28 protein-coding genes and 1 riboswitch are annotated in these 42,055 nt (G+C 72.8%); of the genes, 9 read left to right on the plus strand and 19 right to left on the minus strand.

What is annotated here, in order from left to right; genetic code table 11:
• Positions 1-324 precede the first annotated feature (324 nt).
• Positions 325-876: a MarR family transcriptional regulator gene (locus ABZT17_RS35540; RefSeq protein WP_356355262.1), complete on the minus strand. Its 552-nt coding sequence runs from the start codon at positions 874-876 to the stop codon at positions 325-327.
• A 161-nt stretch (positions 877-1,037) separates the two neighbouring features.
• Here ABZT17_RS35540 and ABZT17_RS35545 point away from each other — a divergent pair, with 161 nt between their 5' ends.
• Positions 1,038-2,300: an MFS transporter gene (locus ABZT17_RS35545; protein WP_356355313.1), complete on the plus strand. Its 1,263-nt coding sequence runs from the start codon at positions 1,038-1,040 to the stop codon at positions 2,298-2,300.
• A 76-nt stretch (positions 2,301-2,376) separates the two neighbouring features.
• On the opposite strand, the gene ABZT17_RS35550 is transcribed toward ABZT17_RS35545, so the two are convergent.
• From ABZT17_RS35550 to ABZT17_RS35560, 3 genes are all read right to left on the minus strand, one after another.
• Positions 2,377-3,183 carry a methyltransferase domain-containing protein gene (locus ABZT17_RS35550; RefSeq protein ID WP_356355264.1) on the minus strand — a complete coding sequence of 269 codons (807 nt, stop codon included), beginning with the start codon at positions 3,181-3,183 and terminating at the stop codon, positions 2,377-2,379.
• A gap of 26 nt (positions 3,184-3,209) precedes the next feature.
• Complete coding sequence (locus tag ABZT17_RS35555; protein ID WP_356355266.1) at positions 3,210-4,862, minus strand: SpoIIE family protein phosphatase; 1,653 nt, start codon at positions 4,860-4,862, stop codon at positions 3,210-3,212.
• Between the two features lie 251 nt (positions 4,863-5,113).
• The gene (locus tag ABZT17_RS35560) at positions 5,114-6,493 is read right to left on the minus strand and encodes an NAD(P)/FAD-dependent oxidoreductase (protein WP_356355268.1); all 1,380 of its coding nucleotides are present in this window, start codon (positions 6,491-6,493) and stop codon (positions 5,114-5,116) included.
• A 382-nt stretch (positions 6,494-6,875) separates the two neighbouring features.
• On the opposite strand from ABZT17_RS35560, the gene ABZT17_RS35565 reads away from it, so the two are divergent.
• Together ABZT17_RS35565 and ABZT17_RS35570 are read left to right on the plus strand one after the other, a co-directional pair.
• Positions 6,876-7,643, plus strand: coding sequence for a helix-turn-helix domain-containing protein (locus ABZT17_RS35565; RefSeq protein WP_356355270.1), 768 nt, complete (start codon positions 6,876-6,878; stop codon positions 7,641-7,643).
• Between the two features lie 328 nt (positions 7,644-7,971).
• Positions 7,972-9,924 carry a sigma-70 family RNA polymerase sigma factor gene (locus tag ABZT17_RS35570; RefSeq protein ID WP_356355272.1) on the plus strand — a complete coding sequence of 651 codons (1,953 nt, stop codon included), beginning with the start codon at positions 7,972-7,974 and terminating at the stop codon, positions 9,922-9,924.
• Here ABZT17_RS35570 and ABZT17_RS35575 read toward each other — a convergent pair.
• Positions 9,911-13,369, minus strand: coding sequence for a BTAD domain-containing putative transcriptional regulator (locus ABZT17_RS35575; protein ID WP_356355274.1), 3,459 nt, complete (start codon positions 13,367-13,369; stop codon positions 9,911-9,913). The two genes, ABZT17_RS35570 and ABZT17_RS35575, sit on opposite strands and share 14 nt — an antisense overlap.
• A gap of 199 nt (positions 13,370-13,568) precedes the next feature.
• Here ABZT17_RS35575 and ABZT17_RS35580 point away from each other — a divergent pair, with 199 nt between their 5' ends.
• A complete protein-coding gene (locus ABZT17_RS35580; RefSeq protein ID WP_356355276.1) occupies positions 13,569-16,601 on the plus strand; it encodes a BTAD domain-containing putative transcriptional regulator in 3,033 nt (1,010 codons plus the stop codon).
• Positions 16,602-16,613: 12 nt separating this feature from the next.
• On the opposite strand, the gene ABZT17_RS35585 is transcribed toward ABZT17_RS35580, so the two are convergent.
• The 11 genes from ABZT17_RS35585 to ABZT17_RS35635 all read right to left on the minus strand — a co-directional run bounded on the left by ABZT17_RS35585 (position 16,614) and on the right by ABZT17_RS35635 (position 27,249).
• Entirely contained in the window at positions 16,614-16,772 is a 159-nt protein-coding gene (locus tag ABZT17_RS35585; RefSeq protein WP_356355278.1) for a hypothetical protein, read from the minus strand.
• The gene (locus ABZT17_RS35590; RefSeq protein WP_356355279.1) at positions 16,745-17,716 is read right to left on the minus strand and encodes a phosphoribosylglycinamide synthetase; all 972 of its coding nucleotides are present in this window, start codon (positions 17,714-17,716) and stop codon (positions 16,745-16,747) included. The genes ABZT17_RS35585 and ABZT17_RS35590 overlap by 28 nt, the downstream gene beginning before the upstream one ends.
• Positions 17,713-17,928 (minus strand): 4-oxalocrotonate tautomerase family protein, encoded by a 216-nt coding sequence (locus ABZT17_RS35595; RefSeq protein ID WP_356355280.1) that lies wholly within the window; start codon positions 17,926-17,928, stop codon positions 17,713-17,715. Before ABZT17_RS35595 ends, ABZT17_RS35590 begins: the two co-directional genes overlap by 4 nt.
• A gap of 1 nt (position 17,929) precedes the next feature.
• The gene (gene cysK / locus ABZT17_RS35600; RefSeq protein ID WP_356355282.1) at positions 17,930-18,913 is read right to left on the minus strand and encodes a cysteine synthase A; all 984 of its coding nucleotides are present in this window, start codon (positions 18,911-18,913) and stop codon (positions 17,930-17,932) included.
• Positions 18,914-18,963: 50 nt separating this feature from the next.
• Positions 18,964-20,220, minus strand: coding sequence for a hypothetical protein (locus tag ABZT17_RS35605; protein ID WP_356355283.1), 1,257 nt, complete (start codon positions 20,218-20,220; stop codon positions 18,964-18,966).
• On the minus strand, positions 20,221-21,009 hold the full coding sequence (locus tag ABZT17_RS35610; protein ID WP_356355285.1) for a hypothetical protein: 789 nt from the start codon (positions 21,007-21,009) through the stop codon (positions 20,221-20,223).
• Positions 21,006-23,693 (minus strand): ATP-grasp domain-containing protein, encoded by a 2,688-nt coding sequence (locus ABZT17_RS35615; protein ID WP_356355287.1) that lies wholly within the window; start codon positions 23,691-23,693, stop codon positions 21,006-21,008. The genes ABZT17_RS35610 and ABZT17_RS35615 overlap by 4 nt, the downstream gene beginning before the upstream one ends.
• A 12-nt stretch (positions 23,694-23,705) precedes the next feature.
• Positions 23,706-24,983, minus strand: coding sequence for an MFS transporter (locus ABZT17_RS35620; RefSeq protein ID WP_356355289.1), 1,278 nt, complete (start codon positions 24,981-24,983; stop codon positions 23,706-23,708).
• Positions 24,980-25,939, minus strand: coding sequence for a cysteine synthase family protein (locus ABZT17_RS35625; protein ID WP_356355291.1), 960 nt, complete (start codon positions 25,937-25,939; stop codon positions 24,980-24,982). The genes ABZT17_RS35620 and ABZT17_RS35625 overlap by 4 nt, the downstream gene beginning before the upstream one ends.
• A 47-nt stretch (positions 25,940-25,986) precedes the next feature.
• Entirely contained in the window at positions 25,987-26,607 is a 621-nt protein-coding gene (gene epsC / locus ABZT17_RS35630) for a serine O-acetyltransferase EpsC (RefSeq protein ID WP_356355293.1), read from the minus strand.
• A gap of 66 nt (positions 26,608-26,673) precedes the next feature.
• Positions 26,674-27,249 (minus strand): NAD(P)H-dependent oxidoreductase, encoded by a 576-nt coding sequence (locus ABZT17_RS35635; RefSeq protein ID WP_356355295.1) that lies wholly within the window; start codon positions 27,247-27,249, stop codon positions 26,674-26,676.
• A gap of 268 nt (positions 27,250-27,517) precedes the next feature.
• On the opposite strand from ABZT17_RS35635, the gene ABZT17_RS35640 reads away from it, so the two are divergent.
• Positions 27,518-31,375, plus strand: coding sequence for an amino acid adenylation domain-containing protein (locus ABZT17_RS35640; RefSeq protein WP_356355297.1), 3,858 nt, complete (start codon positions 27,518-27,520; stop codon positions 31,373-31,375).
• 7 nt (positions 31,376-31,382) lie between these two features.
• Here the strand turns inward: ABZT17_RS35640 and ABZT17_RS35645 are convergent, their stop codons facing one another.
• A complete protein-coding gene (locus ABZT17_RS35645; protein ID WP_356355299.1) occupies positions 31,383-33,482 on the minus strand; it encodes an asparagine synthase-related protein in 2,100 nt (699 codons plus the stop codon).
• Positions 33,483-34,179: 697 nt separating this feature from the next.
• Here ABZT17_RS35645 and ABZT17_RS35650 point away from each other — a divergent pair.
• The 4 genes from ABZT17_RS35650 to ABZT17_RS35665 all read left to right on the plus strand — a co-directional run bounded on the left by ABZT17_RS35650 (position 34,180) and on the right by ABZT17_RS35665 (position 39,488).
• A complete protein-coding gene (locus ABZT17_RS35650; RefSeq protein WP_356355301.1) occupies positions 34,180-35,604 on the plus strand; it encodes an MFS transporter in 1,425 nt (474 codons plus the stop codon).
• 75 nt (positions 35,605-35,679) lie between these two features.
• Positions 35,680-36,921: an L-2-hydroxyglutarate oxidase gene (lhgO, locus tag ABZT17_RS35655; RefSeq protein WP_356355303.1), complete on the plus strand. Its 1,242-nt coding sequence runs from the start codon at positions 35,680-35,682 to the stop codon at positions 36,919-36,921.
• Positions 36,922-37,225: 304 nt separating this feature from the next.
• A complete protein-coding gene (gene trmB / locus ABZT17_RS35660; protein ID WP_356355305.1) occupies positions 37,226-38,095 on the plus strand; it encodes a tRNA (guanosine(46)-N7)-methyltransferase TrmB in 870 nt (289 codons plus the stop codon).
• A gap of 10 nt (positions 38,096-38,105) precedes the next feature.
• Positions 38,106-39,488, plus strand: coding sequence for a PrsW family intramembrane metalloprotease (locus tag ABZT17_RS35665; protein ID WP_356355307.1), 1,383 nt, complete (start codon positions 38,106-38,108; stop codon positions 39,486-39,488).
• 22 nt (positions 39,489-39,510) lie between these two features.
• On the opposite strand, the gene ABZT17_RS35670 is transcribed toward ABZT17_RS35665, so the two are convergent.
• Both ABZT17_RS35670 and ABZT17_RS35675 read right to left on the minus strand, forming a co-directional pair.
• Entirely contained in the window at positions 39,511-40,458 is a 948-nt protein-coding gene (locus ABZT17_RS35670; RefSeq protein ID WP_356355309.1) for an aldo/keto reductase, read from the minus strand.
• 97 nt (positions 40,459-40,555) lie between these two features.
• Positions 40,556-41,584 carry a M23 family metallopeptidase gene (locus tag ABZT17_RS35675; protein WP_356355311.1) on the minus strand — a complete coding sequence of 343 codons (1,029 nt, stop codon included), beginning with the start codon at positions 41,582-41,584 and terminating at the stop codon, positions 40,556-40,558.
• Positions 41,585-41,595: 11 nt separating this feature from the next.
• Positions 41,596-41,753: riboswitch (cyclic di-AMP (ydaO/yuaA leader) on the minus strand.
• Positions 41,754-42,055: the final 302 nt, after the last annotated feature.

The raw sequence follows: 42,055 nt of genomic DNA on the forward strand, positions 1-42,055 counted from the left end.
CCCTTCGGTCTTGCGTTTCCGACTCTATCAGATCCTTTCGGGCCTGATTCCCAGTCAGCGGGAGTTGCCTTCCCGGCCGTTGGGCCGTTCCGACGTCTCAAACCTTAGCGGATCCTCTCGGCGATTCCCAATCGGGCCGCCGAGCTCCAAATCGAATTGAATTCGGGCACGCCGAAATCGACCCGTTCGGGAGATCGTGCTGATGGTTTGGTTTGCCGCTCTCGCGGCGGGAGGTGCTACCGAAGAACCGTTACGGCCCCGTGGCAACCCGAAGAACTTTACGGATCCGACGGATCGGTGTCAAGCACCCCCTGTCAAGATCTTTTAGTCGAGGTCGCTGAGGCGTCCGCCGGCGTCCGGCTGGGCGTGCTCCACCCTGCGCAGTAGGCGGGTGAGGACATCGCCCAGGCCCGTGCGCTCCTGAGGTGACAGGTCCTGGAGCAGGTCCTCCTCGAAGACCGTCGCAAGCCTCATCGCCTCCAGCCACTTCTCGCGCCCCTCCGCCGTCAGCTCGACGATCACCCGGACGCGGTTCGTCTCGTCCCGTTCACGGGTCACCAGTCCCTCGGTGACCATGCGGTCGATCCGGTGGGTCATCGCGGCCGGCGTCAGGCCCAGCCGCTTGGCGAGGTCGCTCGGGCCCATGCGGTAGGGGGCACCGGAGAGGACGAGGGCCTTCAGCACCTCCCACTCGGCGTTGCTGATGCCGAGGGCGGCGGTCTGGCGGCCGTAGGCGACGTTCATACGGCGGTTCAGGCGGGACAGGGCCGAGACGATCTGCTCGACCTGGGGGTCGAGGTCCCGGAACTCGCGCTGATAGGCGGCGATCTGCTCTTCGAGTGTCGGTTCGCCGAGGGTGCCGGAGGTGTCGCCCATGTGCGGAGTATCTCATGGTGCTCGTTGGCGTTGAAGTTCTTCCAGGTGTACTGTTTAGCTTCAAACTTTAGCTTTGAAGTCTTCGGTTCTAAGTACTGAGGGAACCCAACGACTTCCACGACCTGATTGAGGTGAACGTGACCAGGGCGATGGGCGCAGCGATGCGCCGGATCCACGTGGGCAACGCACTCAGCGCGTTCGGGCTCGGCTTCACCGTCCCCTATCTGTACGTCTATGTGGCGCAGGTGCGGGGGCTGGGGGCAATGACGGCGGGGCTCGTCCTCGCCGTGTTCGCCGTGGCCGCGTTGATCGTGCTGCCGTTCGCCGGGCGGGCCATCGTCCGGCGCGGCCCGCTGCCGGTCCTGCTCGCCGCCCTGGTCACCGCCGCCCTCGGGGCGCTGAGTCTGGGTCTGGCGGCCAGTGGGACGACCGTGCTGCTCTCGGCCGCCGCGCTGGGCGCCGGTCAGGCCGTGATGCAGCCGGCGCTCGCGACGATGATCGTCGACTGCTCGACCGCCGACACGCGTTCGCGTGCGTTCGCCACGCAGTTCTTCCTGCAGAACCTGGGGCTGGGCGTCGGTGGGCTCATAGGCGGCCATCTCGTTGACTCTACGCGCGTCGACTCCTTCACTCTGCTGTTCGCCGTCGAGGCGGCGATGTTCCTGCTGCTGGCCGTGGTGATGGCGACCGTGCGGATGCCGCACTCCCCCCGGATGGAGGGCGCGCCCGCGCGGTCCGGCAAGGGCAGCTGGAAGCAGCTGCTGGGCAATCGGGCCATGGTGCGGTTGTCCGTGCTGGGGTTCGTGCTCTTCTTCGCCTGCTACGGGCAGTTCGAGTCCGGGCTGAGTGCCTACGGGGTGGAGGCCGCCGGGATCTCCACGTCCGCGTTGGGCAGCGCCCTGGCCGCCAACACGCTGATGATCGTCGTGGCGCAGTTCGCCGTGCTGAAGTTCGTCGAGCGGCGCAGGCGGTCCCGGGTGATCGCCGCGGTCGGGCTGATCTGGGCCGTCGCCTGGCTCACGGCCGGGTACGCCGGACTGGGGCACGGCAGTCAGGAGATGGCGACGGCCGCGTTCGTGTCGACGTACGCGCTGTTCGGGCTCGGTGAGGCGATGTTGTCGCCGACCGTCGCTCCGCTGGTGGCCGATCTGGCGCCGAGCGGGATGGCGGGGCAGTACAACTCGGCCTTCGCGCTGGTGAAGCAGCTCGCGCTGGCCGTGGGTCCCGCGGTGGGCGGGCCCATGGGGGCCTCGCTGCACGCGCCGTACGTGGTGACGTTCCTGCTGTTCTCGCTGGGGATCACCTACCTCGCGCTGCGGCTGGGGCGGCAGCTGACCGCCGTACAGGATCGGCCGTGGGTCGGGCGGAGTCGGGTGGTGGCCCGGGGTGGGGCCGCCGCGGAGACGGTGGTCTCGGAGGCCTGAGGCGGGGAGCCGGCTCCGGCTCGCGAAGGGCGGTCGTCACGTCGGTGACGGCCGCCCTTTTCGTATGTGCGCGGTCTCAACGGGTGGCTGTGGTGAGGGTGGCGGTGAAGGAGAAGGTCGCCGTGGCCCGGGCCGTCAGGAGGGCGGTCAGGGCCCCGCCGGCGGCGGTGAGGGCGTCCGGGCCGTCCTTGTCGAGGATCTGCTGGGCCCAGGGGAGGACCGAGAGGTGGCCGGGGGCGAAGTCGGCGAGTGGCGGGAGGGCGATGCCGAAGGTGAGCTCGCGGGCCTCGGCGTCGTGGAAGCCGGCGGTGCTCAGGGTTGTGGTGAGGTGCTCCGCCGTACAGGAGAAGGCGGCGGCGAAGGAGGCCGCCGGTTCGGGGCCGCCGTACTCCTCGATGACCTGGTGCTGGGCCGCGAAGTAGGGGCTGGTGAGGGCCGCGGGGGCCCAGGTGGTGGCGGCGAGGCGGCCGTGGGGGCGGGTGACCCGGGCCGCTTCCTTGAGGGCCGCCGTGAGGTCGGGGAAGAACTGGGCGCCCTGCTGGCAGACGACCGTGTCGAAGGAGGCGTCGGGGTAGGGGAGGTGGTCGGCCGGGGCCCGCGTGAATTCGATGTCGGGGTAGTGGCGGGGGTGGTGGGCCGTGGCGATCCCGAGCATCCCCTCGTTCACGTCGGCGCCGAAGACACGGCCCGTGGGGCCGGCCTGGGCGGCCGCGGCGCGGGCGGCGAAGCCGGTGCCGCAGGCGAGGTCGAGGACGGTGGCGCCCGGACAGATGTCCACGGCGTCCAGGAGCGCGGTGACGAAGGGCGCCATGATGGGCGCGACGTACTGCTCGTAGCGTTCGGGTGCGGTGCCTTTGAGCTGGAAGCCCGGTTCGTCTGCCATGGAGAGCTGATAGCACCCGGGGTCGGTCAGGGCGAGCCCTTCGGCAGGACGAATTCGCACCAGACCGCCTTCCCGCCGCCCGGTGTGCGGCGGGAACCCCAGTTGGAGGCGATGGTCGCGACGATCGCGATGCCCCGGCCGGACTCGTCGCCCGGCTCGGCGCGGCGGCGGCGCGGGAGGTGGTCGTCGCCGTCCGTCACCTCGATGATCAGCCGGCGGTCGGTGCGGCGCAGGCGCAGGCGCATGGGCGGGATGCCGTGCTGGAGGGAGTTTGCGACCAGCTCGCTCGCCGCGAGGACGCCCAGGTCGTGGAGGTCGGAGGGGAAGCGCCAGCTGGTGAGGACGCCGGACGCGAAGGCACGCGCGCGTGGGGCGGCCTCGATGCCGCCGAGGAGTTCCAGGGCGGCGTTGCGGAAGAGCTCGCTGTCGGGGCCGGTGCGGGACGGGTGCTGGAGGACCAGGACGGCCACGTCGTCGTCGTGGTCGGCCGTCAGGCCCGCCGAGCGGACCAGACGGTCGCAGACGACCTGGGGCGTGCCCGTGGCGCCGGAGAGGGCCGCCTCCAGGGCCGCGATGCCCTCGTCCAGGTCGGCGTCGCGGCGCTCGACCAGGCCGTCCGTGTAGAGGACGGCGGTGGAGCCGGGGCCGAGCGGAATCGAGCCCGAGGCGTGCATCCAGCCGCCGGTGCCCAGCGGCGGGCCGGTCGGCTCGTCGGCGCGCTGGACGGCGCCCGTCTCGTCGCGGACCAGGATCGGGAGGTGGCCGGCGGAGGCGTACACCAGCCGGCCCTCGTTCGGGTCGTGGATGGCGTACACACAGGTGGCGATCTGGTTGGCGTCGATCTCGGCGGCGAGGCCGTCGAGGAGCTGGAGGACCTCGTGCGGGGGCAGGTCGAGGCGGGCGTACGCGCGGACCGCGGTGCGGAGTTGGCCCATGACCGCCGCGGCCCTCACGCCCCGGCCCATGACGTCGCCGATGACGAGCGCGGTGCGGCCGCCACCGAGGGTGATGACGTCGTACCAGTCGCCGCCGACCGCGGTCTCGGTGCCGCCGGGCTGGTAGGTGGCGGCGATACGCAGATCGTCGGGCTCCTCCAGGACCTGTGGGAGGAGGGAGCGCTGGAGGGTCACGGCGGTCTCGCGCTGGCGGCGCTCGCTGGCGCGCAGGCGCTCGGCGGCCTCGGCGTGGTCGGTGACGTCGGTGGCGAAGACCAGCACGCCCGCGTGGTCGCCTTCCGTCACCGGGGTGCAGGTGAATGTGTAGGAGCGGCCGTCGGGGGCCTTGCGGGACTTGAGGGTGCGGGACTTTCCGCTGCGCAGGACCTGGTCGAGGAGCGGGAGCAGGCCCAGTTCGTCGAGCTCGGGCAGGGAGTCACGGGCGGGTTCGCCCAGGGGGCGGATGCCGAAGGCCGTCGTATAGGCGTCGTTGATGTAGGCGACGCGGTGGTCGGGGCCGTGCAGAAGGGCCACCAGGGCCGGGACCCGGTCCAGGACCTCGCGGACGGGGAGCTCGTCCACGGCGGGCGGGTGCGGTGGTTCGTCGGTGAGCTGTTCGGCGCGGGCCGCGGGGACCGAGCCGACGGGCTCGGGCGGCCGGTCGGGGGTGACCTGGTGGTCGGTCCGCGCTGCGGCGCGGCGCTGCGTTCCGGGGAGCCGGGCGCTCCAGCGCGTGAAGTTCACGAATCCTTGCCTCGTGTCGTCGTCTTCGGCGTCAGCGGCGTCAGCGGCGTTTCGGCCGCCTCGGGGCGGCGCCGGTCCCGGCCGGAGAGCTGGGGGGTGGTGCCCCCGGGATGCAGCACGGTGGGGAGAGCCTCTTGGAGTCGAGGGGCGGGCGGATGCTCGCCCTGGAGCGGGGATCAGTCTGGCAGTGTTGGCCTGCCGGGGCGACATCCGTCAGACGGCTGCCGGGTCGGTGGAGTTCCTGGGTCCGGTCAGGACGACCCCTTCGGGTCGTTCGCCGGGTCGGTAGGAGGCTTTCCACCGGCCGCGAGTTCGAACTCCGCACGGGGATGTTCGAGCGAGCCGAGCGAGACGATCTCCCGTTTGAAGAGGCCCGAGAGGGTCCATTCCGCCAGCACACGGGCCTTGCGGTTGAAGGTGGGGACCCTGCTGAGGTGGTAGACGCGGTGCATGAACCAGGCAGGGTAGCCCTTCAGCTTGCGCCCGTAGACGTGTGCCACGCCCTGGTGGAAGCCGAGGGAGGCGACCGAGCCGACGTACTTGTGGGCGTACGTCTGCAACGGCTCGCCGCGCAGCGCGTGCGCGATGTTGTCGCCGAGGACCCTGGCCTGGCGGACCGCGTGCTGGGCGTTGGGGGCGGTCTCCCTGCCGGGTTCGGGCGCGGTGACGTCGGGGACGGCCGCCGCGTCTCCGGCCGCCCACGCGTGCGTGACGCCCTCGATCGTCAACTCGGGGGTGCACCTCAGCCGGCCGCGCTCATTGAGCGGGAGGTCGGTGGCCGCGAGGAGGGGGTGGGGTTTGACGCCGGCCGTCCAGACGATGGTGCGGGTCGGGAAGCGGGCGCCGTCGCTCAGTACGGCGACGCGGTCGACGCAGGAGTCCAGGCGGGTGCCGAGGCGTACGTCGATGTTGCGGCGGCGCAGTTCGGTGACCGTGTAGCGGCCCATCTCCTCGCCGACCTCGGGCAGGACGCGGTCCGAGGCCTCGACGAGGATCCACTTCATGTCCTCGGCCTTGACGTTGTGGTAGTAGCGCGTGGTGTAGCGGGCCATGTCCTCCAGCTCGCCGAGCGCCTCCACGCCGGCGAATCCGCCGCCCACGAAGACGAAGGTCAGCGCCGCGTCGCGGATCGCGGGGTCACGGGTGGAGGAGGCGATGTCCATCTGCTCGATGACGTGGTTGCGCAGGCCGATGGCCTCCTCGACCGACTTGAACCCGATGGCGTGCTCGGCGAGGCCGGGGACGGGCAGGGTGCGGGAGATCGAACCGGGCGCGAGGACCAGTTCGTCGTACGACAGCTGTTCCGCGCCCGTGCCCTCCTCCTCGGTGGCCAGGGTGGTGAGGGTCGCGGTGCGTTTGGCGTGGTCGATCGAGCGGACCTCGCCGATGACGACATGGCAGCGGTCGAGCACACGGCGCAGCGGTACGACGACATGGCGCGGGGAGATCGCGCCGGCCGCGGCCTCCGGAAGGAACGGCTGATAGGTCATGTACGGGTCGGGAGTGACCACCGTGATCTCGACGCCGCCCTGCCCGAGTTCCTGTTTCAGCCTCCGTTGCAGGCGCAGGGCCGTGTACATCCCGACGTAGCCGCCACCGACAACGAGAATGCGCGCACGTTCCTTCACCATCCCATGACGCACCCATGACTTGAGTTTGTCCACAGCCCCGACAATTTGTGTGACCGCGAGCCGGGGATCTCCGGAGTTGGCCGGATTGTCGGAGTGTGCGGGAGGAGTGCAGGTCAGTGGGTGTGCGCCGGGGGAACTCGGGTGGCGCAATCGGGACGTAAACGACCCGTACTCCGATCGGGGGGCGCTCCGTGCGGAACCTGCCCCTTCTGAATTGACTCCCTCTCAACTATGTTCGTGTGTCGACGGGGTGTAGGGGGATGCGCTCTTCGGTCATCGAGTCCGCGACGGGCGGGCTGGTCGACCGGGCCGTTCCTCACGCTCCGGCTTCCAATGGCGGGGAGAGTCTCCGGGGGGAGACGTCATTACCGGGGGAACGCTTATGCATGTTCAGGACTCTCATTGGTCGTCCGCGTCTGCGCTGACAGCGGGCGGCATGGTGAGCGCGGCGGCGGGCAACGGACGCGGGGACGCCTCGCGTACGACGCCGCTGCGCGTGGACGCACAGCGCAATCTGGAGCACGTGCTGCGTGCGGCGCGCGAGGTCTTCGGCGAGCTGGGGTACGGCGCGCCGATGGAGGACGTGGCGCGGCGGGCGCGGGTGGGCGTGGGGACCGTGTACCGGCGGTTCCCGAGCAAGGACGTCCTGGTGCGGCGGATAGCCGAGGAGGAGACCTCGCGGCTGACCGAGCAGGCCCGGGCGGCGCTCGGGCAGGAGGACGAGCCGTGGTCGGCGCTGTCGCGCTTCCTGCGGACGTCGGTGGCGTCGGGGGCGGGCCGGTTGCTGCCGCCGCAGGTGCTGCGGGTCGGCGTCGCCGACGAGCGGGACGGCGGTTCCGTCTTCGACGAGGCCCGGGTGCCCCAGCAGCGTACGCAGCCGGGCTCGGGTGAGCTGCGGCTGGTCTCCGAGGCGCATACCGGGGTTTCCGCGGACGACGACGCCGGGGCCTCCACGCTGCTCGACGTCGTGGGACAGCTGGTGGAACGGGCTCGGGCCGCGGGCGCGCTGCGGGCCGATGTGTCGGTGTCGGATGTGCTGCTGGTGATCGCGACCGCCGCGCCTTCGCTGCCGGACGCGGCTCAGCAGGCCGCCGCGTCGGCTCGGCTGCTGGACATCCTGCTGGAGGGGCTTCGGTCCCGCCCCGCGTGAGGGACTCCGGCCGTCGGCCGACGGCCGCGGTCATCTTCGCGTGGGACACGGATGACTCGAAAAGGTGACCCTGGGGTGTGGGCTCTGCGCGGCCCACGCCCCCTGCTTGTCGTGGAATTCGCTCCGACAAAGCAGGGCATCACGGTCAACTAATGCATAGTGCGCGTCAATTGAGGCTTCCCCGAATGGGTGACGGCTAGTACTGCGCCGCGAGAAAACCCCACGGACGAGTGGAACGGGTGTTCTCGGGGGGTCCTGAACAAAAGCCAATATGGCACTCTGACCCGGTGTTCGGGACCGGTAGGGCAGGCGGCGGGGGCTTTCCGCGATGAGCGATGACGGGCGGGACGGGGACGGGTCACCGGGGGACGGGTCACCGAGGGACGGCGACCCGGAGGGCGGCGGTACCCCGCAGGTGCCGATCCAGGGGGGACGCGCCTCCATTCCGGCCCAGGGCGGGGAGCCCGTCGAGGGCAGTGTGCCGGCGCAGCGCGACCGGCGTGAGGACAGTGGCGTTCTGCCGCCGCCGCGGGAGCTGCCGCCCGCCGACGCCGAACTGATCGAGCGGATGCGCTCGGGCGACGACACGGCCTACGAGGAGCTGTACCGGCGCCATGCCCACGCCGTGCGCCGGTACGCCCGCACCTGCTGCCGTGACGCCCACACCGCGGACGACCTCACCGCCGAGGTCTTCGCCCGGATGCTGCAGGCGGTGCGTGGCGGGCACGGGCCCGAGCACGCCGTACGCGCCTATCTGCTCACCTCCGTGCGGCGGGTGGCCGCCGGGTGGACGAAGTCGGCCAGGCGGGAGCACCTGGTCGACGACTTCGCGTTGTTCGCCGCGCAGGCGGCTCGGTCGTCGGACGTGCCGGACGACACCGCCGCCCTGGGCTCGTTCGGGGCGGGCCTGGATCTGGGCGCCGATGTACGCGCGATGCACGAGGCCGAGCAGTCCATGGCGATGCGGGCCTTCCGGTCGCTGCCCGAGCGCTGGCAGGCCGTGCTGTGGCACACCGAGGTCGAGGACGAGTCGCCCAGCGAGGTCGCCACGCTCTTCGGGCTGGACGCCAACGGCACCCGCGTGCTCGCCAGCCGGGCCCGCGAAGGCCTCAAGCAGGCCTATCTGCAGGCCCACGTCAGCGCCACCCTGGTGGCCGACGAGGAGTGCGCACGCTACGCCGACCGGCTCGGCGCCTACGCCCGCGGCGGGCTGCGCACACGGGCCGAGCGGGGGCTGCGCAAGCATCTGGAGGAGTGCGCCAAGTGCCGGCTGGCCGCGGGCCAGATCAAGGAAGTCGCCAGCGGGATCCCGGGCGTGGTGCCGGTCGCGGTCATCGGTTGGTTCGGTGCCGCCGGGTACGCCAAGGCGATCGGGCTCATCGCCGGTGGGGCCGGCGCCGGTGCGGCGGGGGCTGCGGGCGCCGCCGCGGCGGCCGGCGGCTCTTCGGGATCCGCCGGCGCCGGTGGCGCGGCGGCCTCCGAGGGGCTGGGCGCGCCGGTGAAGATCGGTATCGCCGCGGGTGTCGTCGCCGCGGCGGGCGTGGCGGTGGCCCTGGCGCTGACCGGGAACCACCCGCCGCCCAAGAAGCCGGACGCCAAGCCGCCCCTCTCCTCGCCGGTCGTACGCCCTGAATCGCCGACGCCCACGCCCTCGAAGAATCCGCCCGAGGCGCCCGCGCCGGCGATCGTGCCGGCGGACGCCCCGAAGCCGACACCGAAGCCCGCACCGCGGCCGACGCCCACCCCGGCGCCGAAGCCGAGACCCACACCCACGCCCACACCTGCACCGGTCCCGAAGCCGACGCCCACTCCCCCGCCCACCCCGGCCCCGACTCCCCCGCCCGCCCCCGCCGTCTACCAGTGGAGCGAGCTCGCCTACGACGTCAGCGGCGACGGCACCCGGCCCGAGATGCGGATCCGCGAGAGCAGCTGGGTGTGGCAGCGGTACGGACTCTCCGTCGGCGGCAAGCGGTACACCCACGGCGTGAGCGTGCACGGCAGCTCCTCCGTCACCATCGACCTCAACCGCGCCTGCACCGCCTATGACGCCAGGGTCGGCATCGACGACATGACGCTGGGGCTCGGCAAGGTCTACTTCTCCGTCTACGCCGACGGCGTCCGGCTGTGGAAGTCCGGTCCGGTCGAGGGCGGCGACCCGGCGGTCCCGGTCCATGTGAACCTCGCCGGACACCGGACCGTACGGCTGGTCGTCGAGCCGGACAGCGGCTTCGACTCACTGACGCTCGCCGACTGGGCCGAGTCGCGGTTCACCTGCTCGTAGGGCGGTCGCACGCGGGCGTGGTGCCGGTGGACGTGGGGTGGGCGCTCAGGGCCTCGTCCAGGTCGCGCAGAAGGGCTGCCGTGGAGAGGGCGGTGAGGGCGGTGAGGGCGGTGCCCCTGGCGTACTCCGGGTCCCAGCGGTCGCCCAGGGCGGTGCGGGCGGTCGCCTCGGCGCGCTCGGCCCCGGCGCCCTCCGGCCTCATGCGCGGATGGTCACCGCGGCGGTGGTCCGCCACCGCGAGCAGCCGGGCCACGCGCGCGTGGTCGCCGAGGTCGGACAGCAGGACCGCCGTGGCGTCCACCAGCGTCGCCACGATCACGTCGGCGACGCGCTGCTCCAAGGCCGCCCGGACCGCGTCGACCAGCCTCGGCAGACCGTGCCGAGGACCCGACTCGGCGACCGTCACCATCGCCTCGGTCGCGCTGAGCATCACCATGAACTGCGGCGGCGGTGTGCCGCGCCCGGTCTCCGCGCGGGCCGCCTCGCACAGCTCGCGGGCGTGGGCGCTGTCCTTGTCGTCCACGGCGATCTGGGCGCGCATGAGCAGGACGAACGCCTTGGAGTCCGCCACGGCGTAACGGTCCGCCGCGGCCGACGCCTCGTCCAGGGCGGCCACCGCGGCCCCGCGGTCACCCGAGCGGTAGGCGAGTTCCGCGAGCCGGGCCATCAGGAACGGGGTCTCCGCGTACGCCCCCACCTCGTAGGCCAGCCGCAGCGCCTCCTCGTACTCACGCCCGGCCTCCTCGTGCCGGCCGCGCATCATGGCCGCCTCGCCGGCCGCGCTGCACACCTGGGCCCGCATCCAGCGGTCACCCACGCGCCGGCTGAGCATCCGGAGCTCGGCGAGGTCCTCGTCGACGCCCGTCATACCGCCGGGCGAGTCGACGACCATGTGCGTACGGAACATCAGGGCCACGCCGATCGCCCAGTCGTCGCCGTGGGCCCGGCAGTGGGCGACCGCGACGTCCATGACCGCTCGGACGTCCGCCGGGCCGCTCAGGACGGAGGCGGCGAACGGCCACACGATGCCGGGGAAGCGGGCGGACTCCGGACCGCCCCGCTCGTAGAACTCCCGCACCCTGACGACGTACGCCCGCAGCCGCTCGTCGAGCACGCCGTCCATGGGCTCGACGTCGGACCTGAGGAAGAGCTCCAGCATCCGGAGGTTCATCCGGTGCGTGTGGAGGGGGTGGCCCACCTCGGCGTCCGGGGCGGCGAGGTAGGCGTCGACCGGGTCGGTGGGGTCGGGGGCGGCGGGGAGGGAGAGCGGAGCAGGGGGTTCGGGCGCGGCGGGGCCGTCGGAATGCCCGGGCGCGGGGGTGTCCGTCCGGTCCAGGAGGGTGCCCAGGCGCAGGATCCGGTGGGTCCAGCTGACGCCCTCCCGGCGGTAGTTGCGCAGCCACCACAACCAGCCCATGGACAGGGCCACCGTGGCGGCCTCCTCCTCGGCGCCGGAGACGAGGGCCCGGTTGAGGGCCGCGCGGATGTTGTCCAGCTCGGTCTCCAGCCGGGTGATCCAGGGGAGTTGGCCGGCCGAGCGCAGACGGGGTTCGGCCTCCGTCACCAGCGCGCGCACCCACGCGCGGTGCCGGCGCTCGGCCTCGGCGCGCCGCTCGGGGGCCTCGGCGGCGCGCTCGACGGCGTACTCGTGGATGGTCTCCAGCATGCGGTAGCGCATGGTGCCGGGGCCGCCCTCCAGCATGCGGTAGCGCATGGTGCCGGGGCCGCCCTCGTCGTACGGGGACTCGTACGGAGCGGCCACCAGGAGGGACTTGTCCACGAGCGCCCCGATCAGGTCGGCCGCGGGGCCGGTGCACACGGCCTCCGCGGCGGCGAGGTCCCAGCCGCCGGCGAAGACCGAGACCTCGCGCAGGACCGTGCGCTCCCGCTCGTCGAGCAGGTCCCAGGACCAGTCGACCACCGCGCGCAGGGTCTGCTGGCGGGGCAGGACGGTACGGCTTCCGGAGGTCAGGAGGCGGAAGCGGTCGTCCAGGCGGTCGGCGATCTGGCGGGGGGTGAGCAGCCGCAGCCGGGCCGCGGCGAGCTCGATGGCGAGCGGCAGGCCGTCCAGGCGGCGGCAGATCTCCTCGACCGCGGCCCGGTCGCGCAGGACGGTGTCCGCGTCGGGGCGGACGGCGCGGGCGCGCTCCTCGAAGAGGCGTTGGGCCTGGTCGGGGACGAGGGGTTCGACCGGGCGCACGGACTCGCCGGGGACGCTCAGGGGTTCACGGCTGGTGGCGAGGACGGTGAGGCCGGGGCAGTGGGTGAGGAGTGTCTCGGCGAGGGCCGCCGCCGCTTCGATGACATGTTCGCAGTTGTCAAGGATCAGGAGTGGGCTGCGCGGGGCGCAGTACTCGATGAGCAGGGCGACGGGGTCGTCCTGCGGGGCCGTCAGTTCGGTGGTCATCAGCACGGTCTCGCGCAGACCGAGCGCGCTGACCACCGCGCCCGGCACCGCCTCCGGCCGGTCGAGCGGCGCCAGCTCGACCAGCCACGCCTGGGGCAGCCCGGCGGCGGCCTCCTCGGCGAGACGGGTCTTTCCCGAGCCGCCCGGTCCGGTGAGGGTGACCAGGCGGGCCCTGTGCAATTCGGAACGGATGGCATCGAGTTCTGGTTCCCGGCCCACGAAAGAGGTGAGGCGGGGACGGAGGTTGCCGGTGCGGGACGGTGGCGGGGTGGGCTGCGGCTGCTGAGGTCGCGGCCGAGGCTGCGGCTGCGGCTGCTGTGACTCGTTCAGGAGTTCGGTGTGCAGGGCTCGGAGCCGGGGGCCGGGGTCGGTGCCGAGGGCGTCGGCCAGGGAGCGGCGGGTGGACTCGTAGGCGGCCAGGGCGTCGGCGGTGCGGCCGGTGTCCCGCAGGGCGCGGATGAGGAGGGCGTGGAGCGGTTCGTCGTACGGGTGCGCCGCGGTCAGTTCCCTCAGCCTCGGTACGGCGATGCCGGCGCGGCCCAGGCGGAGGTCCGCGTCGAGACGGGCGCGGGTCGCCTCCAGATGGAGGGCGTTCGGGCGGCTCGCCGCGGCGGTGCGGTCGGGGAGGTCGGCCAGGGCGGGACCGCGCCACAGGGTCAGGGCCTCGTCCAGGACGCGGGCGGCGTGCGAGGCGTCCCCGTGGGACAGGGCCGCGGTGCCCTGCCTTACCAGGCGTTCGAAGACGTACAGGTCGACGTCGTCCTCGGTGGCCTCCAGTCGGTAGCCGCCGGGGACGGAGGAGACGGCGTCCTTGCCGAGGGCGCGGCGCAGGCGGCCGATCAGGGCCTGAAGGGCGGCGGGTGCGTCCTGTGGAGGCGCGTCCGACCACACCTCGTCGACCAGCGTGTCGACGGACACGACCCGGCCCGGGCGCAACGCGAGCACCGCGAGCAGCGTCCGAAGACGGCCGCCGGGGACGGCTGTGCCGACACCGCCGTCGCCCACCACCTCGGTGACACCCAGAATTCTGTACCGCACCGGCTCATTGTCGCCGGGGGCCCCAGGCCGGGCACCGCGTTTCGAGGGGCGGGGCGTGGCTCCGCCCTGGGGGCGTTGTGCTGCCTGTCACCTGTTGGACCTGTACCGCGACTCTGTGTGAACAGCTAATGTCCGTATACGGCCGAGGCCCGTACCCGGGCCTATGCTGCGCAGGACTGGGTCCCCACCGGGGCTCTGCATGATTTCGGGGGACGCGTTGACCGGAGCGGCGCCGCAGGCGGTGCACTTCAAAATTCTCGGCGCGCTGGAGATCTGGGCGGGACGGGAGCGGTTGCGGCTCGGGGGGCCGATTCAGGAGCGGGTGCTGGTCACGCTGCTGCTGGAGCCCGGACGTGTCGTGCCGGTTACGCGGCTCGTCGAGGCCGCGTGGGACGAGGAGCCGCCCGCGACGGCCGTCCACCAGATCCGTAAGGCGGTAGCCGATCTGCGGCGCCGGATACCCGGTGGGGCCGGGCTGCTGGTCACGGACGGGCCCGGGTACCGGGCCGTCGTGGACGAGGAGCGGCTGGATCTGAGCCGGTTCGCCCGGCTCTGCGGCGAGACCCGGGAGCTGGTCGCCGGCGGAGAGCCGGAGCGAGCCGCTGAATCGTTGCGGCAGGCACTCGGACTGTGGCGCGGACCGGTGCTGGCCGGCTCGGGCGGGGTCACCCTCGCCGCCGCCGCCACCGCCCTCGACGAGCGCCGGCTGGCCGCCGCCGAGCAGCTCTTCCAGCTCCGCCTCGATCAGGGCGAGGCATCCGAACTCGTTTTCGAGCTACGCGAGTTGATCGCCGAGAACCCGCTGCGGGAGACCCTGCGCGGCCAGCTGATGCTCGCCCTGTACCGCTCGGGCCGTGCCGCCGAGGCCCTGGAGGAGTTCGGCCGGGTACGCGACCTGCTGGTCACGGAGCTCGGCATCGACCCGGGCCCGCGCCTGACGAAGATGTACGAGGCGATCCTGCACGACAGCGACGAGCTGGCCGGACCCGAGCCGCAGCCCCCCGTCGCCGTCTCCGCCCCGGCCCCCCGGGTTCCCGCACCGCCCTCGCTCTCCACCCTCCCTTACGACCTGGCCGACTTCACCGGGCGCGAGGAGGAACTGCGCACCCTGCTGAGGCATGCCGCCGAACCCTGCGAGGGGACACGGATCGTGGCCGTGGACGGCATGGGCGGCAGCGGCAAGACCTCCCTCGCGGTGCGGGCCGCCCACCAGCTCGCCGAGCAGTACCCGGACGGGCGGCTCTGCTTCGACCTGCGCGGCTACTCCCCCGGCGAGGAACCCCTGCAGCCCACCGCCGTGCTCGGCGCCCTGCTGCGGACGCTCGGCGTTCCCGACCAGCGCGTCCCGGACGACGAGAGTGGCCGTACGGCCCTGTGGCGGGCCACACTGGCGGGCCGGCGGGTGCTGCTCCTGCTGGACAACGCCTGTGACTCCGCGCAGGTGAGGCCGTTGCTGCCGGCCTCACCCGGCTGCCTGGTGCTGGTCACCAGCCGCGCCCGGCTGATGGATCTGGACGGCGCCGAGTGGATCTCGCTGGACGTGATGCCGCCGACCGACAGCGCCACGCTCCTCGCGGAGACCCTCGGCGAGCAGCGCACTGCCGCCGAGCCCGCCGCCGTCGCCGAACTGGCCGAGCTGTGCGGGCATCTGCCACTGGCCCTGCGCATCGCCAGCGCGCGGCTGCGCAACCGCTCCCGCTGGACCGTGCAGTACCTGGTCGACCGGCTGCGCGACGAGACCCGGCGCCTGGGCGAGCTGAGCTCGGGCGAGCGCAGTGTCGCGGCGACGATCCAGCTGTCGTACCAGGCGATGGAGGAGGAACACCGGCGGGCCTTCCGGCTGCTCGGGCTGCATCCGGGCACGGAGGTCGACGTGCACTCCGGCGCGGCGCTGCTCGGCACGGACCGGCGGGAGGCCGAGGACATCCTGGAGCGGCTGCTCGACGTCCATCTGGTGCAGCAGCACACGCTCGGCCAGTACGCGCTGCACGACCTGGTGCGCAGCTTCGCGCAGAGCCTGTGCACCCAGGCCGCGCGGGCGGCGGACGACGCGGCGGTGGAGCGGGTGCTCGACTACTACGTGGCCGCCTCCGAGCGGGCCTGCACGGTGCTGTTCCCCCGCCGGGCCCGGCACACCGTGCCGGCGCCCGTCGGGGAGGCGGAGCTGCCGCCGCTGGACTGCGTCGAGCAGGCGCGCGGCTGGTTCGACCAGGAGCACGCGGCGCTGCTGTCCGCCGTGACCGTGGCGCACGAGCAGGGTCTGGACCTGCAGACCGGGCAGCTCGCCCGCAACGCGATGTTCTATCTGAACCTGCGCGGCTCGTTCGACGAGTACGAGCACATCGCGGTGCTCGCGGTGGCCTCAGCGCGCCGCCTCGGCGACCCGTCGGCGCTGCGCACCGGCCTGTCCAACCTGACCTCCGCGCACTGGAAGCTCGGCAAGTTCCGGCACGGTCTGAAGTCCGCCGAGGAGGCACTGGAGATCGCGTGCTCCGCCGGCGACACCCATGGGCAGGCCGTCAGCCTCGACCAGCTGGGACTGCTGCACAGCTGCCTCGGGGACCTCACCGAGGGCCGGGAGAACCTGGTCCGCAGCATCGAGCTGCACGAGAACGCGATGCGCAAGGAGATGGCGCTGTGCAATCTGAGCACTGTCTGCGCATGGCTCGGGCGCTACGAGGAGGCGGCGGCCGCGGCCGAGCAGGCCGTCGAGCTGCGCCGTAGCGAGGGCGAGCCGGTCAGTGGCATTCCGGCGCTGAACGACCTGGCGATCGCCCTGCTCGGCCTCGGCGAGCCCGGGCGGGCGAAGGACTGCCTCGGTCAGGCGATGTCCGTGGGCGACGAGTCGTCGGTCCCGGAGGATCTCGCGCTCACCCTCGCGCTCGCCGCCGACGCCGAGCAGCGGCTGGGCCGGCAGCGGTCGGCGTCGGCGTACGCGGAGCGGGCCCTGGACCTGGTGCGGGAGCGCGGTACGGCGCTCAGGTGCTGCGACGTGGAGAACATCGTCGGCCGGATGCACCGGCAGCGCGGCGCCCACGCGCAGGCCCTGGAGCTGCACCGCAGCGCCGCGGACCGGGCCGGCGCGATCGAGTACCGGGTGGAGCTGGCCCGCGCCCACGACGGGATGGCGCAGGCCGCGGCCGCGCTCGGCGACGGAGCGTCCGCGCGCCGCCACCGGGCACGCGCGGACGAACTGTTCACGTCGATGGAGATGCCCGTAGGGGCCCGCTGAGGCGACTCGCCCTCAGCCGGTCGTCGTGTCCGGGCCGCCGTTGTTCAGGGGTGCGGCGGAGCGCACCACGTCGGGACCGCCGTTGTTGGCCTGGGCCGTGGTGGCCGCCGCGCCCCCGAGCAGCAGCACCGTCGCGATGATCCCTATGAGTCTGAGCGTCTTCCTGCGCATTGCTGTTCCCCCCTGTGGTGGTAACGCTGTCGTTCGACATCCCTGATGGTGCCGCCGCGCGTTCCCGAACCGTTCCCTAGTGGATACCGGTCGGCGAGGGCGCGGAACAACCGTGTTTCGGAGCCGCTGCAGGAGGGTTCGGCGGCCACCACGCGGGGGCCCTCGGGGGTGAGGACCAGCTGGGTGTACGCCGGCCCGAAGCGGTAGTCGGCCAGGTCGAGCAACGCCCGTGCCGAGGAACGGAGTTCGGCCCGCAGCCGGTCGTCCGGCGCCGGACACGCGCGGCGCGAGGTGATCGCGAGGACATGGTGCGCGCCGTCGACCGTGAGGGTGTGCACACCGAAGGCGGGACCCGGAAGGTACTCCTCCAGCAGATAGGGCCCGGGCGTGGCGTCCGCCTTCCGGCGGGCCGTCCAGGCCGCCAGGTCGGCGGGGCAGGCGATCCGCGCGACCTGGTGCCGACCCGCCGCGTCGGTGTGCTTGACCACCGCGGGAACACCCAGCGCCCGGGCGTACAGCGAGACCTCGGACAGCGAGCGGGCCTCCCGGGCGCGGACCACCGCACGGCCGTTCTCGTTGAGCAGCCGGCGCATCGCGGTGCGGTCGCTGATCCGGCGGACCGACTGCGCGCTGGTCATCGACAGGCCCGCCGCGTCGGCCGCGGCGAGGGCGGCCGCCCTGCTGCACCGGCCGCCCAGGTGCAGCGCCCGGTCGATGCCGTGCCGGCGGGCGGTGCTGCCCAGCAGGGCGGCGAGGGCGGCGGGGTCACCGGTGTCGGCCGGGAGCAGCGCCTGCGCGAGGCGGGCGGTCTCGGCGCGGCAGTGCGCTCCGCACAGCGCCGGGTCCTGGACCGCCCAGACCCGGAAGCCGGCGGCCACGGCCCGGGCCACCGAGGTGTGACAGGGCTGGACCAGGAGCAGCCGCCGGTCGGCCGGGGGATTCACGCGTCGGCCGGTGCCGGGTGCAGTCCGACGAGTTCGTCGGCGAGGGTGCCGCCGCTGCCCCAGTGGTCGTGCGCGACGTCCCGGACGAGGACGGTCACGGCCTCCTTGGGACAGCCCGCGATGCGCGAGGTGGTCTCGGTCAGTTCGGCGACCAGCTCGGCGCGGGCCGTGCGGTCGTTGCCCTGCCACCAGTCGACGGTGATCACCGGCATGTCAGTTCTCCTTCTGTGCGAGGGGGTCGGGGGTTTCGGGGCTTCCAGGGGTTCCGGGGGTGTCCTGCCACAGGCTCAGATAGCGCTCCCCGGTGTCGGGGAGCACGGTGACGACGGTGCGGCCCGCGTACTCGGGCTTGGCGACCAGCAGCCGGCAGGCGTGCACGGCGGCGCCGGACGAGACCCCGACGAACACACCCTGGGTACGGGCGAGTTCGCGGGCGGTGTCCAGGGCGTCCTCGTCGGTGACGGTCACGACCTGGTCGATCAGGGAGAGGTCGGTGGTGGCGGCGACGAAACCGCCGTTGAGACCGGGGATGCGGTGCCGGCCCGCGGTGCCGCGCGAGAGCACCGGGGAGTTCTCCGGCTCCACGGCGACGATGTGCACCGAGGGGTTGCGCTCCTTCAGGTACTTGGCGATCCCGGTGAGCGTGCCGCCGGTGCCCACCCCGCACACGAGCACGTCGACCCGGCCCGCGGTGTCCGCCCAGATCTCGGGGCCGGTGGTCTCGTAGTGCGCGCGGACGTTGTCCTGGTTCTCGTGCTGGCAGGTGAACCAGGAGCCGGGGATGGCCGCGTGGATCTCCTCGGCGCGGGCGATCGCCCCCTGGTAGCCGGCGTCGCGCGGGGTGCGGACGACCTCGGCGCCGAGCGCCCGCAGCAGGGCGATCCGCTCGGCGGTCGCGCTGTCCGGCAGCACGATCACACACCGGTGGCCGCGGGCGGCGGCGAGGGCGGCCAGCGCGATCCCGGTGTTGCCGGAGGTCGCCTCGACGACGGTGCCGCCGGGGCGCAGCTCACCGCGTTCCTCGGCGGCCCGCAGCATGAACAGCGCGGCCCGGTCCTTGATGCTGGACAGCGGGTTCACCGACTCGAGCTTGGCCAGCAGCCGTACCCCTTCGGCCGCGTCGTCGTCGACGCGCAGCCGGACGAGCGGGGTGTTGCCGACGAGGTCGGCGACGGAGTCGGCGATGGGCTGGGGCACGGCGTGCTCCTTTCGGGAACGGGGTGGCTCGGGTGGGGCCGGACCGGGTCTCAGACGTCTTCGAGGGCGAGTTCGCCGAGGAACCAGGCCTCGACCTGCCGCAGCCGTTCCTCGACGGTGGCCCGGTCGGGGCCGGAGACCAGCACCGTGCACAGGAAGTCGGAGGAGGTACGGGCCGTGGTGAGGGTCTGTCCCGGCTTGACGAAGACCCGGAACCGCTCGATCCACGGAAGGTCGGGCGGTCCGTCCGGTACGGCGGTCACCCGGCCCGGGCGCTTCATCAGCACCAGCTGGCCGGTCATGGTGCGCGGCAGCGGCCGTACCCCGGAAGGCGGTTGATCGACGGAGACCGGGAGGCCGAGTTCGGCGCGCAGCCAGCTGCGAGTGGGGTCGGCGCCGAAGAGCAGGGTGACGATGTCACGGATCGCGGCACCGCCCGTGCGGCAGGCGATCTCGCACAGCACGAGTTCGTCGTCGGGGGTGTGGAAGACCTCCGCGTGGAAGGCGAAGTTCTCCGGTCCGGGCAGCGCGTCGAGCAACTGCTCGGTGAACTCCAGCAGCCGGTGGGCCAGCGGGTCGTCGGTGTCCAGGGTGAGGTCGACGCGGGGACCGGTGTCGGTGGCGTAGGTGGCGAGCGCGTACTGGTACTGCGAGGGCCAGGCGAAGGCGAGCCGTCCGCCGAGGACCAGACCGTCGATGTGGCACAGCGGTCCCGGCACGTACTCCTCGGCGATGAGGTTCGGCTGGTCGGGGCCGTAGAGGTCGAAGTGCTCGGCGAGATACGTGCCGAGTTCCGCGCGGTCGCGCAGGATGTGCAGTCCGACGGAGCCCGCGCTGTCCCGGGGCTTGAGGACGACGGGGAAGCCGTGCGCGTCGGCGAACGCGACGACGTCGGTGGCCGTCTCGATCTCCCGGTACGCGGCCACCCGCACCCCGGCCGCCGCGGCGAGGTCCTTCATCAGCGCCTTGTCCCGGAACGGCAGTACGGTCTCCCGGAGCTGGCCCGGCAGCCCGAGGATCTCCCGCAGTACGGCGGCCCGTTCGAGGTCGCGTTCGTGCGGGGCGACGACATGGGTGACACCGTGCTCTCGGGCGAGGTCCAGGGCGCGTTCCTCCAGGCGACCGCCGGTGTCGTAGCCGTCGACCGCCTCCGCGTGGGCGTATCCGGCGGTGGGGACCGTCTCCCCGACCCGGTCGAGGTTCTCCCGCGAGGCGAGCAGCAGGACCTCGCCGTCGTGGTCGGCGAACCATTCGTCGTACGGCACCGCGTGCGCCGATCCGACCTGGTGCAGGACGAGAACGCTCACTCAGACCACCTCCACGCTGTGCCGGTACGCCGGCTCGAGTGCCGCCTGCGCGCGGACCAGTTCCCGCGCCCGGTCCGTACCGCCCGCGCCGCGGACGGTGTCCACCCGCCAGGTGCCCTGTGCGTCGCGCACCGCCTCGACCTCCAGGGGATGGCCGGGGGTGGCGGGCAGGACGGCGAGTGCCGCGTCGGTGACGGGGTTGCCGGGACCGTGGTGGCGGGGGCCGGTGACCGCCGGTCCGACGGTGAGGCCGGCGGTGGCCGCGGTGTCGCCCTCGGCGATACCGCCGCGGGCGAACGCGCGCAGGGCGGCCTCGTCGGTGAGTTCGGCGAGGACGGGGCGCTCCGGCCCGCGCCTGCGCCGTACCACCAGCGGATATCCCCACAGATGGGCGGCCCGGTACAGATCGGGGATGGTGGCGGCCGGGGCACGGGGTACGACGGGCACCGAGGCGGCCCCGAGCAGCTGGGCGGCACGGATCGCGTCGACGCCGACCACCGCCTCGTCCCGCGTCTGCCCGGGCAGACCCAGGTGGTCGCGGAGCGAGCCGGCGCGGATCTGGTCGTCGGGGTGCAGGGCGACCACGGCGGTCAGCCGTCTGCGGGCGGAGACTTCCAGGACGGCCAGCTCGGCGGCGGCCGTGCCGAAGCTCCCGGTGCAGTGCACCTCGGCGGCCTCGAACCGCGCCTGCCGGTCGGTCACGACGACCAGTTCGGTACCGGCGTCCGCCAGCCACCGCCCGTACGGGAGCGGGCCGAGACAGGCCCGGTGCAGGACCACGAGCGTCATGACCGGCCCCCGCTTTCCGTCCGGTTGGTCGGGCCGGCCTTCGCCGCCCGCTCCCCGTCGGCCCGAGCCGCCGAGCCCGACTCGGGCCGGCCCTCGCCCCCCGCCTGAACCGGCCGTCCGGCGCCTGCCGGCTCCTCTCCACCGGCACGAGCGGTGGCCCCGGCCCTCGCGCCGTCGCCGGCACTGGCCTGTGTCCGCTCCTCCCCCTCCATCCGCACCGTCAGCCGGGTGGCCACCAGTTCCTCGCACAGGAGCACCGCCTTGTCCGTGTCCGGGGCCGTGACGGCGACCAGGCCCAGGCGGTCCCAGTTGTCGCGGGCGGCCCGCAGGACCGTGCCCTTGCGGGCGGCGATGTCGACGGCGAGGACGCCCGGGTGGGTACGCAGTTCGTCGGCGCCGATGACCTCGGCGACCGTGCCGGGACGGCCCAGCAGGCCGCGCACACAACCGGCCGCGCGGGCCTCGGGACGGTCGGGGAGCGCGTCGACCAGGCCGAAGGGCCAGGCGAGGGCGTACCGCACGAGGTCGATGCCGTACGCCGTCCGCACCAGGGTCTGGATGCGGCCGCCGCCGTTGCGGTTGTGGCCCTCGATGACGAGCGGGCCGCGCGGGGCGAGCCGCAGTTCGGTGTGGGCGGGGCCGTCGGTGAGGCCCACGGCGTCGAGGAACGCGGCGACCGCCGCCTCGACGCGGCGCTCGTCGGCCGCCTCCAGCCGGGCCGGCATCGCGTGGCCCAGTTCGGCGAAGTGGGTCTCGTCGACGAGCTTCTCGGTGATCGCGACGACGACGTGCCGGCCGGCGAAGCTGAAGGACTCGACGCTGAACTCGGGGCCGGGGATGTACTCCTCCATCAGATAGCCGCCCACCTGGTAGAGCGTGGTGCCCCGGTCGACGCCGCCGGTCCGCAGCGCCTCGATGTGCCGCCAGACCGGGTCGACGTCCCCGGGCCCGGTCACCTTGAAGATGCCGAACCCGGCGGTCAGGTCGACGGGCTTCACCACGAAGGGGTAACCGTGCTCCCGCCCGAACGAGGCGAGGCTCTCCCGGTCGGTCAGCGGCCCGGCCCCGATCGCGAACCGCGGTGCCACCTCCGCGAGATGGCGGCGCATCGCCAGCTTGTCGCGCAGCAGCCGGGCCGTCTCGTACCCGGTGCCGCCGAGCCCGAACAGGTCGTTGATCCGCCCGGCGATCTCCAGTCCGGGCTCGGTCAGGGAGAGCGCGGCGGCGAAGTTCCAGATCTGGTGGGCGGCCCTGGCGAGCGGCTCCACCACGGCCCAGTCGGTGAAGTCGGCGACGAGGGTCACGTCGGCGAGCCGCGCCTGCTCCGGGTCGAACTTGTCCTTGTGCTGGATCAGGATGACGTTGAGACCGAGGGACTTGGCGATCCGGAGCGGTTCGGTGAGATGGCCCAGGAGGAGCAGGGTGCGCTCGGGGACCATCGGGGCGGTGGTCCCCGGCCGGACCGCGTTCAGGAGCGCCGAGGCGTACGTCACCCGCAGGAGCGACTTGGCCGTGTCGGCCCGCTGCTCGGTCTCCCGTGCGTCGGCTCCCTCGACGACCACGAAACCGTGCCGGCTGCCGGAGTGGACCGTGACCGGGAGCTCGTCACCGGGGCCGTAGGGGAAGCGGAGGTCGTGGACGTACGGCGACCGCCTGATGGCGTCCTGGCCTTCGACGTGCTCGATCCTGCCCGGCTCCAGCTGGAAGAAGGAGATCGCGGCCGAGCGCTCGGCCCGAGCGACCTCGACCGGGCGGCCCGCGAGGGCCTCGAAGATCGCCGCCTCGATGTCGAAGCCGGTGGCGATGCGGATGAGGTGTGGAATGCGGTCGCCGCCGAGCCGGGCCTGCGACTCGACGACGCGCGGGCCGGCCGGGGTGAGGATGATCTCGGTGTGGGCGGGGCCGAAGCGGTGGCCGGCCGCGTCGAGGAGGGCCGTCACCAACTCGCCCATCGCGGCGGCGGTCCGGGCGGGCAGCGGGGCCGGGAAGAGCTGGCCGGTCTCGACGAAGAGGTCTCCGTCGGTGACCTGCTTGGCGGTGATGCCGACGACCTGGTGGACGCCGTCCGCGCTGAGCGTCTCGACGCTGAACTCGGGGCCTTCGAGGAACTCCTCGACGACGACCGGGCCCTCGTAGCCGAAGGCCTCCACCTCCCGCCGCCACAGCAGCAGTTCGTCGGCCGAGCGGACCAGGCGCACCCCCGCGCTGCCCTGGAGCCGGGTCGGCTTGACGATCGCCGGATAGCCGAAGTCGCCCATCAGGAGGCCGACCTGGGCCGGGGCGTCGGCCACCGCGCTGCGGACCGGCGACAGGCCGTGTGCGGCGAGCAGCGCCCGCATCGCCGCCTTGTCGTTGAGCAGGCGTACCGCCTCGGGCGGGTTGAGGGCGAGTCCGAGCGCGTCGGCCTCCAGGGCCGTCGGCAGCATCGTGGACTCCTTGCCCAGATGCAGCACATGGGCCACGTCATGGGCGAGGGCGGTCTCGCGGACCACGGTGCGCAGGGCCGTCTCGTCGCCGAAGTCGGTGTACAGCAACTCGCGGGAGTGGCGGGCGACTTCGCGCAGGTAGTCCGCCGACTGGAGGGTGCGGTCCCAGATGGAGACGACCTCGAAACCCGCCGCCACGGCCTTCTCCACCAGCTGGTGGTACGGCTGGACCATGAGGATCCGGTTGTTCTCGGTCACTGCAGGTCCCTTTCAGGAAGTGGTGGTGGCGGGGGCCAGGGGGGCGGTCTCGGCCGCGCGGGCGTCCTGGGCGCGGAAGAGCGACTGGTACAGGGCCATCGCGGCGGCGCCGAAGACGGCGTAGACCAGGGCCATGCCCCAGCTCGGCACGAGCGCGCTGAGGGTCACGCACAGCGAGCCGACGAGCAGGCCGAGGCGGACCTGGAGGCCGTAGGCGGCCATGTACTTGGTGCGGGAGGCGTCCGGCACGGAGTTGGCGAGGAGGGTCTGCTTCACGGGGGCGTTCATCAGCTCGCCCGCGGTGACGACGAAGGTCGCCACGATCAGCGTCCAGGCGTCGCCGCTGACGGCCCACACCATGTAGCCGGCCGTGAAGACGACGATCCCGGACATCAGGCGCCGGCGTTCGCCGACCTTGCCGAGCAGCCGGTTGACCCACAGGGCGCAGCACACGACGAGCAGGGTGTTGACGGCCCGCATGATGCCGAGCATGTTGACGCCGGTCACGCGCACATGCCACGAGCCGAGGTCGATCAGGTCCTGCGGGGTGAAGTGGTTGCCGAGCCGCACCGCGATCGAGGACGAGATCTGCACCTCGATGGAGCGGATCAGCAGGGCGGCGACGATGAGGCGCAGGAAGACACGGTCGCGGACGACCGAGACATAGCCGGAGAGGGCGGACCTCACCCCGCGCGGGTTCTCCACGCCGTCCTCGGGGGCGGTCTCCTTGATGCCGAGGAAGGTCGTGGTGAAGATCGCGGCGAGGAACACGGCCGCCGCGGCGAGGAGCTGGAAGAAGTAGCCGTTGTAGAAGAACCCGCCGACCAGCGAGCCCAGCATGAACGCCATGTTCGTGGACCAGTAGTTGATGGTGTAGACGGCGGTGCGGGTCTCGGGGGTGGTGACGTCGACCAGCATCGCGTCGTTGGCGGGCAGCGCGGTCCCGGCCGAGCAGGCGGCGAGCAGATAGAGGCCGTAGAGGACGATCCCGTTGCCGCCGCCGGCGGGCGAGGCGACGAAGGCGAGGCCCGCGTAGGCGAGACAGGCGCCGAGTTCGCCGCCGAGCAGGATCGGGCGGCGGCCGTAGGTGTCGGAGAGGTGGCCGCCGACGAGGTTGCAGGTGATGGCCGCGAGGGCCACGACCAGCGTCATGAGACCGGCGGTCGCGGCGCCGTAGAGCTTCGCGAAGTGGATCACCATCAGCGGGACGAGCATGATGTCGAAGAACCGCTGGACGAAGGCGACGCCGATGCGCAGCCGCAGGTTGGGGTGGAGGTCCTTGAACTTCACCGGCCGGCCTCCGTGGCCTCGGCGTTCTCGGTGTCCTCGGGCCACCAGCTGAGGTAGCGCTCGCCGGTGTCGGGGAAGACGGTCACGACGGTGGCGTCCCTGAGGCCGGGGCGGCGCACCAGTTCGGTGGAGCCGTGGGCCGCGGCGCCGGAGGAGATGCCGACGAGCAGACCGGTGCGGGCGGCGATCGAGCGGGTGGCGGCGGCCGCGTCCTCGTCGGACACGGCGATCACCTCGTCGATGAGGTCGACGTCGGTGACGGGGCTGATGAAGCCGCCGTTGAGGCCGGGGATGCGGTGCGGGCCCGGTGCGCCGCCGGACAGCAGGGCGGAACCGGTCGGCTCGACGGCGACGACCCTCAGCTCGGGATTGCGCTCGCGCAGATAGCGGGCGGTGCCGGTGAGGGTGCCTCCGGTGCCGACCGCGCAGACCAGGTGGGTGACCTGGCCGCCGGTGGCCTCCCAGATCTCCGGGCCGGTGGTCGTGTAGTGGGCGCGGACGTTGTCGGGGTTGGTGTGCTGGCTCGCGTACCAGGAGCGGGGCAGATCGGCGTGCAGCTTCTCGGCCCGCTCGACACAGCCCGCGAAGCCGAGGGTGTGGTCGGTGAACTCGACCTCGGCGCCCAGCATGCGCAGGGTCAGGACGCGCTCCCGGGTGGCGTTGTCGGGCAGCACGATCAGACAGCGGTAACCGCGGGCGACGGCCAGGGCGGCGAGCGCGATACCGGTGTTCCCGGACGTCGACTCGACCACGGTGTGGCCGGGCAGCAGCTCACCGCGCTCCTCGGCGGCCGTCAGCATGAACAGGGCGGCCCGGTCCTTGACGCTGGACAGCGGGTTGACGCACTCCAGCTTGGCCAGCACCCGGGCCCCGTCGGCGGCTTCACGCAGCGGGAGCCGCAACAGCGGGGTGCCGCCCACGAGTTCGGTGATGCTGTCGACTACGGCTGGGGACATGAGGGTTCCTCGGTCGGAAGCGGTCGGTCGGTCCTCGGTGCGGGCCCTCACCAGGACCCCGCCGATGCGGTCACCGCGAACAGGTCCTCCATCAGCCGGGGCCGCTGCCCCTCGCCGCGGATCACCGCGGTCGGCGCGAGGACCTTCGCATGGGCGGGCACGTCCTTGTTGACCAGCGCCTGCGCGCCGATCACGGCGTGGTCGGCGATGGTGACCGGGCCGAGCACGGTGGCGTTGGTGCCGAGCACCACGCCGTTGCCCACCCGGGGGTGGCGGCGCGCGCCCTCGGGCCGTTTCACATCGGTCCACCAGCCGACCGCGCCCAGGGTCACCTGGTGGTAGATCGTCACGTCGTCGCCGACCTGCGCGGTCTCGCCGATCACCACGGCGGCCCCGTGGTCGATGAACACCCTCCGGCCCAGCTCGGCGCCGGGGTGGATCTCCACACCGGTGGCGCGCCGGGCGCCGTAGGCGAGCAGCCGGGCGGTCATACGGTGGCCGCGGCGGTGCAGCCGGTGCGCGACCCGGTGGGTCCACAGGGCGGGCAGCGCCGGGTGCAGCAGGGCCTCGCGGCGGCTGCGGACGGACGGATCACGCTCCACGACGACACGCAGGTCCTCGCGCAGTGTGCTCATCAGGCCGGTGGTCCCGGCTTTCGGGTACGGCATGGGGAGTCCCTTGTCTGTCGCGGTCTGTCGCGGTCTGTCGTGTGGGTGGGGTGGCCGGCCCCGGCCTCAGGCGCCCGCGCCCGCCGGCTCCCGTACGGCCGTCAGCGTCGCGTCGATCAGCGAGGCCAGCGCCGCCACGACCTCGGGGTCGGTGAAGTCGCCGTCCTCGGTGCGCAGTTGGCCGGCCCGGGGGACCGCCACCGCCTCGTGGGCCACCACCCGCGCCCCGCACTTCGTCAGCACCGCGGCGAGCGCGGCCTGGGCGTCCACCCCGCCGCGGGCGCCCGGCGAGGCGCTGGCCAGGGCGACGGTCCTGCCCGTGAGGGGGCTGTCGCCGCCCGGGCGGGAGAGCCAGTCGAGGGCGTTCTTGAGGACGCCCGGCATCGCGCCGTTGTACGAGGGGGTGCTGATGAAGAGGGCGTCCGCGTCCCGTACGAGCTTCTTGGCCTCCCGTACGGCGGCCGAGCCGTCGGCCTGCTCGACGTCGAAGTCGAAGTGCGGGAGCAGGCCCACGGACAGCGTCCCGACCTCGATCCCGTCCGCGTCCGGCCGCTCCGCCAGCAGCCGGCGCACGGTGGCGAGGACGGATGCGTTGAGCGAGTCCCGGCGGATGGATCCGGAGATGAGAACGAACTTGGTCACGGCGACTCGCCCTTCACGGATGGCCCGGCGCCGCGGTGCTTCCGCGGGTGCCGCAGGTGTCGGTTGTGCCCCGAGCGTGGCCGACACCGTTCCCGAAGTCGTCCCGGTCCGTTCCCGTCCCGCGCGGTAGCGGACCGGGAATTCTTCGGTAGCCCGCGCCCGCAGCCTTCGTCATGGCTGATCAACGGGGTCCGGCGGCGCATCGGGAGGGTGCGCCGCCGGACCCGTGGCCACACCGGTCCGAGCACCACACTGCGGGGGCGATCCGATGAAGACAGCGAGTGCACCGACTTCCGGCATACCGATCACGGGCGCCTGCCTGCCCGACCTGCTCGCGCTCCAGGCCGAGCTGAGGCCCGACGCCACGGCCGTGAGCCGGGGCGACGAACGGCTCACGTACCACGAACTCGACGCGCGCGCCCGGGCCCTGGCCGCCCGGCTGGCCGGCCTCGGCGTCGGCCCCGACAGCCGGGTGGGCCTGTTCACCGAGCCGTCCCTCGACCTGATGACCGGCGCCTGGGGCATCCTCGCCGCCGGCGCCGCCTATCTGCCGCTCTCCCCGGACTACCCCGAGGACCGGCTGCGCTACATGCTGGAGGACTCCGGCACCTCGGTCGTCGTCACCCAGCCCCACCTGCGTGAACGGCTCACCGCCCTGGCACCGCGCGGCACGACGGTCCTCACCCCCGAGGACACGGCCGAGGAGACCGCCGCCGCCGAGGCCACCCCCGAAGCGGGCGAACCCCTCACCCGGGAACCGGCGGCCCCCGACCATCTCGCGTACGTCATCTACACCTCGGGCAGCACCGGCCGCCCCAAGGGCGTGATGATCGAGCACCGGGCGGTCGTGGGGCAGCTGCGCTGGCTCGCCTCCTGCGGGCACCTGGGGCCGGAGGTCACGATCCTGCAGAAGACGCCGATGAGCTTCGACGCCGCCCAGTGGGAGATCCTCGCCCCCGCGGTCGGTGCCCGGGTCGTGATGGGCGCGCCGGGCATCCACCGCGACCCCGAGGCCGTGATCGAGACGGTACGGGCGCACGGCGTCACCGTCCTGCAGTGCGTGCCGACGCTGCTCCAGGCTCTGCTGGACACCGAGGAGTTCGGCAGCTGCGCCTCGCTCCAGCGGGTCTTCTCCGGCGGCGAGGCGCTCACCCACCGGCTCGCCCGCGAGTTCTTCGCCGCGATGCCCGGGGTCGGCCTGGTCAACCTGTACGGGCCGACCGAGACCACCATCAACGCCACCGCCCACCAGGTCGACCCCGACGACGTCGGCGGCACCGCCAACGCGACCGTCCCGATCGGCGTCCCCGTCGACGATGTGCACGCCTATGTCCTGGACGAGAACCGCGCGCCCGTCGACATCGGGGAGAGCGGCGAACTGTACCTGGGCGGCGCCCAGTTGGCCCGCGGCTATCTGGACCGCCCCGAGCAGACCGCCGAGCGGTTCGTCGAGTCGCCGTTCGCGCCCGGCGAGCGCCTGTACCGCACCGGCGACATCTGCCTGTGGAACCCGGACGGGACGCTGCAGTTCGTCGGCCGCACCGACAACCAGGTCAAACTCCGCGGCTACCGCGTCGAGCTGGAGGAGGTGGCGGCCCGGATCGAGGAGCACACCTGGGTGCGGCGCGCGGCGGCCCTCGTCACCGACGACGCCCGCACCGGCCACCAGGCCCTGGTGGCCTGCGTGGAGCTCAATCCCCGTACGGCCGCCGTCATGGACCAGGGCGCGCACGGCGCCCACCACCAGTCCAAGGCGTCCAAACTGCAGGTCAGGGCCCAGCTGTCCAACCCCGGCCTGCGCGAGCCGGCCGAGCTCGCGGGCCGCCCGGCCCTCGCCCTGCCCGGCCGCGCGGAGACCCCGGAGCAGCGCCGCGCGGCCTTCGCCCGCAAGACGTACCGCTTCTACGAGGGCGGCCCGGTCACCCGCGACGACCTCCTCGCCCTCCTGGCACCCCGCCCCGGCACCCCGTACAGCCGCCCCCTCGACGAGCTGACGCTCTCCGAACTCGGCGTCGTCCTGCGCTGGTTCGGACCCTTCCGCAGCGAAGAACGCCTGCTCCCCAAGTACTCCTACGCCTCCCCCGGCGCCCTGTACGCCACCCAGCTCTACGTCGAGTCCGGCGGCGTCGCCGGCCTGGCGCCCGGTGTCTACTACCACCACCCGGCCGACCACACCCTGGTCCGCGTCGGCGAGCCCACCGGCCGCTGCCGCGAGGGCGGTCTCGCCCTGCACTTCCTCGGCAAGCGGCGGGCGATCGAGCCCGTCTACACGACCAACATCGAGGAGGTCCTGGAGTTCGAGACCGGCCACATGCTGGGCGTGTTCGAGGAGATCCTGCCCGCCCACGGTCTGACCGTCGCCCCGCTGGGCCACTTCCCGGACGTCAAGGCCGCCCTCGACGTCGCCGAGGAGGACCACTACATCGGCACGTTCGAGATCACCGCGAACGACGGCCGGCCGCGCCGCGACCCGACCGAGCTGTACGTCCAGGCCCACCCGGGCCGCGTCGAGGGCCTGCCCACGGGGCAGTACCGCTACCGGGAGGGCCGACTGGAGCCGCTGGGCGAGGAGTTGATCGAGCCCCGGCACGTCATCGCCATCAACCAGGGTGTCTACGCCCGCGCCGGCTTCGGCATCAGCGCGGTCAGCCGCGCCGAGGAGCCCTGGCTGGAGTACGTCTGCCTCGGCACCCGGCTGCACCATCTGCAGCGCGTCCCCGGCTTCGGCTTCATGTCCTCCGGTTACTCCTCGAAGAGCGGCCGCCCCCTGCCGACCGCCCGCCGCCTCGACGACATCCTCGCCGCCGCGGGTGTCGAGAGCGGGGCGTCGTACTTCTTCCTCGGCGGGCGGGTCGGCGCGGAGCAGGTGGCGAGCGAGGGCATGGGCGAGGACGCCGTGCACACCAAGGGCCCCGCCGAGATGATCCGCGACGAACTCACCCAGGTACTGCCGGACTTCATGGTTCCCGGCCGGGTCCTGGTCCTGGACGCCCTTCCGCTCACCGCCAACGGCAAGGTCGACACCAGGGCCCTCGCGGCCTCCCCCGAGGTCATCGCGGCCCCGGCGGCCGGCCCTCGTGTCGCGCCGGCCACCCCGACCGAACGGCGGCTGGCCACGGCTTGGGGGAGGGCACTGAAGTACCCCGACCCGACGGCGGTCTCGGTCGAGGACGACTTCTTCGCCTGCGGCGGCAACTCGCTGATCGCCGTGGCCCTGATCAACCGCCTCAACCGGGAGTACGGCACCCGGCTGCCCCTCCAGGTCGTCTTCGACGCGCCGACCCTGCGCGAGCTGGCCGCCCGCGTCGACGCGGACACCGGCGCCCCCGCCTCCCGGCTGCTCCCCCTCGCCCGCGAGGGGGACTTCGCGCCCGTCTTCTGCTGGCCGGGCCTCGGCGGCTCCCCGATGAACCTACGGCTGCTCGGCCGCGAAGTCGGCCTGGACCGGCCCGTGTTCGGGGTCCAGGCGCACGGGATCAACGCGGGTGAGACGCCGTACCCGACCATCCGCGAGATGGCGAGCGCCGACCTGCGCGAGATCCGGCGGACGCAGCCGGACGGCCCGTACACGCTGTGGGGCTACTCCTTCGGCGCCCGTGTCGCCTTCGAGGCGGCCTGGCAGCTGGAACAGGCGGGCGAGAAGGTGGAGCGGCTGCTGCTGATCTGCCCGGGAAACCCCAGGGTCGGCCGGTCCGGCGGCAGCCGCGAGGCCTCCTACACCAACCCCGCGTACGTGACGATCCTCTTCTCCGTCTTCGCGGGCACCATCCACGGGCCGGCCCTCGACGCCTGCCTCGCGGCCACCCATGACGAGGACAGCTTCGTGTCGTACGTCGGCGGACTGCTCCCCGCGCTCGACGAGAGCACGATCCGCCGTATCACCCGGATCGTCGCCACCACCTACGAGTTCGACTACACCTTCCGCGAACTGACCGAACGGACCGTCGAGGCGCCGATCACCGTCTTCAAGGCGCGGGGTGACGACTACTCGTTCCTGGAGTCGCACAGCGGCTACTCGACGCGTACGCCCACGGTGGTCGAGCTGACCGGGGACCACTACGGCGTGCTGAAGGAGCACGGGGTCGCGGAACTCGTCTCGGCGATACGGGCTTCCACGCGGGACTGAGCCGCGCTCACACCACGCCCGCTCCCCCGCCCGACGCCAGCGCGCCCCTCTTCGGCGTGATCCCCGCCGGTACCGCCCGCTGGCGCGCCGGGGTGCCGGTCCAGCAGGTGCCCCGGCGGGACAGCAGACGGCCGAGCCAGAGTTCCAGGGAGACCAGGTCGGCCAGGCCGTCCAGCGGGAGCGGCTCGCCCTGGGCCGCCGCGCGGAGGGCCTTGCGGACCACCCGTGCCTCCACCAGGCCCGCCTCCGCCAGGAGCGGGGTGGCGAAGAGGGTCATCAGGGAGTCCGCCGCGACCCGGATGCCGGTGCGGGCCGCGACGGCCGCCGAGGCGTGCGAGGGAGCGCCCCAGCCGGGCGGGAGGTCGCGGACGCCGGCGCCCTCCAGGACCGTGCGCAGGATGGCGGCACGGGCGCCCGGCTGGACCCGCAGGGCCTCGGGGAGGGCGCGGCAGGCGCGGACCACCTGGTTGTCGAGGAAGGGGGCGTGCAGGCGCTGGGAGCGGATCTCGGCGGCCTGCTCCAGGACGCGGAGGTCGGCGGCCTGGCGGGCGAGTGCGGCACGCGCGCGGTGGTCGCCGGGGCGCAGGCCCGGGCCGGCGCCCGAGCGGCTCGTGGACGCCTGGAGGCGAACCGATACTTCAGCGAGCGCCTCACCCGTCAGCCAGCGCGCCGCGGGACCCGGTCTGGCCCAGGTCAGGGCGGCCAGGGAGGCGCCCACCGCGCCTCCGGGCTCGTCGAAACGGCGCTCCAGGAGGCGCTCGGCCAGCAGTTCGAGGCCGGTCCGGTACGGCGTGCGGGCCAGCCGTCGCGCCGCGGCGTACACGCGCGCGGGGACCAGCACCGAGCCGTCCGCCTTGGCGAGCGCGGTGATGGGGCGGACGAGGTGGCGGCGTTTGCGGTCCATCAGGAGGTCGGCCAGGCGGGCCGGGTGCGCGTCCAGGACCTGGCGGGCGCCGTAGCCGGTGAAGTGGTCCGCGCTGCCGGAGGCGAGACGGGCGCGGTGGCGGGCGGCCGTGACCAGGGACGGGGCCGGCTCGTCCGTCAGGGGGCCGTCCAGGTCGGCGTACGGCAGGGACTCCTCGCCGCCGGCGACGACCACGTGGTGCAGGCGCGGGTTGGCGGCAAGGGTGCCCGCGCGCTCCAGTTCGGCCTCGCGTCCGCCCACCGCCAGATCGTTGAAGGTGACCGCCAGAAGGCGCTCGCCGGCGCCCGTGCCGTGTCCGAGGACCGTCCCCGGCATGCCCGGCAGGCCGGCGGCCAGCAGGGCGAGCGTGCCCGAGGCCGGGCCGCCGGAGAGGTCGGCGCCGATGCCCGCGACCGGCATCCCGCGCGCGGCACGGCGTTCGGCGGGTCCCATGCCCGGCACCGGGCCGGGGTCTATGTCGGCGCCCGGGACGTGTCTCGGCGCCGACAGACGCGCGCGCACGGCCTCCACCAGCGCGTCCCGCACCGCGTCCACCGCCCGGTCCGGGTCGGCCGAGGGCGCCGCCACGGCGAGGGAGGCGACCGGCTCGTACCCGGCGATCTCGCGGGCTCCGGCGCGCAGGATCAGCGCATGCCCCGGCGGAATGCGCCGTACGCCGTCGTACGGGGTGGAGTCGTGCAGCGCGGCCGGGACGTCGGGGGCGGCGAGGAGGGCCGCCAGATGGCCGAAGTCGAGATTGGCCTCGATGAGGTCGGCGAGCGGGAGGGCGGCGGTGGCGTAGGCCGTGCCGCCGGCCCAGGGGGTGTGGAACACCGGGCGGGCGCCCGCCAGATCACCGCACACGGTGACCCGGCGACCCACCTGGACCACGGCCGTGTAACTGCCCGACCAGGCCGTCAGATGCCGCAGCGCGCCCCCGCGCGCGGCGAACAGGCCGACCCTCAACTCCTCGTCGGAGGCGCCGCAGGTGCCCAGGACCGCGATCCGGTTCTGCGCGTCCGCCTTGATCACCCGCACCTCGTCGGGGCGCCAGTCGCCGACCGCCCACAGCGGATCCGGGTCGCCCCACAGGAGTTGGGAACCCACCGGATGCACCGTCTCCCCGTCGCTCCCGGTGGCGCCCGCGGAACCGATGCCGGCGGTCACCGGTGCGGTGCTGCTCCAACCCACCAACCACCGCATCGACGCCTCCACAGGCTGTGGACAACCAGTGCACCGCACGAACCGGTTCACCATGCTGCCACGAAGAACGCGCGCGTGGAGGTGCCGAGGAGCCGCTTACGATCCCCGTGGCGCGCCGGGGCGCTCACCCGTGCGGGAGGCCGTCAAGGGTCCGAACACCCGTACAGACCAAGGTCTTTGCGACGTGAATGCGCCCCCACAACGCGCCCCGAGAACGCCTTTCGCGCCCTCAAGTTCCGTGGTGGGAGCGGTAATGGCCCCGCGAACGAGGGGATGATTTTCAGCCAAATTGGCGCTGCGGGGACAGGCGTGGACACGCTCCGTACAGGCTCTGCGCACCGCCGACCCGGGTGCGCAGCCCGGGAGGCGGAGTTCGCCTCCCGGACCGTTCCGCCACCCGCGGGGATGGAGGTGGCGGTGTCCCCCAGCCCACTGGATCCAGTACAGCGGGCCGACCCACGCACGGCCCATGGAACCGCTCCCCCGATGGCCGGAGAAGAGCGCACGCACGGGCGCACGGCCACACAGCGGGGGCACGGCGCAACTGCGCGTATCGGACCCGTACTTCAGTACGGACCACAATCCCGCCATCCGGAACAATGCCTCTTAACGCTTGGGATGCGGCGAACTACGCTGGGTTTACGAATGCCGCGTGGTTATGCCAACGCGGCAGCCGTCTGTGTCGAGGGGTGGCGCAATGTCCAGGGAGCAACGCGGGCCGAACGAAAAGCTCGGCGCCGTTCTCGCCCTCGCGGGAATCAGCAACGCAGGCCTCGCCCGACGCGTCAACGACCTTGGCGCCCAGCGGGGACTGACACTTCGCTACGACAAGACCTCGGTCGCGCGCTGGGTGTCGAAGGGCATGGTGCCGCAGGGCGCCGCCCCGCACCTCATCGCGGCCGCGATCGGCCAGAAGCTCGGCCGTCCGGTGCCGCTCCACGAGATCGGCCTGGCGGACGCGGATCCCGCCCCCGAAGTGGGCCTCGCCTTCCCCAGGGACGTAGGACAGGCGGTGCGGTCGGCGACGGAGCTCTACCGTCTCGACCTCGCCGGGCGCCGGGCCGGTTCCGGCGGCATCTGGCAGTCGCTGGCCGGATCGTTCGCAGTAAGCGCGTACGCGACGCCTGCCTCCCGGTGGCTGATAACACCGGCCGACAGCTCGGTGGCGCGCGAGGCGAACTCGGCCGAGGGCTCGGGCGCACCGCTCAAAGTCGGCCACAGCGATGTGCAGAAGTTGCGGGAGGCCGCCGAGGACGCCAGGCGCTGGGACTCCAAGTACGGAGGCGGCGACTGGCGTTCGTCCATGGTGCCCGAGTGTTTACGGGTGGAGGCGGCCCCGCTGCTGCTCGGCTCGTACTCGGACGAGGTGGGCAGGGCGCTGTTCGGCGCGAGCGCGGAACTGACCAGGCTGGCCGGCTGGATGGCCTTCGACACCGGGCAGCAGGAGGCGGCGCAGCGGTACTACATCCAGGCGCTGCGGCTCGCCCGCGCGGCGGCCGACGTGCCCCTCGGGGGCTATGTGCTGGCCTCCATGTCGCTCCAGGCGACCTACCGGGGCTTCGGCGACGAGGGCGTCGACCTCGCGCAGGCCGCGCTGGAGCGCAACCGCGGCCTGGCCACGGCCCGCACCATGAGCTTCTTCCGGCTCGTCGAGGCGCGGGCCCACGCGCGTGCCGGGGACGCAGCGGCCGCGGGGGCGGCGCTGAAGGCCGCCGAGGGGTGGCTGGAGCGGTCCCGGGAGGGCGACAACGATCCGTCCTGGCTCGGCTTCTACGGGGAGGACCGGTTCGCCGCGGACGCGGCCGAGTGCTACCGGGACCTGAAGGCGCCCCGGCAGGTACGGCGGTTCACGGAGCAGGCGCTGTCGAAGCCGACGGAGGAGTTCGTGCGCTCGCACGGGCTGCGGCTGGTGGTGTCGGCGGTCGCGGAGCTCGAGTCGGGCAATCTCGACGCGGCATGCGAGCAGGGCGTGCGGGCGGTGGAGGTCGCGGGGCGCATCTCGTCCGCGCGCACCACCGAGTATGTGAAGGACCTGCTGCACCGGCTGGAGCCGTACGGCGACGAACCGAGGGTCGTGGAGCTGCGGGAGCGTGCGAGGCCCCTGCTCATGGCCCCCGCCTGAGCCGGCCGGGCCCCGGAGACCTACTCTCGCGTTTGAAGTGACTGTCAGTGGCGCAGTGCACTATCTAGGTGGGAGGTGGTGCGGGTGTCACGTGAGATCGCTCATGACTGTGATGTGCTCGTGATCGGTGGGGGGATCGTCGGGCTGTCCACGGCGTATGCGATCACGCGGTCCGCGCCCGGGACCCGGGTGATCGTGCTGGAGAAGGAAGGCGGACCCGCCCGGCATCAGACGGGCCGCAACAGCGGGGTCATCCACAGCGGGATCTACTACCGCCCCGGCTCGCTCAAGGCGCAGTACGCCGTGCGGGGCGCCGCCGAGATGGTGAAGTTCTGCGCGGAGTACGGCATCGCCCACGCCGTCACCGGCAAGCTGATCGTCGCCACCGACCGGGAGGAGCTGCCCCGTCTGCACGCCCTGGTGCAGCGCGGCCGGGAGAACGGCATTCCGGTGAAGGAGCTGGGCGGCTCCCAGATCCAGGAGTACGAGCCGGAGGTGCGCGGCCTCGCCGCCATACATGTCGGCACCACCGGGATCTGCGACTTCGTGGGCGTCGCCCGCCGGCTCGCGGAGGCCTCCGGGGCGGAGATCCGTTACGACGCGGACGTGGTGCAGGTCGACCGCCGGCCGGAGCGGGGCGTCGCCGTCCGCACCGCCGCCGGTGACATCGTCCGCGCGCGCGTGCTGGTGAACTGTGCCGGGCTGTACTGCGACCGGATCGCGCGGCTCACGGGCGATGAGCCGGGGATGCGGATCGTGCCCTTCCGGGGCGAGTACTACGAGCTCGCGCGGCCCGAGCTGGTGCGGGGGCTGGTGTATCCGGTGCCGGATCCGGCGTTCCCGTTCCTCGGGGTGCATCTCACCCGGGGGATCGACGGCGGCGTCCACATCGGGCCCAACGCGGTGCCGGCGCTCGCCCGGGAAGGGTACGGGTGGGGGATCGTCCGGCCGCGCGAGGTCGCCGTCACCCTGGCGTGGCCCGGTGCCTGGCGCATGGCCCGGCGGCACTGGCGGTACGGCGCGGGGGAGCTGCGGCGGTCCGTGTCGAAGGCCGCGTTCGTCGACGCGGTGCGCAGACTGCTGCCCGCCGCGGAGGAGAGCGACCTGGTGCCGACGGCCGCGGGCGTGCGGGCGCAGGCCGTGCTGCGCGACGGGGCGCTGGTGGACGACTTCCTGATCAAGGAAGGGGCCCGGGCGGTACATGTACTGAACGCGCCGTCACCGGCGGCGACGGCCTCCCTGCCGATCGGCAGAGAGGTGGCCCGCAAGGCGTTGGCGATGCTGGGCTCGGTACAGGACGGACCGAGCCGGGTCTAGGTCGGTGGCCGGGACGGGCCTGGTCAGCCGGGACAAGGCCAGGTCGACGGCCGCGACAGCCCTGGGGCAGCCGAGACAGGGCCAGGTCGACGGCCGGGAGAGGCCTGCATCGGCCGGAACAGGTCCAAGACGCCGGCCGCCCCGGAACAGGTCCAGGGCGGTGGCCGCGACAGGCCTGGGTCAGCCGAGACAGAGCCAGGTCGACGACCGCGACAACCCTGGGGCAGCCGGGACAGAGCCAGGTCGGGACGGGACTCGGGTGACCGGCGGCGGGATGCGCCGGCACCCTTAAAATCGAGTCACTGTGTCTGACTCCCTCAACGCCCCCGAAGCCTCCCAGCCCGCCGAGCCGGTACCGACCGGGGATTCCGGCGAGCACTGCGGCCATGCCCCCGGTGTCTCCGTCCGTCACACCCGGGCCAAGGGCGAGCCCCGCTTTCCCGACGGGCCCAAGGCCGACCCGGCCGGTTCCCACTTCGAGCGGCGGATCAGGAGCTTCCAGCCGCGCCGCAGCAGGGTGACCGCGGGCCAGGCGGACGCGCTGCAGCGGCTGTGGCCCAAGTGGGGGCTGGACATCGACGGGCAGCACCCCGTCGACCCGGCCGAGCTGTTCGGCAACGACAACCCCGTGGTGCTGGAGATCGGCTTCGGGATGGGCGAGGCGACGGCCCGGATGGCGGGCGCCGACCCGGAGACCAACATCCTCGCCGTGGACGTGCACACCCCGGGACAGGGCAACCTGCTCAACCTCGCGGACCAGCGCGGCCTCGCCAATGTGCGGGTCGGCAACGGCGACGCCATCATCCTGCTGCGCGAGATGCTCGCCCCGGACGCGCTCGACGGACTGCGCGTCTACTTCCCGGACCCCTGGCCCAAGAAGCGGCACCACAAGCGGCGGCTGATCCAGCCCGAGTTCCTGGACCTCGCCGCGACCCGCATCAGGCCGGGCGGGATCGTGCACTGCGCGACCGACTGGGAGCCGTACGCCGAACAGATGCTGGAGGTGCTCACCGCGCACCCGGCGTTCGAGAACACACAGCCGGGGGGCGGTTTCTCGCCTCGTCCGGAGTTCCGGCCGCTGACCCGTTTCGAGGGACAGGGACTGGACAAGGGACATGTCGTGAACGACCTGCTCTTCCGTCGCGTACAGCACCACAACCAGCCCCCCACCTAGGGTCAATGCCGTGGCCACCTTTCCTCCGTACCCGACGCAGCCGCCGCAGGCCGGCGCTCCTCCGGCCGCGCTCGGGCACGCGCACTGGTGGCAGCGCGGCTGGGTGCGCTACGGCGCCCTCGTCACCCTGCTCGCGCTCTCCGGCCTGGTCATCCTGGCGCTGGTGCGCGAACAGACCGGTACCGAGGGCTTCCTGGTCGGTCTCGGCCTCGCCGTCCTGCCCGTCCCGCTGCTGATAGCCGCCTTCCGCTGGCTGGACCGGGTGGCGCCCGGCCCCTGGCGGAACCTGCTCTTCTCCTTCGCCTGGGGCGCCTGCGCGGCGGCACTGATAGCGATCGTCGCCAACAGTTTCGCGACGAAGTGGATAGCCACGGCGACGGCCGACCCGTCCGGCGCCGACACGCTCGGCGCGACCGTCATAGCGCCCATAGTCGAGGAATCGGCCAAGGCCGCCGCCGTCCTGCTCGTCTTCCTCTTCCGCAGACGGGACTTCACCGGGATCGTCGACGGAGTGGTGATAGCCGGCATCACCGCGACCGGCTTCGCGTTCACCGAGAACATCCTCTACCTGGGCACGGCCTTCGGCACCGACCAGCTCACCGGCGACCGGGGCATCGCCTCCGTGACCGCGGCGACCTTCTTCGTCCGCGTCATCATGTCCCCCTTCGCCCACCCCCTCTTCACCGTCCTCACCGGCATCGGCTTCGGTCTCGCGGCGACCGCGGCCGACCGCCAGCACACCCGCCGCGTCCTGATCCCGCTGTGCGGCCTGCTGCTCGCGATGGGCATGCACGCGATGTGGAACGGCTCGTCGACCTTCGGCGAGTACGGCTTCTTCGCGGTCTACGCGGCCTTCATGGTCCCCGCGTTCGGCCTGCTGACCTGGCTGGTCATCTGGACCCGCCAGCGCGAACTGCGCACCGTCCGCGAGGAGCTGCCCGCCTACGCCGTCACCGGCTGGCTGACCCCCGCCGAGCCCTACGCGCTCGGCTCGATGCGGGCGCGCCGGATCGCCCGCGACTACGCCGCCCGCCACCTCGGAAAGCCCGGCGCGCGTGCGGTCGTACAGTACGAGGCCTTCGCGACCTCGCTGGCCTTTCTACGGCACCGGGGGCGCCGTGGGCGGGCGGGCGCCGACTTCGTCGTACGGGAACGGGAGTTGCTGGCGGAGCTGTGGCACCGCCGCGAGACCGCCCGGCCGGCCCTCGACTACGCGGCCCGCGCCACGGCACCCCCGGTCCCGGTGTCCGCGCCGCCCTGGCCGCTGTACGGGGCGTACGGATACCCGACGGGCCCGAACTCGGGGTACGCAGGCCCTGGCTACGCAGGCCCCGGCTACGGAGGGCCCGGGTACGGAGGCCCGTACCCGGCGTACAACCCGTATCAGTCGTAGAGCGGTCGTAGAGCAGCTCGGCTCAGGCCGATGCCTCCGTCAGGCGGTTCAGCTCCGTGTCCGTCAGGGTCAGGTCGGCCACTCCCAGGAGCGCCGGGAGCTGTTCCGGGGTGCGGGCCGAGGCGATCGGGGAGACCACCGTCGGCTGGGCCGCGAGCCAGGCGAGGGCGACCGTCGCGACGGGGGCGTCATGGGCCTCGGCGATCTCGTCGAGGGCGGCGAGGACCTTGCGGCCGCGCTCGGTCTCCAGGTGCTTGCCGGCGCCCGCCGCGGCGCGCGCGCCCTCGACCGTCGCGCCGGGCCGGTACTTGCCGGTGAGGAAGCCCGAGGCGAGGGCGAAGTACGGGACGGCGGCGAGACCCTGCCGGGAGGCGATGTCCCGCCGGTCGCCCTCGTAGGTGTCCCGGGAGACCAGGTTGTAGTGCGGCTGGATGGCGACGTAGCGGGCCAGGCCCTCCCGGTCGGAGACGTCGAGGGACTCCTGGAGCCGCTCCGGTGAGATGTTCGACGCGGCGATGTGCCGCACCTTGCCCGCCCGCACCAGCTCGTCGAGCGCCCCGATGATCTCCTCGACCGGCACCTCGGTCTTGTCGAAGTGGGTGTAGTAGAGGTCGATGCGGTCGGTGCCGAGGCGGCGCAGGGAGGCGTCCGCGGCGGCCTTGATGTTGGCGGCGGTCAGTCCCGGGAAGTCGGGGTGCTGGCTGACCTTGGTGGCGATCACGATGTCGTCGCGGTTGCCGCGGGAGGCCACCCACTTGCCGATGATCGTCTCGGACTCACCGCCGGAGTTCCCGTCGACCCACGCCGAGTAGGAGTCGGCGGTGTCCACGAAGTTGCCGCCCGCCGCCGCGTACGCGTCGAGTACGGCGAAGGAGGCGGCCTCGTCGGCGGTCCAGCCGAAGACGTTGCCGCCCAGGGCGAGCGGGAAGACCTCGAGGTCGGAGGAGCCGAGCTTGCGAAGAGAAGTCATGTCCTACGTCAACACCCGCACCGGAGAAGGATCTTCCGGAACGGCCGCAAACATCCCGTAAACAAACGGAGGCGGCCGCTCCGGGGCGGAGCCGGTGTCAGGGGTTGAGGCCCTTGCTGCGCAGCCAGGTCATCGGGTCGATACCGGTGGACTGCCCGTTCGGGTGGACCTCCAGGTGGAGGTGCGGGCCGGTGACGTTGCCGGTGGCGCCGATACGGCCGATGACGTCACCCGTGGCGACCTTCTGGCCGACGCTGACGCTGATCGAGGACTGGTGGCAGAACCACAGCTCGGTGCCGTCGTCGAGGGTGATGATCGTGCGGTAGCCGTACGACCCGGCCCAGCCGGCCTCGGTGACGGTGCCGGAGTGGATGGCCTTGATGAGGGTGCCGGTGGGCGCCGCGAAGTCGAGCCCCGTGTGGTACCCGGAGGACCACATCGACCCGGCCTGCCCGAAGGTGCCGGTGATCGTGTACGACACGACCGGAAGCTTGTACTGCTTGGCCAGCTCGGCCAGACGCGCCGCCTCGTCCGCCTTCTTGGCCGCGGCCTGGGCCTTGGCCTTGGCGGCCTTCGCCTGGGCGGCCGCGTCCTTCTCGGCCTTGGCCGCGGCGGCGTCGATCTGCCGGGCGAGGGCGGCCTCGGTGGCGTACTGCGCCTTGCTGTCGACCTGGACCTGCTGCGACTCGGCCTGCGCCATGATGCGGTCGCGCAGCGCCTCACCGGCGTCCCTGGCACCCTGCGAGGTGTCCGTGGAGGCGACCCCGACGCTGCTGAGCGCGGTGGCGGAGCCCTTGGGGGCGTCCGAGCCGCCGTCGAACACATGGGCGACGGAGGCCAGATCGGGCATCGAGATGGAGACCGGCGGCTTGCCGGTGTTGGCGCTGGCCATACCGCCCGCGCCTACGGCGGCTATGACACCGACGCCGAGAACGGTGGAGCTACGGGCGAGCCCGCCGCCGCCCCGCTGCTTGGCGACGCGGTGCCGGCCGCGTACCGGGCGGAGCGAGTCCTCGGTGGGATTCCACTCCTCCCACTGCCCCTCGTCGATACGGGGTCCGGCGAAGCCGAAGGGCTCGGTACTCGGCACGAACGGGGCTGCCGGGGCAGGCGGGTTGGACGCCACGTGGGCGTGCTCCTTTCCTTCCTTCTCGCCTACCGGGTTAGCTGACGGGTTCGGAGCAGGAAGGTCTCCTACGCGCGTATACCTGTCGTGCTGCCACGACGGCATCCGCGCGATTCACCCCAGGGTGGTGGTTCCCCGGCTCCCTTGCGGGATTCGGCGCGTGCGCACGGAGCCGACTCTTGTGACGGCTGGGACGACCGCGCTGCGTTATCGAACGTTAATAGACCCGGGGTGTGGATTCCAAGGTGTTCCGCTTGATCATTAACCTTCTTGGCCTGGACTTAGGTGCCATGACCGGCTAAAAACGGGCGAGTTGACCAGCCCTCAGGATCCGCCGCACGGCTGCGGCTGTCCGCCGTACGGCCAAACACTCAGGGCCGGAGTCCATGTGTCTGGACTCCGGCCCTGGGCCTTGAGTAGCGGGGACAGGATTTGAATTGAAGGTGTAGTCGTAGCCGTCGGGGTTGGCCG

Source organism: Streptomyces sp. NPDC005648 (assembly GCF_040605395.1).
Taxonomy (GTDB): Bacteria; Actinomycetota; Actinomycetes; order Streptomycetales; family Streptomycetaceae; genus Streptomyces.

Coding starts and splice junctions, on each gene's coding strand:
- ABZT17_RS35540 (WP_356355262.1), bottom strand. CDS start 876: ATGGGCGACACCTCCGGCACCCTCGGCGAACCGACACTCGAAGAGCAG.
- ABZT17_RS35545 (WP_356355313.1), top strand. CDS start 1,038: ATGCGCCGGATCCACGTGGGCAACGCACTCAGCGCGTTCGGGCTCGGC.
- ABZT17_RS35550 (WP_356355264.1), bottom strand. CDS start 3,183: ATGGCAGACGAACCGGGCTTCCAGCTCAAAGGCACCGCACCCGAACGC.
- ABZT17_RS35560 (WP_356355268.1), bottom strand. CDS start 6,493: ATGGTGAAGGAACGTGCGCGCATTCTCGTTGTCGGTGGCGGCTACGTC.
- ABZT17_RS35565 (WP_356355270.1), top strand. CDS start 6,876: ATGCATGTTCAGGACTCTCATTGGTCGTCCGCGTCTGCGCTGACAGCG.
- ABZT17_RS35570 (WP_356355272.1), top strand. CDS start 7,972: ATGAGCGATGACGGGCGGGACGGGGACGGGTCACCGGGGGACGGGTCA.
- ABZT17_RS35580 (WP_356355276.1), top strand. CDS start 13,569: ATGATTTCGGGGGACGCGTTGACCGGAGCGGCGCCGCAGGCGGTGCAC.
- ABZT17_RS35585 (WP_356355278.1), bottom strand. CDS start 16,772: ATGCGCAGGAAGACGCTCAGACTCATAGGGATCATCGCGACGGTGCTG.
- ABZT17_RS35595 (WP_356355280.1), bottom strand. CDS start 17,928: ATGCCGGTGATCACCGTCGACTGGTGGCAGGGCAACGACCGCACGGCC.
- ABZT17_RS35610 (WP_356355285.1), bottom strand. CDS start 21,009: ATGACGCTCGTGGTCCTGCACCGGGCCTGTCTCGGCCCGCTCCCGTAC.
- ABZT17_RS35625 (WP_356355291.1), bottom strand. CDS start 25,939: ATGTCCCCAGCCGTAGTCGACAGCATCACCGAACTCGTGGGCGGCACC.
- epsC (WP_356355293.1), bottom strand. CDS start 26,607: ATGCCGTACCCGAAAGCCGGGACCACCGGCCTGATGAGCACACTGCGC.
- ABZT17_RS35640 (WP_356355297.1), top strand. CDS start 27,518: ATGAAGACAGCGAGTGCACCGACTTCCGGCATACCGATCACGGGCGCC.
- ABZT17_RS35645 (WP_356355299.1), bottom strand. CDS start 33,482: ATGCGGTGGTTGGTGGGTTGGAGCAGCACCGCACCGGTGACCGCCGGC.
- ABZT17_RS35650 (WP_356355301.1), top strand. CDS start 34,180: ATGTCCAGGGAGCAACGCGGGCCGAACGAAAAGCTCGGCGCCGTTCTC.
- ABZT17_RS35670 (WP_356355309.1), bottom strand. CDS start 40,458: ATGACTTCTCTTCGCAAGCTCGGCTCCTCCGACCTCGAGGTCTTCCCG.